Here is a 57,671-nt window from a genome sequence, read left to right as displayed (position 1 = left end):
TATATATGATATATTGTATTTTACCATTTTTCAAAATTAATGTAATTACTACAAAGCAGAATAAATTACTATTCAGGAACAAATATTCTATTTGAAACAAACAAAAGGTAGTAAGACCTTTCATATGCAATAAAATCGATATAATTATTTATTTATTTTCTAACTAACAATACGATTTTATCTTATTTATTTTATAATATATTGAATATAAATATGTTGTAAAACCAAGATGCGGTTTGGACAGGACCCGGAGAACCAGTTGTGCACGGACGACTTTGCCGGGCATTGGGCTCATAATGCGAACTTGTCAGTGAAAGCAATTATGGGAATAGCTGGTTACAGCGAGATGGCTAAAATGTTAGGATTTAATGATATAGCAGATAAGTATGCTACTATAGCCCAGAAAATGGCAGTCAAATGGGAGGAAATGGCAAATGAAGGAGATCATTATCGCCTTGCTTTCGATCGCAAAAACACTTGGAGCCAAAAGTACAACATGATCTGGGATAAGATGTGGAATCTGAACCTCTTTCCTAATAATGTAATTGGCAAAGAAATCAATTATTACTTGACTAAGCAGAATCCTTATGGATTACCATTGGATTCTCGGAAAGATTACACAAAGTCTGATTGGATTATGTGGACGGCAGCTATGTCTTCTGATCAAGTAACTTTTGAGAAGTTTGTAGATCCTCTTTATAAATATATCAATGAAACGGTTTCACGGGTACCTGTTAGTGATTGGTATGATACAAAAACAGCTCAGATGACAGGGTTCAAGGCTCGTTCGGTTATTGGAGGACATTGGATGAAGGTACTGACAGATAAAATGTTGAACAATCAATAAATTAAATCTAGTTTTATTATGAAATGTAGAATAATGAAGAGAGGGCATTGGAATACCCATTGGTTCTTATTAGTCTTGTTAACTCTTTGCTTCATGAGTTGTAAGGATGACAATGATGGTGAAACCGCACCTTATGATCCTGGTACACCAATAGAAATAACAGATTTTACTCCCAAAGAGGGAGGAGCTAAGACACGCGTGATAATTAATGGGAGTAATTTTGGTACTGATACTTCTATTATAGACGTGACAATTGGAGGTAAAAAGGCTCCTGTAATTAATGCAAAAGGAAATAGTATTTATTGTATGATTCCTGGTAAAGTTAAAGAGGGAAACTTAATTCTGACAATTGGAAAAGGTTCGGATGCTCAAACAGTAGAAGCTAAAGATAAATTTACCTATGTTCGTAAAATTCTGGTTTCTACTTTATATGGAAAGGAAAGAGAGGATGGACATTATGAACCAATGGATGGCTCATTTGCCGAATCATTTACAAAATATTATGGTGTGGCAGAACCAACTTGGTTTTCATTTGACCCTAAAGATTATCCAAACACCCTGTACTTGGCTCAGGATAACGGTAAACCATTGCGCATTTTTGATCTAAAAAATGAAAAAATTAGTACTGGATTGAAGACTGGAGGAGATTTAGGACGTATGCGTACTATTACATGGACAGTTGATGGAGATACGATGATTATTGCTAATGATGGAGGAAGTGGAGGTGATCCGGATATCAATATCGTTAGTAATGTTTATGCAACACGTGCAGACAATTTTTCAAGTTTCCAAGTATTGGCTGCCGGTAAACAATGTAATGGTTCTGCTATCCATCCTAGAAATAAAGAGTTGTATTATAATAGTTATACCAAAGGAGATATTTATCGGTACGATTATAGACAATGGGGAGTTGGAAAAGATAATAGTATAGCACATCGTGATTATATGGGGTCCATCCAAGATAATAATTGGGAGTTTAATATGGTTATTCATCCTACAGGCAATTATGCTTATATTGTAGTGATTAATCAGCATTATATCATGCGGACTAATTATAATGAAGAAACAAAGAGTTTTGGTACACCCTATTTACTGTGTGGGCAAGTTGGGCAATCAGGCTGGGAAGACAAGGTTGGAACAAGTGCCCGTCTGAATAGTCCTTATCAAGGTGTTTTTGTCAAGAATCAACAATATGTAGATGAAGGAAAATCAGATCACTATGATTTTTATTTCTGTGACCGCCATAATCATTGTATTCGTATATTAACTCCAGAAGGATTGGTAACGACTTTTGCAGGTCGTGGAAGTGCCGGGTTAAATGACAAACCATATGGAAATGTGAATGGCGATTTGCGTGAAGAGGCTCGCTTTGATCAGCCTGCCGCAATAGCTTATGACTCTATAAACAATGTATTCTATGTCGGTGATATTGAAAATCATAGTATTCGTAGAATAGGTCTTGAAAATTGGGATGATGAAGAGAATCCAGAGAAGAACACTGTAGTGGAATGATATATTTATGAATAAACACATGTAAATATGAGATATTTTTTAATAACATGTATATTGCTGCTAAGTTGTTCAATAAGTACATGGGCAGAAAACATAGTAGTGACAGGAGTTGTGACTGATGCGCAGAAAGAGCCTTTGGTCGGTGTAAATGTAACGGTAAAAGATGTTCCAGGTTTGGGAGCTATAACTGATATAAATGGAAAATATAAAATAGCTATAGAACCATATCAGCGACTTATATTCTCTTATGTAGGTTTTGATAAGGTAGAAGTGTTAATAAAAGAACAGCGTGTAGTAAATGTAACGATGAAAGAATCGGCAGCCAGTTCGCTGGATGAGGTCGTAATTACAGGTACAGGAGTACAGAAAAAATTGACAGTAACAGGTGCTATTACAACGGTTAATGTATCTGACTTGATGCATACTGCAAATGGAAGCGTTGTCAATGCTTTAGCTGGTAATGTAGCTGGTGTACTTGCCATGCAGACATCTGGACAACCAGGTAGAAACACTTCTGAATTCTGGATTCGTGGCATCTCCACATTTGGTGCCAGTACATCGGCACTTGTATTGGTGGATGGTTTTGAGCGTGATCTGGATGATGTAAATATAGAAGATATTGAAGACTTCTCTGTATTGAAAGACGCTTCTGCAACTGCTATTTATGGTAGTCGTGGCGCAAATGGTGTTGTTTTGATTACCACTAAACATGGTAAGCCTGGCAAAATTAACATTGATGCAAAAGTAGAGACCTCTTATAATACACGTACAATTACACCAGAGTTTGTGGATGGATATACGTATGCTTCGATGATGAATGAGTCGAGAATAACTCGTAATCAGGAACCTATTTATCAACAAGATGAATTAAATATTTTACGCATGGGATTAGATCCTGATTTATATCCGAATGTTGACTGGAAAGATCTTTTGTTGAAGGATGGAGCGATGACTTATCGTGCTAATCTGAATATGAATGGTGGCGGTTCTACAGCGCGCTATTTTGTTTCATTAAGCTATCTCAAAGAAGATGGTATGTATAAAACAGATGAAACATTAAGAAAAGATTATAATACTAATGCGAATGCTAATACTTGGAATTATCGTTTAAATACAGATATCGATATTACGAAAACGACCTTACTAAAGGTTGGTGTTTCTGGTTCATTGAAAAAGTATAATGAACCTGGCTTGTCCGGTGATGTTTGGAAATCTTTGATGTATCAAAATCCGATTAGTGTTCCTGTGATGTATTCTAATGGCTATGTACCTGCTTATGGTACTGGTGAAAGAACAAATCCTTGGGTTCTTGCTACACAAACTGGTTACAAAGAACATTGGGAGAATACAATACAAACTAATATTACATTAGAACAAAAGTTGGATTTTATAACCCAGGGATTGAAGTTTATAGGTCGCTTTGGATTTGATACTTGGAATAAAAATAATATTGACCGTATTAAATGGCCGGAACAATATAAGGCGCAACGTTTTCGTGATGAAAATGGACAAATAGTTTTCGATCGTGTCACTGAAGAGCAGAAAATGAAACAGACGAGTTCTGCAGAAGGAAATCGTAACGAAATATTCGAAGCGGAATTACACTACAACCGGGGCTTTAAAGAACATCATGTCGGTGGAATTTTGAAATTTAATCAAGATTCTAAAGTGTTTACTGTAGGTACAGGTGAAGATCTGAAGAAAGGCATAGCCCGTCGTCATTTAGGATTGGCAGGACGCGTAAGTTACAATTGGAATTATCGTTATTTTGCAGATTTTAATTTCGGGTATAATGGCTCTGAGAACTTTGCGGATGGCCATCGCTTTGGCTTTTTCCCAGCAGTATCTGTTGCATGGAATGTGGCTGAGGAACCTATTATCAAAAAGAATTTTAAATGGATGAATATGTTTAAAATCCGTTACTCATTCGGTAAAGTAGGTAACGATGTTTTAAAGATTGGTAATGATGAATATCGTTTCCCTTATTTGTATACTATTGGAGATGGTACTGGTTATACTTGGGCTGATTATAATTATAGTAATTCATATTCAGGAAAACGCTATACAGATTTGGCTTCCAATTATGCTACATGGGAAATCGCAACAAAACACGATTTAGGTGTAGATTTAGCCTTGTTTAATGACAAATTCACTGCTACTGTCGATTATTTCCACGAGCAGCGAGAAGGTATTTGGATGGAACGTAAATATCTTCCTAGTATAGTAGGACTTGGAAGCAATCCACGGGCAAATGTTGGTAAGGTATTATCGGAGGGATTTGATGGTAATTTTGCTTATCGGGAGAAGATTAATAAGGTAGACATAACGGTACGTGGTAATATTACGTATAGTAAGAATACCATTTTGGAAAAGGATGAAGAAAACAATGTTTATCCTTATCAAATGGAAAGAGATTATCGTGTAAATCAGGCAAAAGGTTTAATTGCTTTAGGATTATTCAAAGACTATGATGATATTCGTAATAGCCCGAGACAAGATTTTGGTACAGTTCAGCCAGGAGATATCAAATATAAAGATGTGAATGGTGATGGTGTTGTTAATGATGGTGATAAGGTAGCTATTGGTGCAACAACCAGGCCTAATATGATTTATGGTTTCGGTATTTCTGCAAGCTGGAAAGGATTGGATGTAAATGTACATTTTCAGGGAGCTGGTAAGACATCCTTTTTTATAGATGGGCCGACTGTATATGCATTTAGTTCTGGTGAATGGGGAAATATTTTAGCTGATGTTGCTGGCTCTAATCGTTGGATTGAACATGAAATATCGGGAACAATGGCTACAGAAAATCCCAATGCTTCATATCCTCGTTTAAGTTATGGTGGGAATAATAACAACTATCGTCAGTCTACGTACTGGTTACGGAATGGTTCGTATTTACGCTTGAAAACCTTAGAGTTAGGATATTCTATACCCAAACCATTAGTTAATAAAATTCGTTTCAACAATATCCGTTTGTTCCTTCGTGGAAGTAATCTCTTAACCTTCTCCAGCTTTAAGTTGTGGGATCCGGAACTTGGAAGTTCTACAGGAACGGAATATCCGTTGGCAAAATCATTTACTTTAGGATTATCTGTTAACTTATAATTTAGATTATACTGATGAAGAAAAAATATATTTTACTATCTGCGATTTTAGGAATCGGATTAGGACTTTCCTCTTGTGCAGACCAACTTGATGCTGACCGCTATTTTAAGGATCGTATGAGTTTGAAAGATGTATTCTCTAGTAGAGATTATACAGAAGAGTGGCTGGCAAATGCATTTGAACATTTGACTGGTAGTAATGCGGATGTTTCCAGTAAAGGACATACTATGTATTGCTTTGCTGATGACATGTACTTTGGTGACCGTGATGATAAGTATAAGAAATGGAAAAACGGTGAATATGATGAGAACTGGGAACAAGGTCCTTGGGGATCATGTTATGAGGGGATACGCCAAGCTTCTATTTTTATATTGAATATAGACCAAAATATGAAGTTTACTGAGGAGGAACGAGCTGATTTGAAAGCACAGGCACGTTTTGTCAGAGCATATTATTATTGGTTACTACTTCGAAAATATGGTCCAATACCTTTGCTACCAGAAGAAGGATTGGATTATACAAAAGAATATGAAGAACTTGCCATACCACGCAATACGTATGATGAATGCGCTGATTATATAGCCTCAGAAATGAAAATTGCAGCTCGGGATCTTCCCTCAAAACGTGGAGCTAATAATGTCGCTCGTCCGACACGTGGTGCTGCTTTAGCTGCTCGTGCAAAGGTACTGCTTTATGCTGCAAGTCCGATCAATAATCCTCGTCCAGGAGATACAGAGAAGTTTACCGATTTAGTTGATCGTAATGGACGGAACTTGATAGCACAGGAATACAATGAGGAAAAATGGGCGAAAGCTGCTGCGGCTGCCCTTGATGTTATGAAACTTGAAGGTGGAACACGCTATGAATTATATCATAAATCTGCCAGCGAACAAGTTGGTACCGGATATCTTCCCACACTTCCTCCTTATGATGATGGTAACTTCGTGAATAAGAGCTGGCCTGATGGATATAAAGATATCGATCCATATGAATCTTATCGTTCATTATTTAATGGTAATGTGAATGCTTCTGATAATCCGGAACTGATTTTTACACGCGGACAAAATCAAAGTACGGAGGGTATTAATGTGATGGTACGACATCAATTGCCACGTGCGGCTAATGGCTGGAATACCCATGGGCTAACACAAAAGCAATGTGATGCTTACTACATGAAGGATGGTAAGAATTGTCCGGGAAAAGATTCTGAATATATAGACTATCCGGCATATGCCAAACGTATTGATCCTAATCCCCGTGCTGAAGGGTTTGTGACAGATGAAAATAAAGATCAGTATCCGGAATTAGGCAATAACAGAGTGGGTGTTAGTATGCAGTATGTAGGACGTGAGCCTCGTTTTTATGCGTCAGTTGCTTATAATGGTTCAACATGGTATTTATTGAATGAGCCGAACGATGCAAATAAAGATAAGCAAATTTTCTACTATAGAGGTGGTGGAAATGGATATACAAATACGATGTTCTGGTTACGGACAGGCATTGGGGTTATGAAGTTTGTACATCCCGATGATACCAATAGAGACGAAAAGGAGGAATATATTCGTAAAAAAGCAGAACCTGCAATTCGTTATGCTGAGATTTTGTTAATTTATGCGGAAGCATTGAATGAATTAACAGGAAACTATAATATTGCTTCTTGGGATGAGGAAACTCAATATACTATTCAACGTAATATTGATGAGATGAAGAAGGGTATTCAGCCTATTCGTATTCGTGCTGGAATACCTGATTATACTAGATCAGAATATGAAGATCAGGATCTTTTCCGCGAAAAATTGAAACGTGAACGCCAGATTGAGTTGATGGGTGAAGGACATCGTTACTATGACATTCGCAGATGGAAAGATGCTGAAGTAGAAGAATCATTACCCATATATGGTTGCAATACTTTGATGACAGAAAAGTGGAGAGATGTATTTCATGTTCCAGTTGCTATTCCGTCATTACCGACTAACTTCTCACGGAAAATGTATTTTTGGCCTATTAGCCATTCTGAGTTGAAGCGTAATAAGATGTTGACTCAGAATCCGGGATGGACTTATAATGATTAACTAGAAGAATTGATAAGACATGAAGAAAATATATACTTATTTAATGATACTAACCATGAGTGTGTTAGTTATCTCATGTAATAGTGAGTGGGACGAAGAACAATATGAACAGTATATCTCATTTAAAGCACCTGTTGGTGATAAAGGAGTAACTGATATTTATGTAAGATACAAGCAAGGTGGTGAAGCTACTTATAGATTACCTATGATTGTAAGTGGCTCTCTTCCAAATGGGAAGGATCGTACAGTTCATATTGCAGTAGATACAGATACATTGGATATTTTAAATGCGGCTCGCTTTGGACGTGAAGATCTTTATTATGTAGCACTGGAAAGTAATCGCTATGCATTTCCTTCTACAGTGGATATTCCGGCAGGTACATTTTCTACTCTGTTAGATATCACTTTTAATCTGGATAATATTGATTTGTTTAAGAAGTGGGTATTGCCGTTAAGTATTGCAGACGATCCTTCGTACAACTATGAAGGACATCCACGTAAAAATTATGCGAAAGCATTATTACGTGTATTACCTTTCAACGATTATTCCGGTACGTACAGTACAACTGCTATGCAGGTGTATATTAAAAACAGGGATGGGAGTATTGATAAAAGTGAGGCTATTCCTACTACTACACGTACTGCATATGTGGTTGATGAGAATACGGTGTTCTTTTATGCCGGTGCAATGGATGAAGACTTGATTGATCGCGATAAATACAAAATAAAGTTCCACTTTGAACCGGATGGAGAAAAGTTGGTGAAAATTACATCAGATAATGATAAAATTAAATTGAACCAATTAAAGGAAACATCTTATACGATTGCAGAAGTTCCGGATGTTACTCGTCCATATTTGCTACATCGTTATGTTACATTTAGTGTTGATTATGAGTTTGTAGATTATACTTCTGCCAATGAAGAAATTCCTTATTATGTGACGGGGGTTTTGACACTTGAACGTAATATTAATACTCAGATCCCGGATGAAGATCAAGCTATAGAATGGTAATCTATTCTATGAATTATTTGAGGAAGGATGTACGAATATTCGTGCATCCTTCTATTTTGTACACATAATTGAGAAACATTTAATTTAATAGACCTAGTGAGGAATTTCTATGATATTAGAGATCTCTTGAATATTTAGGTGTTTTTTATCAGATATTGTTCTTTATTGGTCAGAGTTTTTCATTTATTCTTTAATAACTTTCTTATTTTTGTATGAGGCATCAAAAGGACGAAGTTAATTAAATCAGAACAATAATGAATATAGAAAAACATTTACCTTGGCTTAGCGCTTTACTTCCTCTTGTGAGTGTGCAGGCAGAAACTCCTCCTAATGTAGTTATTATTTATATTGATGATATGGGCATAGGTGATATTGGTTGTTATGGAGGCAAGTTTGTTGCGACACCCAATATTGATAAACTGGCACAGGACGGAATACTGTTCAATCAATATTATTCTTCTGCTCCGGTTAGTTCGCCGTCCCGTTGCGGGTTGACAACAGGGCTTTTCCCACTTGAGGTAGGAATTAATACTTTCCTCAATGATAAAGCAAGTAACAAAAGATGTGAACAACGTAATTATCTGGATGACAAACTTCCTTCGATGGCGCGTGCCTTTCAGAATGCGGGCTATGCTACCGGGCACATCGGTAAATGGCATATGGGAGGCGGGCGTGATGTACATAATGCGCCTTCTATCAAAAATTATGGTTTCGATGAATATCTTTCCACCTATGAAAGTCCCGATCCGGCCCCTGCAATAACGGCCTCTAAATGGATTTGGTGTGATAATGACAGTGTAAAACGCTGGAAACGTACGGAATATTTTGTAGATAAGAGTATTGATTTTATTGAGCGTCATAAAGAGACTCCTTTCTTTCTCAATCTTTGGCCAGATGATATGCATACTCCATGGGTACCGGAGTTTAAACAAAAAGAAAGAAAAAGTTGGGAAACGAAAGAGGCTTTCTCGCCTGTGCTTGGGGAGATGGATAAGCAAATCGGTCGTTTTATAAAGACACTGGATGATATGGGATTATCAGAAAATACAATTATCATCTTCACTAGTGACAATGGGCCTGCGCCTAGTTTTAAAGCTGTTCGCTCTGCTTATTTGAGAGGAACTAAGAATAGTCTTTATGAAGGTGGTATCCGTATGCCGTTTATTGTTAAATATCCAAAGAAGATAAAACCTGGGCAGGTGAACAATTCTTCAGTGTTATGTGCTGTGGATTTATATCCTACTTTGTGTTCTGTAGCCGGAATAAAAACAGAAAAGAATTATAAAGGCGATGGACAGAATTATGCGAAGGTTCTGCTCGGCAAATCGGAAGCCAAACGAAAAACTGATTTAATGTGGGACTTCGGTAGGAATAAGCATTTTATGTTTCCTGGAAATCCTTACGATAGAAGTCCGCATCTGGCTATACGCAGTGGCAAATGGAAACTGTTGGTGAATGGAGATGGAAGCGATCCGCAGTTGTTTGACATGGAACAGGATAAATTCGAAAAAAATAATATAGCTGGAGAACATTCAGAGTTAGTAGCAAAACTAAGCAAGAAAGTATGCGAATGGTATGCCAGAAATAAAGATAAAGGATTGCAAACAGACCGCTAATTAAAAATACATGAATTCAAAAGCTTTTCTTTTACCGGCAGCACTGATGATAGCCGGCAATTCCGTTGCAAACGCAAAAGGGAAAAAAACTGATAAAAGGCCCAATATACTGGTGATTCTTGCAGATGACCTTGGTTATTCTGATTTAGGATGTTATGGCAGTGAAATCCATACACCTAACCTTGATAAACTGGCACAACAAGGAGTACGCTTCAACCATTTTTATAATGCCAGTCGTAGTTGTCCCACCCGTGCTTCTTTGCTGACCGGACTGTATCAGCATCAGGCAGGAATCGGACGAATGACTTTTGATGATAACCTGCCCGGGTATCGTGGTACACTTTCACGTAATGCGGTTACGATAGCCGAAGTGCTGAAAGAATCTGGTTACACTACCAGTATGATCGGAAAATGGCATGTTGCTGAAACTCCATTGCGTAAAGATCAGCGTGAATGGCTGGCACATCATGTTTACCATGACACCTATTCAGATTTATGTCATTATCCGGTAAACCGTGGCTTCGATTCTCATTACGGAACTATTTATGGAGTAGTAGACTACTTTGACCCGTTCAGCTTGGTTGAAGGAGAGGTGCCTGTAAAAGAAGTGCCGGAAGGATACTATATTACTCAGGCACTTTCAGATCGTGCTGCAGAAGAAGTGACGGAGTATGCCAAAGACGATAAACCGTTTTTTATGTATTTGGCTTATACTGCTCCACATTGGCCGTTACACGCTTTGCCTGAGGATATTGAAAAATATAAGGATACTTATAAAGTTGGTTGGGAAGCTATACGCAATGCCCGTTATGAGCGTCAGAAACAACTGGGAATATTTCCGGGAATGGATGACTTTTTATCTGAACGTCAGTTCAAGGACAGATGGGAGGACAATGTACACGCGGAATGGGATGCCCGTGCAATGGCTGTGCATGCTGCAATGATCGACCGTATGGATCGTGGAATTGGTCAGGTTGTTGATGCGCTGGAGAAGACCGGTCAGCTGGATAATACACTGATTCTTTTTCTCTCTGACAATGGTTGTAGCAATGAAAATTGTCAGAATTACTCTCCGGGAGAGAATGACCGCCCGGATATGACTCGCAAAGGGGAGAAGATGGTGTATCCTCATAACAAAGAGGTATTGCCCGGGCCACAAACTACCTATGCTTCATTGGGAGCTCGCTGGGCAAATGTTGCCAACACCCCGTTCCGTTTTTGGAAGGCCAAGTCTTATGAAGGAGGTATCTGTACTCCGATGATTGCGCATTGGCCGAAAGGGATTAAAAAGAATGTGGGAGGTATGACATCTGAGATTGGTCATGTAATGGATATCATGGCCACCTGTATAGACATGGCAGGTGCTACTTATCCGACTAAATACAAAGGGAACGATATAACCCCTATGGAAGGAAAGAGTTTGCTTCCTGTTTTCAAAACAGGTCATCGAGAGGGACATGATTATTTGGGCTTCGAACATTTCAATGAACGTGCCTTTCTGTCCAAAGACGGTTGGAAACTGGTCCGTCCGGGTGAGAATGCCAAATGGGAGTTGTATAACTTGAATGAAGACCGTAGTGAACAATATAATCTGGCAGATAAATATCCGGGAAAGATGAGCGAAATGGTGAATGCTTATGAAGCATGGGCGAAACGTTGTATGGTAGAACCATATCCGGGCCAAAAAAGAAATAAAAACAGCGTAAAGAGAATGGAAGAATAAGTAGGGATGAAAATAGCAAGGAATGGGAACGTTGGGCGCATGCGAACTTTGTTCTGCCTAAACATCCGAAAAAATGAAAGAAGGACAGATGAAGAGTAGATTGATCTTGAGGTATCTATGGCAGTAGATGAGATGTTATGATGTAACTGCCAATTGAAATTATTTAATATCGCCCCTGGTTCTTTAGAAATCAGGGGCGATATTAGTTATAGCAGGAACGATACTCATTGTGAGTATCTGTATCTTATTGGGATGTTCCCATTGTAGAATATGTCATACTGCCGATTTTACCATCATTACTCAATGTTTCGGCTTGGATAATTAATGGGGTGGAATATTGATTGTTATAACACTCGATGACCACTTTTCCGTTATTGTCTGTCTGCACAGACGGATTCCAGTAAAGCGTCCGTCTTTTGTCAACCTGATCTTTATATAATTCTTTGTCCGGATAAGCGGGAGAATAATATTCTAATGCCGGAGTATACCCCTGTATCATCGTTTGACGGGTTCCAAGAGCGGCTGTCTCATGCTTATTCAAAACGTTATGTCTGGGTAGTGGAATCAGATAAAAGATGCTATATTTATCTAATTCCGATATATTCACATCGTTTGAGTTAGAAAGTTTTGTGTTCTGAATGATTTCGTCACTAATTCCTCCGCTACCCTTACCGATAATGATTGAGGCTAATCCATCTACTTCAGTCAACATCATTTTGACTTCTGTTTCGGATAGAATCCTGTTCTCCATAATGTAGCAGATCGGTTTTTGACGGTAAGTATAGGTGTCATTTGTTCGATCCCAATAGAAGAGAGGGCTTAGTTTTTCCATTAATTCAGGAATCGTAGTAACCACTTTCCCATTGTCACGGAGCTTATCTACTGATTGTCGTATATCATAGTAAGCATCAATACTTTGCTCGTTGATCTTAGTAGTCATGTTTGTACTTTTGGAACGGCGCTTGCTTTTAATTTCAACTTCGTCCAATAGATAAAGACCGTCTGCCCGGCGGACAGAATCCATATACAGAGAGTCGAACTTTTCTGCTTGTTGCTGCCAGCGATCTATGCTGCTCCACTTGGGATGTAGTTCGCTGTAGTCATAAGCCCGGACAGCTGGTGAGAAATGGCGATCAATAAAGATGGAAGCATCTTTGTTCCGTTCTTTACCAGCTCTTCGGGTTTGGATGATAGCTTCCAGTTCTCCTTCAAAGTCTTCCATCGGGATGCTGAAATACCCGTTCTCATCTGTGACAGTCTGCCCGGTAATAATATTCGCATCTTTTTTGACCATTACACTAAGGTCTATATTCTTTAGTTTATTTTTGAGAATAGTTGACTTTACTTGTCCATATAGCACTAATTGAGATTCAGGAGCCTGATTGGCAACAAATGGAGTCGTTCCGATAAGTTGGCTCATATCATATTTGCGCCATCCATGCACCAATAATAGTATATCCAGTTCTTTCTGCTTTCGGGGAGAAGCTTCTGTGAAATAATATCCCGGTTGATGTATATAGCCTTTTAAATCAGATGTTAAAAGAAGATCGGTGAAAAGATTATTATCGTATGCTGAATAGTCCGAACGGAGGGCATCGCGGATACTCACCGATAACTTACTTGGGATAGGTTCTCCCAAGGCATTGTTTACTTGAAGTTCGCAGCGGATTGGAGCGTATGGGGCATATATTGTTTTCAGTCCATTGGGAGATATTTGCAAAGGTGCCCGAGGAGAGGAAAATACGAATCGTTCGCTTATTGTATTTCCTGCACGGTTGATGAGGCTGATTTGTAAGACTCCTGGCGGTAATTTACGGGATAGCAAGGTGAAACTCTGAGGCTTATTTACTTGGCAACTGATTAATTGATAAGCATATGGACGTCCTTGGTGATTAACGAAAACTGCTAATGTGTCTTGAGGGGTCGAAGCATTGCAGGCTACCTCTACCGAGATCGCTCCGGCATTGTTGTTTATTTTTAAAACATATCCATTGGGCAATGCTTTAGGAAGCGAAAATTTGTAATCTTTTCCATGATAGTTTACCTTGGCTATAGCAGGTTTAGCAGAAGGTGTGTACTCAAAACATCCCATTCCATCGTGTAAAGTCTCGAAAGAAGTGATTTCTTGTCCTTCTTGGGTGTACAGGGTACCTGATAAATTAATCTCACCTTCACTTTTACTTTCTGCTTTAAAAGCTACCTGTGATGTAAGCCCCTCTACCAGTTGTCCTCCTTCCGGAAAGAAACGCAGACTCAGTTTCTCTTTAGTCTCTTCCGGTCTTGTTTCCATAGAAGGGCTTAATTCATAAGTGCTGATGCTACGTTCCAGCTGATCGCTGTTTGACAGTTGATAAATAGGGAAAGTACGTGAAAAATAATGCGGCTCGTTAAAGGCAAGCATCCAGCGGGTGTAGGCACGTACTTCATAATAGCCTGACAACATTGATTTGGATAATACAAACTGACCGTTTCCTTCTCCTTGTGTCAATTTGATAATCTGTTTGTCGGCTATGTGACCTGCCTGATCTACCAACTCCACGTATAAAGGACGGCTGATTGAACTGAAAACTTGTTTCTCGGCAAGAGTTACATACGCTTTGAACCAGATAGTGTCACCTACATAATAACTTGTATTGTCGAAATGCAGATAAGCTTTTTCGCGTGGATAAGTTTCAGCAAAGGTTTGAGCTTGATTCATATATTGTTCAAATACCACTTTGGCCGGTGGATTTTCGCCATGAACACCTGTCATCAAGATACTGCATAAGAGTATAAATAAGAATCTTTTGTTTTTCATATTAGTGTTTCTATTTTAAAGGGAGCCATACTTTATGACTGCTGTTTTTATCTCTGTTTGCTACCATATAGTAAGGAATTGCTATTCCGGACCATTCATTATTGTTTATTTGTATGATGTTTACATCGCGGAATTGCTGATGTTGTTTGCCAATAGCATATTGAGTCTCTGGCATTATTCTCATCTGATTGAGGTTCGGGTTATCGCAACTTTCAATACAGTAAATCACAGGACCGGATGCTAATGCAACCTGTTGATTCAGTTCCTTGATCTGATGGTTAGGAGTAATAATACGCGGATTTATCGGGAGTTTCAGCATTACTTTATCCTTAGGATACCACTTGCGGTCAATCTCTGCGTATCCATCTTTGATTTTGAGATTGACAGGTTGATTGTTTACGTAGAGTTTAATCTCATCCTTCAGATCAGATTCATACAAACCATAAGGATTTTCTATTCCCTGTGCCCATCCCGGAATGCGTATTCGAAGTGGGAATCGGGTTGCTTTTAGGGGACTGACTGTCAGTTGTACAGTCCCGTTCCACGGATATTCGGTTTCTTGTTTGAGCTGAATTTCCTTTCCTTTACCTAGCTGAATCTGTGTTTCACTGCCTACAAATAAGTTGATATAAATCCCCTTGGTATCGTGAGAATAGATAAATCCGGGGAATGCTCCGGTAAATTTCAGGAACATGGGAGGACAGCAAGGACAGCCGTGCCATTCCCAACGGTTATGCTTTTCAGCATTGAGTGGATTCTGGTACGTATACTGATTGCCTGAAAGGGAAACAGCCGTCAATGCACTGTTATAAAGTACTCTTTCCAGTTCATCCATGTATTTTCCCTCTCCGGTCAGCTCATTCATACGTTGGCTGAAGAAACCGGCGCCGATGGCAGCACAAGTTTCCAGATAAGCATCAGCGGGAAGATAATAATCAGGACCGAATTTCTCGTCTTCATGGATGGCCCCCACACCTCCGGTGATAAACATTCGCTTACCGACCATATTGTCCCACAGCCGTCTGGCTGTTTCTACATAGGCTGAAGAATGATTCTCAAGTGCGGCGGTAGCAATGCCTGTTGCCAGTAAAGTTGCACGTACAGCATGTCCTTCTATTGTTTGTTGATCGAATACGGGAATGGAATCCTGTGCATAGTCTCCCCAGGAAGGGCGGGAGTGAGGGCTGTATTGCGCTTCTGCATATTGGTTTTCCCTAATCCATCGTTCTGCTTTCTCGTTACCCCAACTCTTCCATAAGGGGAATCCACAGTGATGTCCTCGGTTTTCTATCCAGAAAGTGAGCAGTTTCCAATAGTTGTCTTCATTGACAGGCACTTCAAGTTCCGTTTTTAGCTCCGGATGCTGTTTGTACAGCCAATACAGTTTAATAATTGCTTCTTCCGGTCCGGAATGTGAAGGGACGATGTTCTTCTTAGGTTGTTCTCCCATGTATTCGCACATGTAGTTTGTCAGACGCGTTGCTACGGAGAGTAATTTCGTCTTTCCGGTGGCCAGATAATAGTGCACGCTGGCTTCTATCAGCATACCGGAGTTATATACCTCATGCTGCCATCTCAGAAATCCCCCGTTTTCACCCCATCGGTGTTCCGGTTCGTCAAGAGTAGTGTAGGTGTTGATATATCCATTCGGATCTGTAGCTTGTGCGGCTGCAATGCGATTGATGTAGTCATCAACCCGTGCTTCCAGATTCTTGTCGGGATATAATATCAGGTAGTCGGCAATGCCTCGGATCGATTCGTAGATAAGTCCGTCGAACCAGGGCGGTCCTACGTGACCGCCGGTACCTGTACAGCCTTGGGTTACCCGGTCGAAGTTGCTTAATGTATTGTGATTGCCGGGCTCATTGACGTGTTTGCCTTCAAATTTGTTTAATACGTCGTCAATGGTAACACGTTTCCATAATTCCATTTTCGGTGACCAGAAAGAATCATCTATATGTACCTTTCTGGCTTCAATGAAAGTCACTTTACCCATCGGCTTTTGGGCATATGTTGTTGTATACTTGCCACTTAAGTTGCATAATGTGAATGCCAATAACAGTGTAAAATGGTGTTTCTTCATAATTCTTCTTTGTGTGATTCAGACTTTTATTCCTTCTTCTCTTTTTGCGGTCTGCTTGGTATCTTTTCAAAAATAGCTTTGATACGCTCCATGTTGAGTTTGGGGCGGCGGTCGTAATAGTAAATACCATTCTTCTCTTGTTCGATATCGGTGAACTGCGTATAGCAGAATCCGGTGATATTGTTGGCAAACAATATGGCATTGATATAACTTTCCAGGCGTTCGTAGAAGCCTTCTTCATTAGTGAGCATATCGCTATATCCCCATGAATTATTCCGTTCCTGGCCTTCTGCCCATACGACTCCTCCGAATTCTCCGACAAAGAGAGGCTGGTTATGCTGATAATTATTGTCGGATTTTAGGCGCAAAGAGAAGCGTGTTGGGTCCGATTCGTAATTCCGGAAGTTCCAAATGTCAGTTGTGAAATGTATGTCACCTGCTATATCGTTGACGAGGCGGGTAGGATCAATCGCTTTGGTCAGGCGGTAAGTATCCGAAATCAGTCGTACAAAGGTAGAAGGAAACATATTCACAGACGGTTGATTGAAAGGTGTCCATGTGATAATGGAGGGATGGTTACGATCTCTTATCAGAATCTCCGTCCATTCGCTAAGGAAGTTGCGTGATGCTATTTCATTGCTGATGTTCATGCCCCAGTTAGCGGATTCTCCCCACGTGATAAATCCTAATTTGTCTGCCCAGTAATGGAATCTTTCTTCAAACACCTTTTGATGAAGGCGCGCACCGTTGAATCCGGCAGCTTTACACAACAGAATGTCATTTTTCAGTGCTTCATCGCTAGGGGCAGTCCATATTCCATCAGGATAATAACCTTGATTCAATACAAGACGTTGGAAGTAAGGTTCATTGTTCAGGTAGATCATTCCGTTGGATGTGTGCACTTTGCGCATCCCCGTATACGATTTTACTTCATCAATCACTTTTCCTTTTTCATCTTTGATGCGGTAAGTGATGTCATACAGGAAAGGATCTTCGGGACTCCACAGCTTCATCTTTTTTATGGGAATAACAAGGTTGGAGCCGTTGATGCATTTGACCGTTTTCTGGGCGACTTGTCTGTTACCGTCAGATAAGATGATTTCCATTGTCTTGTCATTAGACGATTGATAGAACTCTGGTGTGATGAACAATTGTTCCCCGTCTATATCCGGTCGTGTTTCTATAGCTTTTAATCCATAAGGTGAAACTGCTTCCAGCCATACAGTCTGCCAGATTCCGGTGACGCGGGTGTAGAAGCAGGCAAATGAAGATACTTGAGGAGACTGTTTGCCCACTGCCTGTGCGCCTGAACGAATATCATCAATAACGAAAACAACCAGATTGTGTGTCTGTCCCGGTTTCACTGACTGGGTCAGATCTATCGAGAATGACGAACTGCCTCCGCAATGATTGCCGACGAATTCTCCATCGATAAAGATTTCTGCAAAATAATCCACAGCACCGAAGTTAAGCAATATCTTTTTCCCTTGCCATTCTGCCGGTATAGACAGAGAACGTTGATACCACATCTGATTAATGAAGTCTGTGTAGCTCACTCCGGACAACTTGCTTTCCGGACAGAAAGGCACTGTAATTGTGTTATTGAAACTTTTAGCTTCGAACAGCTTGCGGTTTTTCCCGGAGTTGGAAAGATCGAATTCGTATGTCCAAGTGCCATTTAAATTTATCCATTCAGTTCTTTCGAACTGAGGACGGGGATATTCCGGACGTGGAATGTCATTCGTCGCATTTACTGTAAAAGATAACAATAAACCGAACAGAATCAGATGTGATTTCTTCATGATAGTACTTTAATGTTTTGTGCTAATTTACATTATTAATGTGTATTAGTACAAAGGTAAGAATTTAGACTTCTGAAAGAGGAAACATACTGTTCAATAAAAGAAAAAAACTGTTCATTGATGAGATAAATATTTCTTGTGTTTCCTTATTTCCGTTTTAAGCATGAATTTCGGCTTATTCCGACTGAAATGATTGTCTTACTTTTATCTATACCGAATTTTGTTGTTTATTGAACTGCATATTTCCTTTTTTCTCTGATCTTTTTCTTATTTTTGTAATATCAGAGTATAATACTATGGTAAAAGATATTTTTGTTGACAGCACCTTTATTGATGGTGTCATTCATTATTCTATTAAATAAAGAAGTATGAGTGGATTTTTAGGTAATATCGATATAAGTACAGCAATGACAATTGCTGCTGCTATTGTTATCATTTCATGTGTGTGGGGCAGTGTTATAGTGACCAGAAAATTTTATAAGGAACGTAGATTTGTCAGACTGATGTTGTGTTATGGCTGTTACTTGATACTTATTATAATGGTGACATACCAATGGTGTAGAGTGGTACTTAAATAATAAATAAAACTATGAGAACACTTCTTTTTTTGCTTCTATGTATAAGTACGAGTTTTGCGATAGCTCAGATTTCCCCAAAAGCTGTTGAGAAGAATAAGGAAGCTGAAATAGATTCACTGGAATCGGAAATGATGAATTTCTTTCAAGCGACGTTGGAAAGGAATTATGGTCGAAAAGATGCTCTTGACTTATTAGTAAAGGGTCTGGAACGATATCACTTCAACTATTTATTGGATGTAGACAAAGGGCAACTGGAACGGATTAATGAAAAACTATATGCGGGTGGTTTACTCTATTCCTATTTTGTTGATGGAGCTATTCTACATGATTCTTGCACGCTGTTTGTTCCAACTGGAGTTTCTCGGTCAGAATATTGTCAGTCTGATGTCTATAAACAGGCGTCTGAGAGTTTAAAGGAGCATGGTGGTTCTCTAAATCTTGTTACTGATTCGCTAAAATATGCATATATGAAGACTCAAGTTGAGTATATAATATTGCCGTTTAAGAAACGGTTGGATGGCTTTACATATTTGCAAAGGGAATTGGAACTGGCTATTCACCCTGCCTTGAAAGCGTATCTCAAAGCTGAAGATGTAACAGGAGGAGTTTCTTCGGTTATGCTATTTGAGGAAATTGCCAAAGATACGAATCATTTCTGCAGTGATTTTAAGACGGATCGTGATGTAAGGATGTTCCTGACGCTTTATTTCTGGAAATATTTATGCTATTTTGCGAATATTGATTTTTATACTGGTCGGGATAAAACTGAAGGAATTTTGAAGGAAGAGTCGAATTAATTGGGAAATATGATTATAAACCACAATAGCAAATAATAGATATTGTAAATTCGATAGTTAAAATGGGATGAAATAATCCCGAGAATACAGATATCAGAAGAAAATATCTTATGCTTACCGAGTACTATATAGTTTTAAAACAGTAACTATTTATATTATGAAATTGAGATTTGTACATTTGTTATTATTGCAGTCCATAATGCTTCTTCCTTCCTGTTCTAGCCAGAGTAAGAAAAGTATGGATACATCGACAGAACCTGTTGATGCACAGGTGAATGTGGCGGATAGTAGTGTCGATGAACAACAAGCTATCAGCATGATTAAAGACTTTTATGAGGCCTATGCTGTCAGTTGCCTGTCCATAGGTAAAGAAGCCGTTGCTCTAGGAGACTCAGTTAAGGAAAAGTATCTGACCAAGGAGCTGATTGAAAAAGTGGATAGTTTGGTAAAGGCAACAGATGCTGATCCGATTATTCGTGCGCAAGACTTGGGGGAAGATGATATAAAAACATTGGTGGTGAAGCATTTGAATGACAATTGGTATCAGGTTGGCTATACTTCAGCTAAAGGCAGCCAGTTTGAACGTGCTGTCAGTATTCCCGTTAGAGTAGTTAACATTGGTGGACAGTATCAGATTGATGATATAACCGCGGAAAATGAATAGCATAAAAGTAAGCGGTATAAAAAAAGACAAACAGCTCTTTTCTTAAAGTAAAAGATGCTGTTTGTCTAAATTCAACGAGGAAAAGAGTATCTGTTTTATTTCTGTTCTTTGATTTTTTCCATCAGTAGTTTCATATAGTAACCACCTACTACGGAACGTGCCTTAAAGTTCATCATCTTTCCGGTATTCGTATCATGCCAGTCGCTGATAGGCACACGGGAAGTTGTTTCGTTCGCATAATCATAGAACGGGTCAATGAACTTTTGGAAAGTAGCGTCATCCGGTGACATACAAGCACTCCATACAATCCAGTCGGTTTTGGTGTATTGCGCACGAGAGTCCAGTAGCAATCCATATTTATTCTGCTTGGTCAGATAGAAAGGAATTTCTGTGTCGAATATTTTCTGTGGGAAGATGTTCATGTTAAATACTTTGTCCCATACCAGATTATATTTCTGACTCCACGTTCCCGGCTTGTCGAATGCCAGTTTGTAATGGTCACCGTCGAATGCCATTTTCTCCCATTCTATCGCAAGTTTCTTAGCGGTTTCGATATATCTGTTCGCAGTTGTTTCTTTGCCCAGCATGCGTGCCATTTCTCCATATCCGGCAATTGCCATGATTGCTTTGGCAGAAAGGTTGGCGTTGTGTGCCAAGTGTCCGGCAAAGTCGTCTGTGCAAAGCTGGTTTTCCGGGTCCAGTCCATTTTCGATCAGGTAGTTTGCCCACGTAGATAATGTTTCCCAGTATTTGGAAGCATAGTTGGCATTACCTTCCATCATAGAAATCGCAGTGGTTACCAGAATCATGTTTCCGGCCTCTTCGATAGGCATATCTTCACCATAGAGCTGTCCGTTGGCAATAGGATAAGTTCCTAAGTCATGCGCAGGATAAGGTTTGTTCCAGCGTCCGCTTTCGCTATAGTAGAAGATAGAGTTGAGCATACCTTTCATCAGTTCCGTATTATAAATGAGATATAGCGGAGAAGATGGGTAAGTGAGGTCTACCGTATTGATGCAGCCATTGCTGTGGTTCTCTTTGGACAAGAATAACAGGTTGCCTTCTTTGTCGGTAAGGAGCTTATGAGCAGTAATAGAGTGGCGGTAGGTCAAAGCGAGCAGTTCGGCATATTTTCTGCCTCCGGCTTTTTCCGCGTCAGCCATTAATTGCCGGTCGAAAGCGCGGCAGCGTTCCATCAATGAAGGATAAGAAGCCTGTGCACGTTCGAAAGCGTCAAAGATGCTGACTTGTCCGTTGTGTTTCCAGTACGCCATACGACGTTCGTAGAAATATTCGATGGCATAGATGTCATCATAGCCTACCATTACATAGCCTGATTTGCCCTGGCTGTCAACCTTGCCCAGGTTTTCGGTATAAGCCATGGCAGGCATACTGCTTTCGCTGCGGGAGATCATATTCTGAGAGTTCGGAAGCAGTTTGCCGCTGCTGATAAATGATTGCTTCATGTCATAGTAGCTACCTATACTCAGGTCTTTGTTGGGCGCATTGTTGCTGGCCAGATAGGCATATCCCCAGTCGATACGCACGCCATCTCCTTTACGTTTCACGTAAGGCTGGTCGATGGTACCCGCTTTGAGATAATCCATGCCGTTTTTGCTGATCTTTTCGGAAATTGTTGGTTGTGACGGTTCGTGTACGGCGAGTTGCGGGGTCGTTTCGATATAAACTTGTACGTCGTGTTGTTTCTTATCGAGTGAACGTACGCGATAAGAAATGTAGTTGATGGGAGTTGAGATCAGATCGAGATCCTCCATCAGCAGGGGAGCGGTAAATACAAGGTCCAGTTCTACCGGTCCGCAGGTGAATGTATAGTAAGTCTGGGTAGGTAATACATCGACAGACTTTTGAATAGCGGGTTCTTTGAAATTACTGATTTGTTTATTCTCACGAAACAGTCCGAAATCAACATATGCTCCGCCTGTTGTGTTGTGACAGTGAGCGGCGATGACGTTGGTTCCTTTGCGGAGTTTGGCTTTGGCCGATGCCGACAGTTCGACGGTGACATCGTTATTCCAGGAATAGTCGGTTGCCACCAGCTTTTCACCATTGAGGTAGAGTTCGAAAACATCGTCGTGGGAGTAACGGAGATAGATTTTATCGTTCGTTAAGTCCTGTTGCAGGTCGAAGCTGCGGCGTACCCAGATATCTTCGGTGTTCCACTCTGTGCTGATATACTTCATATCTTTGGTGCCGAAAGCGGCTTTCCCTTTTTTCCATCCGGCATCGTCGAATTGGGCTTGCATCCAGCTGGAAGCAGGCTGAGACAGGGTGTACTTAGCTTCCCAGCGTTCGTCATTCGTCATCGGAAGAATGACTTCCAGATTTTCCTTGTCTTTACCCATGAAACGATATACTTTCCCGTCTACTCGCAGAGCGCCCAGCAAAGGATGTGTGGCAGCTGTCCAGTGTTCGGTGTTTCCCTCGTTCAGTTCGTTGTAGGGAGACCAGATAGCGAGATAGGTATCGGAGGTGATCAGAGGTACCGACGGTGCGCGTAAAGCGATATCCTGACTTGTTTTAAACAGGTCAGTTGCCTGCACGTTGCATGCAAGGCAAACTGACATGATTGTAGAGAAGAGTTTATTCATTAATAAAAAACGTTTATTTATTTAGCGAGTTACAAATTTTCTGGTTGATGGCTTTGATTTTGGGCTCGTCTACTTTGATAACTTTCCGGTCATAAGTAACCAGACCGTTCACTTCTTCTTCCACATCGGTAATTTGTGTGTATACAGCAGCAGAGAATCCTTTCTCAATCAGTTCCAGTAAGTGGTCTGCATATTTGATGTATTCATTAGTCACTTCTTCCGGTGTATTGAACTTCACATAGCCCCAGTTCTTGTCTGCCAGCCACAGATGTCCTTTCAGTGCCATACCTATACCGCCATATTCGCCCAGTACGGTAGCACGTGTCGGATCATAAAGGTAGAGGTTCGGTCCGGGATAATTGTGCAGGTCGAGAATATCACCACAAGTATAGTGATTACCGCCACTGGCAGGATTTACCAGACGGCTGGGGTCATATTCTTTAGTCCATGCAGCGATTTCGGGTGTTTTGAATTGTCCCCATGCTTCGTTGAAAGGTACCCATACACCGATGCTGGGATAAGAATACAAGTAGTCGATAATTTCTTTCCACTCTTTGCGATAGTTGGCTTCTGATTTGGCAGAACGGATGGCGTCTGCGCCGTCATAATATTTGTGCATTTGCCATTCAGCGGGGCCACGGCCACCATTCGGCATGTCTTGCCATACGATCAGTCCGAGTTGGTCACAATATGTATACCAGCGTGCAGGTTCTACTTTCACATGTTTGCGCACCATATTGTAGCCGAAGTCTTTAATCTTTTTCAAGTCATATACCAGTGCTTCATCTGTCGGAGCTGTGTATAGACCGTCAGGCCACCATCCCTGGTCGAGCGGACCAAATTGGAAGTAGTCTTTGTTGTTCAGTTGCAGGCGCGTAATACCATTCTTGTCTTTGTGAGTTGAGAATTTACGGAGAGCAGTATAGCTCTTCACTTGGTCTATAGCTTTGCCGTCCTTATACAGGGTGACTTCCATATCATAGAGTGAAGGAGATTCGGGTGACCATAGTTTGACATCTTCCGGCATCGTTAATTCTACCGGTACACCATTGAGCGCTGCTCCTTTGGCTACCAGGTTTTTGCCGTCGAACACTTTCACTTCTACTTTGTCCGGAGAGCATACATTAGTAGCTACTTCCACTTTGACTGTTTTCTTGTCGATATCCGGAGTTGTTTTCAGATGGGCGATGTGCTGTGCAGCTACCGGTTCCAACCATACAGTCTGCCAGATACCTGTGACTGGTGTATACCAGATTCCTTCCGGTCTTTCTACCTGTTTTCCTCTCGGCTGTTCGCCACGGTCGGCGGGGTCCCATACTTTCACAACCAATTGGTTATTGCCTTTATTCAGTGCGGAAGTAATATCAAAGTAGAATGGAGTGAAACCTCCCGTATGTTCTCCTACTTTTACGTCGTTTACCCAAACGTCGGCTTTCCAGTCTACAGCTCCGAAGTGCAGTAATATTTGTTTGCCTTTCCAGGACGAGGGTACGTCAAATGTGCGTTGATACCATAATTCCTGGTGTTCGTTAATCCTTTTACCTACTCCGGATAAAGAAGATTCTACTGCGAAAGGAACCAATATTTCTCCTTGATAATTGCCTGGAGCAGCTTCTCCTTTTTTAGTAATCGCATAATTCCAGCTACCATTCAGGTTTTTCCATTCATGGCGTTCCATGATGGGGCGTGGATATTCCGGTAATACGTTTTTAGGATTCAACTGCTCACCCCACGGAGTCTTTATCTTATCACCGGCGGGCTTCCATTGAGCGAATGTCGGGCTGCAAAGAGCCAATGCGAATAGCACTGCTAGAAAATTCTTTTTCATGGTAATTCTTTTTATATGTATTAAATAGAAGAAATCAGTCTTATCGTAAGGGATATTGCAAAGAAAAGCCAATCAGAGGAAAATGAAGGAAATTTGCTGTTCAATAAATGATAAATGCTCGTCAATTTATTATGAAAAATAGCTTTTTCTGTAATAATGGTCAGTTTTTATCCTTAGTTGGATAATGTTTTTAAGTAAGGAAGAGCCTTCGGATGTTATTGGTGATTTGCAAAAGAGTGAAGAGATGCGGAACTTTGAATGAATCAGTTGTCGGGCTTTTCAGACTTGGACGGGTTTCTTTAGCGTTTTTTATTTTGATAGAGATATATGTGGGCATTTATGTATAAAATGGTTGTTTTTTATCCTTAATTGAATAGTTAGTGGCATCTATTGCCGAAGATAATTCCGACTTTTGGGGTGAGAACAGTTGTATGCTATAGTCACATTTCTTATTTGATAGTAGTTTCCAAAAGTTTCAAAGGCGTGAAACTTTTGGTTTCACGCCTTGAAACTATTAGTTTCATTACTTGAAACCATTAGTTTCACCGCATGAAACTAAAGTTCCACCCGCTTGAAACCATCGGCTTCGGTATAGAGTCTGGTGACTATATACGATGAAGGAGAAATGATAGCTACTGATTGTAGGCGGTGAAAGATGAAAGATAAAAATGTGTTTTTTGTCTATGGAGTTTATGGTTATCACCTTAAATGGTTCCATATAACTATCATCTCCAAGAACCTGATAAATGAACTGAAAAACAACTATAACAAACTTTATCAATGAGAATTCTTTTTTTATTAGTGATATTGTCGGTAGCTTCTGCTTTGCAATCGCAGGTAGTTGTAAAAGAGAATATGATTCAGAGTAAGTCTGCTTTTCCTTTGGTGACTTCCAATACGAAAGCAGCAGTGGTTTATGATGCCGATGACTATCTGGTGGTACAGAAGACAGCGGAACTTTTTGTTGCGGATGTCGAATCAGTGACCGGGAAACAGTTGCGGCTGACGGATACGGTGAAAGGCGACAAAGAGATTATTGTGGTGGGTACGATTGAGAAAAACCGACTGATCCGCCAGTTGGCAGAGAAGGGAAAATTAGATATCTCTCCTCTGGAAGGAGCATGGGAACGTTATTTGATTCAGACCGTTTCCCGCCCATTTCCCGGAGTCAGCAAGGCGCTGGTGATAGCGGGAAGTGACAGGCGCGGGGCAGCGTATGGGCTTTTCTCTCTTTCGGAGATGATGGGAGTATCGCCCTGGTACTGGTGGGCCGACGTTCCGGCGAAGAAGCATAAGACGCTTTATGTTGACGCCCCGGCCACCCTGTCCAAAACTCCTTCGGTGAAGTACAGAGGAATCTTTCTGAATGACGAAGACTGGGGACTGAAACCTTGGGCTGCCAAGACATTCGAAAAAGAAAGAGGAAATATCGGTCCGCGTACTTATGCCAAAATATGCGAACTGTTGCTGAGGCTGAAAGCGAATCATCTCGCACCGGCTATGCATCCTGTTTCTACCGCGTTCTATAAGATACCGGAAAATAAACTGGTAGCTGATACCTTTGCCATCGTTATGGGCTCCAGCCACTGTGAACCGTTATTGCTGAACACCGCCAGCGAATGGGATAGCAAGACGATGGGCCCTTGGGATTATAACAAGAACAAAGATAAAATCAACGAGGTCCTGAGCAACCGTGTGAAAGAGAACTGTGCTTATGAGAATGTATATACACTGGCTTTAAGAGGTTTGCACGATGCGGCTATGGGAGGCGGAGATGTACCGATGCGGGAAAAGGTGAAGATGCTGGAAAGTGCATTGAATGCTCAGAGAGACATTATTGCCCGGCATATTGACAAACCGGTAGAGACTATCCCGCAGGCGTTTACCCCTTATAAGGAAGTGCTGGAAATCTACTCGAACGGATTGGAACTGCCGGACGATGTTACGATTATCTGGGCAGACGATAATTTCGGATACATGAAACGGCTGAGTGGTCCGCATGAACAAAAGCGTTCCGGACGTGCAGGTGTTTACTATCATATATCCTATTTGGGTGTGCCTCATAGCTATCTGTGGTACAGTACTACTCCGCCGGCTTTGATGTACGAAGAACTCCGTAAGGCGTATGATACGACTGCCGACCGTGTTTGGCTGGCGAATTGCGGAGACTTGAAAGGAGCTGAAACGCAAATCTCCCTCTTTCTCGATATGGCTTATGATATCGATCAGTTTAATGCCGGCAACGTCGCTACTTATCCGGCACGTTGGCTGGCTAAGATGTTCGGTGAGCAGTACTACGACTTGTTTCAGGACATAACTTGTTCTCATATCAATCTGGCTTTCTCCAGAAAACCGGAGTACATGGGCTGGGGATACTGGAATAATTATTGGGGAGGCGGAGAGAAGCGCACGGATACCGAGTTCTCTTTTGCAAACTATAATGAAGCGGAAAGACGCCTGACCGAGTATAGCCGTATTGGAAAAAAGGCGGAGAATCTATTGGCTGCGTTGGATGAAGAGAGCCGGCCGGCTTTCTATCAATTGCTCTATTATCCGGTGAAGGGGGCCGAACTGATGAATCACATGACTATAAAAGGACAATTTTACCGCCAGTATGTCCGTCAGCAACGTGCTGCTGCCGACCGGCTTAAAGCACAGGTAAAATGTTATCATGATAGTCTGGAGATCATAACCGATGGATATAACTCTCTGCTGGATGGAAAGTGGAAGTACATGATGTCGTTAAAGCAAAACTATGATGGTACGAGTTCTTACTTCATGATTCCATTGATGGAAGAAGAATATACGCCTGTTGGTGCTCCCAGGCTGGCTGTTCAGGCAGAAAGCGAGAATCTGGATAAAGGCGGAATGAGTTTTCATGCACTGCCGGTGTTCAGCACTTATGCACGTAAGAGCTACTGGATAGACATATACAATCAGGGAACCGGAGAGCTAAACTGGAGTGTGGCCCCTTCGGATGACTGGATACTGATCTCTCAAAAGAGCGGGAAGACCTCTACCGAAAACCGTATCCATATTTCTGTCAACTGGGATAAAGTGCCGGTGGGAGAGAAGGTAAAAGGGCAGATTGACATAACCTCCGGTAATCAGAAAGAGAGTGTGCTGGTATCTGTATTCAATCCGGAGTCTCCTGCACGCGATGAACTGCAAGGATTGTATGTAGAGGAAAATGGCTATATCTCTATCCCGGCTGCCGACTTCCACCGGAAGTTTGAAAGTAATGATATCCAAATGAATATTCTGGCGGGGCTTGGCTTTGAAGGACGTTCTTTGCAGTTGGGAAATCCGACGGCACCTTTACAGATGTATCGTGCCGGTGATGTACCCAGAGTGGAATATGACTTCTATACGTTCAACGCCGGAATCTATGATGTGTATACGTATGTCCTGCCGACATTCCCCTTGCATGCCGAACGGGACTATAAATTGCCGGAACATACGAACTCGGATACGAAGTATAGTGTCCGTATAGATGACGGATCTATTTCTACTCCTTCTACTTCGGCTATCGAGTATTCTCAAATCTGGTATGATAGCGTATTGAAGAATTGCAGGGTAAATAAGTCTACTCTGTATGTGAAGAAGCCCGGCAGGCACACTTTGCAGATACGCTGTGGTGACCCGGGCGTCGTTATTCAAAAGATCGTCATTGACTTGGGAGGGCTGAAGCGTTCCTATCTCGGTCCTCAGAGTACAATCTGTAATTAGTCTTGTTTCTGATTCATAGGGGAGCCGGATGGTTTGGCCATCGGCTCCTCTTTCTTTTGAGGAGTTCCCAATACAGGCATTCCGTTCTGATCCCAGTCTATCTTCTGTAAGCGGGGAGAGCGGGAGTCGGATGCGCCCGGCGCATCATTCGGTATTTGGCGGGCATGATAGAGCATGTACCATTCTTTTCCGTCCGGTGAAGGCGTGAAGGATATCCCACCGGGGCCGTATACATCGTTTTCAGGTTCTTGCTGTAATACCGGAACCGGAGATTTCTTCCAGGATGCAGAATCAAGTGAGTTGGCTTTTGCATCTGCTGTCAGCAGTCCTACGCAGTAGTAAGGAGTCCAACTGCCACTGGCGGAGTAGAAGATGTATAACTTGTCTTTATTCTTCGATTCAAAATATTGAGGTGCCTCGTTTACATGTATCGGATAAGCTGTTTTACTGCCATCCGGATTCACCCATTGGCATTCCCATTCGTATTCCGGTTTGGAGATTAGTACTCTGTCGGAGGATAGTGTCCATGGATTCTCCATGGTGGCAATGTAGATGCATTGTGTTTCGCTGTCAATTCGGCGCTTTTGCCATCCGCACCATATCATATAGCGTTGTCCGTCGTGTTCAAAAGTACTGGCATGAATCGCCCAGTTGTTGCCTTTGTCCGTCTGTATGCGTCCTTTCATCACGAAGGCTCCTTCCATAGGATTGGCAGCCTCATTCTCGACAACGTAGATCTGGTGATTGTCCATATTGCCGTCGTCAGCGGCGAAATAGATGTACCATTTATTGTCTATCCGATGGATTTCGGGTGCCCAGAGATGATAAGAGTTGCTGGGATCATTGGGTATCCATACCTCTTTCTGAGTAGCATGTGAGAGGTCGGTTATGTCATTGGTTTCCCAAAGTATAATCTTGTTTTCTGAGCCTTGTGTATAATAATATTTCCCTTCATGATAAATGGCCCATGGTTCAGCTCCGTATTCAAGCAGCGGATTCGTGTAGGTGTTTTCGGTGGGTACGGTTTCTTTGTCTGTTGCAGCCTTCTTATGCCGGCAAGATGCACAGATCAATAGGATTACGGATAATAAAAACAGTTTGCTTCTCATGGTACTTTTTCATTGATAACGATAATGCAAAGTAAGCACAAAATATTGATAATTCATGCAAATTAAGGCAGATTGGTCAGATTTTGTTGTTAAATGAGCTATAATTTCTAAAACCTTTCCCTGTTTTTTCTCATCTTTGCGAAGTGAACTTTTAAATAGATAATATATGAAACTTAGACATCTCTTTCTTTTCTGTGTAATTTGCTGTTCTGTATCTATATTTGCCCAAAACAAAAGTAAGCTTCCTAAAACGAGTGGTAATCCTATCTTCGAAGGTTGGTACGCCGATCCGGAGGGAATTGTATTTGGAGACGAATACTGGATTTATCCTACCTATTCTGCTCCTTATGATGACCAGATATTCATGGATGCTTTTTCATCAAAAGATCTGGTGAACTGGACCAAACATCCGAGAGTCCTCTCAAAAGAAAATATCAGCTGGCTCAGACGTGCCTTGTGGGCTCCCGCAGTTATCCATGCGAATGATAAATATTATTTCTTTTTCGGTGCCAATGATATCCAGAATAATAATGAATTAGGCGGAATAGGTGTTGCTGTAGCCGACAATCCCGCAGGACCTTTTAAGGATGCACTGGGAAAACCGCTGATTGATAAAATTGTGAATGGTGCCCAACCGATCGACCAGTTTGTGTTCAAGGATGATGATGGCCAATATTATATGTATTATGGTGGCTGGGGCCATTGTAATATGGTGAAGATGGCTCCGGATTTGTTGAGTATCGTGCCTTTTGAGGATGGTACCATCTATAAGGAAGTGACTCCGGAAAACTACGTAGAAGGTCCGTTTATGTTGAAGCGTAAGGGAAAATATTATTTTATGTGGTCGGAAGGTGGCTGGGGAGGTCCGGACTACCGTGTGGCTTATGCCATTGCGGATTCTCCTTTCGGGCCGTTTAAAAGAATCGGTACAATCTTGCAACAGGATGCCAACGTGGCGACAGCTGCCGGTCATCATTCGGTAGTCAAAGGTGCGGGAGAGGATGAATGGTATATAATTTATCACCGTCGTCCATTGGGAGAAACCGCAGCGAATAGTCGTGCGACTTGCATCGATCGTATGTATTTTGATAAGGAAGGCAAGATTGAGCCCATCAGAATGACTTTTGAAGGAGTAGGAGCCAGTCCGTTGTCATGGGATGATTCTGAAAACAAGTCCAAACGGGGTACATACAGCAATCCGGTGATTAATTACAGTTTGCCGGACCCTAGCATTATTGAAGGAGAAGATGGATATTTCTATTTGTATGCGACTGAAAATATAAGAAACTTGCCGATCCATCGTTCCAAAGACTTGGTTCATTGGAATTTTGTAGGTACTGCCTTTACAGATAAAACCCGTCCTGCTTTCGAACCTAAAGGAGGACTCTGGGCGCCGGACATTAATAAGATTGGAGATAAATATGTCATGTATTACTCTATGTCTACATGGGGAGGCGAATGGACGTGTGGTATAGGTATTGCCACTGCCGATAAACCGGAAGGTCCGTTTACCGATCTGGGTAAATTATTCCGGAGTAATGAAATCAAGATCCAGAACTGTATCGACCCTTTTTATATCGAAGACAATGGAAAGAAATACCTTTTCTGGGGTAGCTTTCATGGAATCTATGGTACGGAACTGACAGAAGATGGTCTCTCTTTGAAGAAAGACGCGCCGATTGTGCAGATTGCCGGTGATGCCTATGAAGGTACTTATATTCATAAACGGGACGGTTATTATTATTTGTTTGCCTCTATCGGTCGCTGCTGTGAAGGCTTGAAGAGTACATATACCACCGTAGTGGGACGTTCGAAGAATCTGTTCGGACCCTATGTGGATAAGAAAGGTCTCTCCATGTCAGATAATCATCATGAGATCTTGATTCAGAAAAGCAAGGAATTCGTCGGTCCCGGTCATAATTCGGAACTGGTGACAGATAAAAAAGGGAACGATTGGATGTTCTATCATGCGGTAAGTGTTGCTAATCCGGAAGGACGTGTATTGATGATGGACCGGGTTCAATGGAAAGGTGGCTGGCCGTTTGTCAAAGGCACTTCTCCTTCGTTGAAAGCTGCCGCTCCGAAATTCTGAAAATGATTAAATAAGTATACGCTGAAGAATAGTGGATTCCCCTTAGTCAGGAAACTGATTAAGGGGAATTTTGTATCTGTGTTTATGATGGCATGGATTCAAAGGCTGTTTTGGTCTGTATTTGTTCTTTATTGAATAGAGATTTTTGTTCTTTTCCGTCTATTTCTGCAATCTTTGTAACTGGAAAAATACTAAAACTTATCAACTATCATGAAAAGCAAAATTCTTTTGGCGGTAACTTTACTGCTGGCGATATCAACTACTACTGTATGGGCGGCTGATAGCTCAGAAAAAACGAACCAGAAGACAGGAGCCTATACCAATGAAGATGTGTGGGCGGCATACGAAGGATTTAACAACACACTACTTGATCCTGATAAATATATCTATAAAACGACTTCGGCCTATGAACATGCGGTAGACCGTGGGCACGGCGCAGCTGCTATCTGGTGCCAGCCTATTTACTGGGATATGTCAATGAACGCTTACAAACTGGCCAAGGCCCAAAAAGACAAAAAGAAAAGAGCCTATTACAAAGAACTCTGCGAGAAGATATTCGCAGGAAATAAAGCTCAGTATTGTCAGTTCGATTTCGATAATAATAATGAAAACACCGGATGGTTTATCTACGATGATATCATGTGGTGGACCATTTCTCTGGCACGTGCATACGAGCTGTTTGGTGTAGACGAATATCTGAAACTGTCGGAAGAGAGCTTCAGCCGTGTATGGTACGGTTCTAAGAAGGTAGGCGATACCGGATCATACGACGAAGAAAACGGAGGAATGTTCTGGCAATGGCAACCGATTCATAATCCCAAACCGAACAGACCGGGTGATGGAAAGATGGCTTGCATCAATTTCCCTACAGTGGTAGCAGCCCTTACACTTTACAATAATGTTCCGAAGAAAAGAAAAGAACCGACTGAGGAGTCACCTAAGTATCAGACAAGAGAGCAATATTTGGCTAAAGGAAAGGAGATTTATGAATGGGGAGTAGAGAATCTGTTGGATAAGAAAACAGGACGAATAGCTGACAGCCGTCATGGCGACAGTACTCCTGCGTGGAAAGCGCATGTATATAATCAAGCCACCTTTATCGGCTCTTCCGTATTGCTCTATAAGGCAACCGGGGAAAAACGTTATCTGGATAACGCTATTCTGGCAGCGGATTATACGGTCAATGAAATGTCTGCCAAACATGGCTTGCTGCCTTTTGAAAGTGGAATTGAACAAGGTATCTATACAGCGATTTTTGCGGAATACATAGCTATGCTGGTATACGACTGCGGACAAACGCAATATATCCCGTTCCTGAAACGTAATATCGAAGCCGGCTGGGCAAACAGAGATAAGACACGGGATGTATGTGGCGGAGAATATGAGAAAGTATTGCCGGCAGGTGCTGAGATAGACAGCTATTCAGCTTCCGGCATACCGGCATTGATGCTCTTGTTCCCTGCAGATAAATAATCCGGCAGGAAGCGGTAACCGGCCAGATATGGAAATGAAAATACACCAGAATATCATGAACAATAAACATCTGCTGATTGCTCTTGGCTTGCTTTTAGCCTGCAATCATGCTACTTATGCACAAAAAGGAAAAAGCAAAGAAGCTAAGACCACGTTTCAGACCGCTGAACCCTGGAAACCCGAAACAGACGTACGCGCCGATGCCACTATGGTATATGGCACGCTGGATAAGCCCGGAGTGACTTTTGAACAACGCATTCAGTCATGGAGAGATAAAGGGTATCTGACGGAGTTTATGACCGGAGTTGCCTGGGGCGACTATAAGGACTATTTTCTGGGAAAGTGGGACGGAGTAGACGGGCATCTGAAAGAAGGACAGCGCGACCGCAATGGAAATGAGATCGCTCACGGCCATCTGATTCCCTATATCGTACCTACCGAGAGTTTTATCCGCTATATGCAGGAAACACAAATCAAACGAGTCATTGATGCCGGAATCACCTCCATCTATCTGGAGGAACCGGAGTTCTGGATGCGTGGCGGATACAGCGAAGCTTTCCAATCCGAATGGCAGAAATATTATAATTTCCCCTGGAGACCTCAGCACGAATCTCCTGAGAATACCTATCTTTCCAACAAACTGAAATATCATCTGTATTATAATGCGCTGGACAAGATTTTCACCTATGCAAAAGAGTACGGAAAGTCGAAAGGACTGGATATCAAGTGTTATGTGCCGACTCATTCTTTGATTAACTATACGTCCTGGCAGATTGTAAGTCCGGAAGCCAGCCTGGCTTCATTGGATTGCGTAGATGGCTATATCGCACAGGTGTGGACCGGAACTGCCCGTGAACCGAATTACTATAACGGCGTACAGAAAGAACGTGTATTCGAGAATGCATTTTTGGAATATGGATGTATGAAGTCGATGACTGCGCCGCTGAACCGGAAAATGTATTTCCTGACTGACCCCATTGAAGACCGTGCAAAAGACTGGCTGGACTATAAAATTAATTATCAGGCAACCTTCGCTGCACAGTTAATGTATCCCATGGTAGATACTTATGAAGTAATGCCTTGGCCGGACCGTATTTATCAGGGACTGTACCGGATAGCGGGAACGGATCAGAAAGAGCGTATTCCCCGATCTTACTCTACCCAGATGCAGACAATGGTGAATACACTGAATGATATCCGTACTTCTGATAAAAAGATCACAGGTACGCATGGCATCGGTGTACTGATGGCAAACTCACTGATGTTCCAGCGCTTCCCGAACCATAACGGATATGACGACCCGCAGTTTTCCAGCTTCTACGGACAAACTTTGCCTCTGTTGAAACGCGGTATTCCGGTAGAATTGGTACACATGGAAAATACTCCTTTTAAAGAAACCTTCAAAGGGCTTCACATACTTGTCATGTCTTATTCAAATATGAAACCGATGGAGCCGGAATATCACAACTATCTGGCTGATTGGGTGAAGAAAGGCGGAGTACTTATCTATTGCGGAGAAGATGTCGACCCTTATCAAACAGTATTGGAATGGTGGAATACAGAAGGGAATGAATATAAAGCCCCTTCGGAACACCTGTTCGAGCAGATGAATCTGTCCCGTAATCCGGGTGAAGGGACTTACCATTATGGTAAAGGAACAGTGATCGTTATGCGTGAAGACCCGAAACATTTTGTGTTGAAAGCCGGAAACGATCAGAAGTATTTTGAAGCGATCGCATCCGCTTACCGGAAAAAGCTTGGTAAAGCAATTGAGACTAAAAATAACTTCATTGTAGAACGTGGACCGTATACCATTGCTGCCGTCATGGACGAAAGCGTTTCTGAAGAGCCTCTGACTTTATCCGGATTATATATCGACCTGTTCGATAAAGACCTGCCTGTACTGACATCCAAACAGATTCAGCCGGGCGAACAAGGGTATCTTTATGATCTGAACAAGGTGTCCGGCAAAGTAAAGGCCAAAGTGCTTTGCGGAGCCTCTCGTATCTATGATGAGAAAGTGGGAAAACGGAGCTACTCTTTTGTAGCCAAAAGTCCGATAAACACGACTAACGTATCAAGAGTACTCTTGCCTTGTAAACCGGAGAAAGTACAGGTAAACGGGAAAGAGGAACAGCCGGAGTGGGATGAATCCTCAAAAACTCTTCTGTTGAGTTTCGAGAATGATCCGGCTGGTGTGAATGTGTCAATAGTATGGTAAATAGATAAAATAAAACAGGTAATTAAATTATGAAACAACAACTGATGACGCTGTTGCTGGGAGCAGCCTCTGTATTATGTAGCTGTGAGACCCAGATGGAACAGCATGTGAAGAGCGAGTTGCGTGCTCCGGCTTATCCACTGGTGAGCATAGACCCGTATACCAGTGCCTGGTCTTTCACGGATAACTTATATGATGGTTCGGTAAAGCACTGGAGCGGTAAAGATTTCCCTTTGATAGGGGTGGTTAAAGTCGACGGACAGACTTACCGCTTTATGGGAACAGAAGAACTGGAACTGAGACCTTTGGTCAAAACCTCCGAACAAGGTGACTGGACAGGAAAATATACAACTCAGAAACCTGCCGACGGATGGCAGAATATCGGCTTCAATGATGCTGCCTGGAAAGAAGGTCAGGGTGCCTTCGGAACAATGGAGAATGAACATGTAGCCAAAACACAGTGGGGAGAAGAATTTATCTGGGTACGCCGCACGGCTGATATTCAGGAAGACCTGACTGGTAAGAACATATATCTGGAATATTCTCATGATGATGATGTGATTATTTACATCAATGGCATCAAGGTGGTAGATACAGGAAACGCTTGTAAGAAACATGTACAGGTGAAACTGTCAGAAGAAGTGGTTGCTTCTTTGAAACAGGGAGAAAATCTGATTGCCGCTTATTGCCACAATCGCGGAGCGAACGGATTGCTGGATTTTGGTTTGTTGATTGAACTTGACAACAACCGTTATTTCGAGCAGACCGCCCAGCAGACTTCTGTAGATGTACAACCCATGCAGACTTATTATAACTTTACTTGTGGTCCGGTAGATCTGAATCTGAAATTTACAGCTCCTCTGTTTATGGATAATCTGGACTTGATGTCACGTCCTGTCAACTATATCTCGTATGAAGTTACTGCTAATGATGGACAGGCGCATCAGGTCGAACTCTACTTCGAAGTTGCTCCTCAATGGGCGCTCGACCTGCCTCATCAGGAATCCGTAGCCGACAGCTTTACCGATGGTGACCTGTTGTTCCTGCGTACCGGAAGTCGCAATCAGGATATTCTGAAGAAGAAAGGTGACGATGTCCGTATCGACTGGGGACATTTCTATCTTGCTGCTGAAAAAGAAAACAGTACCTATGCTATCGGTGATGGAAAGAAACTTCGCAAGAGCTTTATGGAGAACAAGCTGGAAGCTCCAGCTACCAACGGTTATGACAAACTTGCTTTGGTACGCTCGCTGGGTGAAACGAAGAAATCGAATGGACACCTGTTGATTGGTTATGACGATATCTACTCTATCCAATATTTTGGTGAAAACCTCCGTCCTTACTGGAATCGTACGGGTAGCGAGACAATCGTGTCACAATTCCAGAAAGCAGAACAGGAATACAAAACTCAAATGAAGAATTGTGCTGCTTTTGATAACAAACTGATGGCAGAGGCAGAAGCTGCCGGCGGACGTAAGTATGCCGAACTTTGTGCGCTGGCCTATCGTCAGGCATTGGCTGCTCATAAGCTGGTACAGGCTCCGAACGGCGACCTGGTATTCCTTTCTAAAGAAAACTTCAGTAACGGTTCTATCGGTACAGTCGACCTGACCTACCCGGGAGCTCCGCTGCTCTTGCTCTATAACCCGGAACTGGTAAAAGCTACCATGAACCATATCTTCTACTACAGCGAAAGCGGAAAATGGGACAAACCGTTTGCTGCTCATGATATAGGTACTTATCCGTTGGCAAACGGCCAGACTTACGGCGGCGATATGCCAATTGAAGAATCGGGTAATATGGTTGTATTGGCTGGAGTGATTGCTGCTGTAGAAGGAAATGCCGACTACGCACAGAAACATTGGGAAACGCTGACTACCTGGACAGATTACCTGGTAGAATACGGTCTCGATCCGGAAAACCAACTTTGTACCGATGACTTTGCCGGACACTTTGCTCACAATGCCAACCTTTCTATCAAGGCTATCATGGGTATTGCTTCTTATGGCTATCTGGCAGATATGTTAGGCAAGAAAGAAGTAGCCGAGAAATACACTCGGAAAGCGAAGGAAATGGCTGCCGAATGGGTGAAAATGGCAGATGACGGTGACCATTACCGTCTGACATTTGACAAGCCGGGAACTTGGAGCCAGAAGTATAACCTGGTGTGGGACAAGCTGATGAATTTGCAGATTTTCCCGGAAAAAGTTGCTGAGACAGAAATTGCTTATTATCTTACGAAGCAAAATAAATATGGCCTTCCGTTGGATAACCGTGAGACTTATACCAAGACCGACTGGATTATGTGGACTGCTACTATGGCACCGGATAAAGCTACTTTCGAGAAGTTTATCGAACCGGTATATCTGTTTATGAACGAGACAACGACCCGCGTTCCGATGTCCGACTGGATATTTACGGATAATCCGATTCAGAGAGGTTTCCAGGCGCGTTCCGTAGTTGGCGGCTATTTTATAAAGATGCTTGAAAATAAACTAACTAAATAAAACAAGAACACCATGAAAAAACTCGCTCTATTAGCTTTTACTTTATTGAGTGCGTGGAATATGGATGCTAAAACGATTACCGGACCGGTGGACTATGTCAGTCCACTGGTAGGTACTCAGTCTAAGCACGCCTTATCTACGGGAAACACTTATCCCGCTATCGCCCTTCCCTGGGGGATGAACTTCTGGGTTCCTCAAACCGGTAAGATGGGAGACGGATGGACCTATACGTACGATGCTGATAAAATCAGAGGATTTAAACAGACACACCAGCCCAGCCCCTGGATTAATGACTATGGTCAGTTTGCCATCATGCCGATAACCGGCAAGGTGGTCTTTGATCAGGATCAGCGTGCCAGCTGGTTCTCTCACAAGGCTGAGACGGCTACTCCGTATTACTATAAAGTATACCTTGCCGATCATGATGTTGTCACTGAGATAGCTCCTACAGAGAGAGCTGCCGCTTTCCGTTTTACATTTCCCGATAATGATTCTTATGTCGTTGTAGATGCTTTTGATAACGGTTCGTTTGTAAAAGTCATCCCTTCGGAAAATAAGATAATCGGCTACACAACGAAGAATAGCGGCGGAGTTCCGGAAAACTTTAAGAACTATTTTGTTCTGCAATTCGACAAGCCGTTTACTTATACGGCAGCCGTTGCCAATGGCAATATCGATACAAATAAGCTGGAAGCAAAAGACAAGCATGCCGGTGCAGTGATTGGTTTCAAAACCAACAAAGGCGAACAGGTGAATGTACGTGTAGCTTCTTCTTTCATCAGCCCCGAACAAGCGGAACTGAATCTGAAAGAACTGGGCAGCGGTAATGTAGACCAGATTGCAGCCAAAGGACGTAAAGTGTGGAATGATGTTTTGGGACGCATCGAAGTGGAAGATGACGATATCGACCATTTGCGTACTTTCTACTCCTGCCTGTATCGTTCGGTACTTTTCCCCAGAAGCTTCTACGAAATAGATGCGAAAGGTGATATCGTTCATTACAGCCCTTATAATGGCGAAGTACTTCCCGGTTATATGTTTACCGACACCGGTTTCTGGGATACTTTCCGTTGCCTTTTCCCTTTCCTGAACCTGATGTATCCGTCTATGAACACGAAGATGCAGGAAGGACTGGTCAATACCTACAAGGAAAGCGGCTTCCTGCCTGAGTGGGCAAGCCCGGGACACAGAGGCTGTATGGTGGGTAATAATTCGGCTTCCGTAGTTGCCGATGCTTATCTGAAAGGTCTGAAAGGATATGATATCGAAACGTTGTGGGAAGCTGTGAAGCACGGAGCTAACGCAGTACATCCGCAAGTGTCTTCTACCGGACGTCTGGGATATGACTATTACAATAAACTGGGCTATGTTCCTTATAACGTAGGTATCAATGAGAATGCAGCCCGTACGCTGGAGTACGCTTACAATGACTGGTGTATCTATCAGCTGGGTAAAGCTTTGAACAAGCCTAAAAAGGAAATAGAGATCTTCGCCAAGCGTGCCATGAACTATAAGAATCTGTATGATCCCGAACATAAACTGATGCGTGGCAAGAATGAAGATGGTAAGTTCCAGTCTCCGTTCAATCCGTTGAAGTGGGGCGATGCTTTCACAGAAGGAAACAGCTGGCATTACACTTGGTCTGTCTTCCACGATCCTCAGGGACTGATTGATCTGATGGGCGGAAAAGACGGCTTCAACCAGATGATGGATTCTGTATTTATCCTGCCTCCTGTCTTTGACGACAGCTATTATGGCGGTGTGATTCATGAAATCCGTGAAATGCAGATTATGAATATGGGTAACTATGCACATGGCAACCAGCCTATCCAGCACATGTTGTATATGTACAACTACTCCGGCCAGCCGTGGAAAGCACAGCACTGGATTCGTGAGGTGATGGATAAACTGTATACTCCTGCTCCTGACGGTTACTGTGGTGATGAAGACAACGGTCAGACTTCTGCCTGGTATGTGTTCTCTTCCATGGGCTTCTATCCGGTATGTCCGGGTACGGATGAGTATATCCTCGGTACTCCTTACTTCAAGCAGATGAAGCTGCATCTGGAGAATGGAAAGACAATAACCATTTCAGCTCCTGAAAACGGAGACGACAAACGTTATATATCTTCCATGACTCTGAACGGTAAAGAACATACGAAGAACTACCTGACTCATGAGGAACTGATGAATGGCGCTTCCATCACTTTCAAGATGGCTGCCCAACCGAATGAACAGCGTGGTACAAAAGAGGCTGATCTCCCTTATTCTTTCTCCAACGAATTTAAAAAGAAAAAGTAATTTATGAAGAAGCAAGTAAAATATATCAGTGCAGGTATGCTGGCAGGCATGCTCCTTTGCGGTGGCCAGATGCAGGCTGCAAATACGATGTCCGAAATGTATGTATGTGTGACGGATGCTATTCAGAAAGACAACCGTCCGGAAGTTTCCAAGCGTCTTTTCCGTTCGAATGCGGTAGAGAAAGAAATCCTCCGCGTGCAGAAACTTCTGAAAAACGAGAAACTGGCGTGGATGTTCACCAACTGTTTCCCTAATACCATTGATACTACGGTACATTTCCGCAAAGGCGAAGACGGAAAACCGGATACATTTGTTTACACCGGAGATATCCATGCGATGTGGCTTCGTGACTCGGGCGCACAGGTATGGCCGTATGTTCAGCTGGCAAACTCTGATCCGGAACTGAAAGAGATGCTGGCAGGGGTGATCCTTCGTCAGTTCAAATGTATCAATATCGACCCTTATGCCAATGCGTTTAATGATGGTGCCGTTGAAGACAATCACTGGATGAGCGACCTGACTGATATGAAACCGGAACTGCACGAACGTAAATGGGAAATCGATTCACTTTGCTACCCGTTGCGTCTGGCTTATCACTATTGGAAAACAACCGGAGATGCCAGCATCTTCTCAGAAGAATGGATTCAGGCTATCACTAATGTACTGAAAACATTTAAGGAACAACAACGCAAAGACGGAGTGGGTCCGTATAAGTTCCAGCGTAAGACAGAACGCGCGTTGGATACCTTGAATAATGACGGACTTGGAGCACCGGTAAAACCTGTCGGACTGATCGTGTCCTGCTTCCGTCCTTCGGATGATGCAACGACTCTTCAATATCTGGTACCTTCCAATTTCTTTGCCGTATCTTCATTGCGCAAAGCTGCTGAAATCCTTGAAAAGGTGAATAAGAAGACTACTTTGGCTAAGGAATGTAAAGACCTGGCACAGGAAGTAGAGACAGCATTGAAGAAATATGCGGTATACAATCACCCTAAATACGGTAAGATTTATGCATTCGAGGTAGACGGTTTCGGCAATCACTTCCTGATGGACGATGCCAATGTGCCGAGTCTGCTTGCGATGCCTTATCTGGGCGATGTGAATGTGAATGATCCTATTTATCAGAATACCCGTAAGTTCGTGTGGAGCGAGGACAATCCTTACTTCTTCAAGGGCAAGGCAGGCGAAGGTATTGGCGGACCGCATATCGGTTATAATATGGTATGGCCGATGAGTATCATGATGAAAGCTTTCACCAGCAAGGATGATGCGGAAATCAAAACTTGTATCAAAATGCTGATGGATACGGATGCAGGAACAGGCTTTATGCACGAATCTTTCCACAAAGACGATCCGAAGAATTTCACCCGTGCGTGGTTTGCCTGGCAGAATACGCTTTTCGGCGAACTGATTCTTAAATTGGTCAATGAAGGTAAAGTAGATTTGCTGAATAGTATAAAGTAGAAAACAAGGTAGGCACAGATTACACGGATTACGCGGATTTTTATCTGGTATAGAGTCTTAAACCGTGTTATCCGTGTAATCCGTGCCTGAAAAAAGTAATAATATGAAAAAGTTATGTGTATGGGCAGTTGCCGCCCTGTTAATGGCAGCTTGTACACCGAAAGCCGAGAAAGCAACGGATTCCGGTTTATTGCAAAGTAACTTCCAGATGGAAGTAAATGGAAAGAAAACTGATTTGTATACCTTGCGCAACAAGAACAACATGGAAGTTTGCATTACGAACTTCGGTGGCCGTATTGTTTCTGTGATGGTACCCGACAAAGACGGACAGATGCGTGATGTAGTGCTCGGCTTCGATTCTATTCAGGATTATGTCAGCAAGCCTTCGGACTTTGGAGCAAGCATCGGTCGTTATGCCAACCGTATCAATCAAGGTAAATTCACATTGGACGGTACAGAGTATCAGTTGCCTCAGAATAATTACGGTCATTGTCTGCATGGCGGTCCGCAAGGATTCCAATACCGGGTGTTTGATGCAGTACAGCCCAATCCGCAAGAACTGGAATTGACTTATGTGGCAGAAGATGGTGAAGAAGGTTTCCCGGGCAATATCACTTGTAAGGTGCTGATGAAACTGACGGACGATAACGCTATCGACATCCGCTACGAAGCGGAAACCGACAAGCCGACTATTGTGAACATGACCAACCACTCTTATTTCAACCTTGATGGAGATGCAGCCCGCAATGAGGCACATCTGCTGACAATTGATGCAGACTACTATACTCCGGTAGACAGCACCTTCATGACTACCGGCGAAATAGCTCCGGTTGAAGGAACTCCGATGGACTTCCGTACTCCGACTCCGGTAGGTGCACGCATCAATGACTACGATTTCGTACAGTTGAAGAATGGTAATGGTTACGACCATAACTGGGTATTGAATACCAAGGGCGACGTTACCCGTAAATGTGCTACTCTCGAATCACCGCTGACAGGTATCGTGCTCGATGTATATACCAACGAGCCTGGTATCCAGGTATATGCAGGAAACTTCCTCGATGGTTCACTGACCGGAAAGAAAGGCATTACTTACAACCAGCGTGCTTCCGTATGTCTCGAAACTCAGAAATATCCGGATACCCCGAACAAGCCGGAATGGCCTTCGGCAGTACTTCGTCCGGGCGAGAAATATATGAGCCAGTGTATCTTTAAGTTCTCTGTAAACAAGAATTAAAAGATCATTTCTTTATTATTTCAAAGTGAATCGCCGGTGAAGATTGCTTCTCCTGCGGTTCACTTGAGTTTTTTTATCCAAAAGGAGAACACTATGAAAAATAGCACAATCAGACGATACACCTTTCTTTTACTGACCTTATGTACTGTTGCGTCAGTTGCGCAAAATACAAAGTATGTCAACCTGTTTATCGGTACTTCCGGTGATAACGGGCAGGTAGCTCCGGGTGCTGCTGCTCCTTTCGGAATGGTTTGTGTGTGTCCGGATAACGATCCGCGCAGCCATGCCGGTTATGATTACGCCGTGACTAAGGTCTCCGGTATCTCTGTCAACCGCCTTTCCGGAGTGGGATGTAGTGGAGGGGGAGGAAATCTGCGCATTCGTCCGGTAGCTCCTTCACAGGAGTTGCATATGAAGAAGAATCACGAGAAAGCAACTCCCGGTTATTATTCGACAGCCTTTACCAATGGCATCAAGACAGAGCTGACTGCGACTCATGCGATGGCGGTGGAACGTTATAAGTTTCCCCGAAGCATTTCCGCTGCTCTTTGGGTGGACTTCGCCTCTACGTTTGAAGACGTGGCTACCTGTCAGTATAAACGTGTATCGGATACCTGCATTGAAGGCTATGTACAGGCAAAGAATGTCTGCGGACATGGACGCTACAAACTTTATTTCTCCTTAAACACCGACCAGCCTTTCCAACTGGAGGAACAGAAAGAGACGACTGCCTGCCTTACTTTTGGCAAGAAGGTACGTGCGGTGGAAGTACGTATCGGACTTTCCGCACTCAGTTCCGAATTGGCTAGCTGGGAATGTGCCCGCTGGGAAAAGATGGACTTTGCCGAACTGAAATCACAGACCGGCAACCAATGGGAGAAACAACTTTCCGCCATCGACGTGAAAGGCGGAAAGAAAGACGATAAGGTAATCTTCTATACATCACTCTACCGTGCTTATCTGAGTCCGGCTGATGTGAGTTCTCCCGATGGAGCTTATCTGGGTACGGATGGGAAAGTATATATATCAGAAGATTTCCGCTATTACAGCAACTGGTCGTTATGGGATACCTTCCGCACTAAATTTCCTCTGTTGGTGCTGACCGAACCTGCGAGAATGCGGGATATGGCAACCTCTCTGATTCATCTGTATGCAACGGGAAAGAAAGACTGGTCCACCGGATTCGAATCCACCCCGACAGTGCGCACCGAACATGCTGTGATTCTCTTGCTGGATGCCTACCGGAAAGGAATCACAACCCTTGATTTCCGCAAAGGCTATGCAGGTATGAAGGAGGAAATGGAACGGCTGCCCATGCGTTCGCCCGATCAGAAGATGGAATCGGCTTATGATTTATGGGCCATGGCTCAGATCGCCGAAATCATCGGTGAAAAGGCAGATTCTGAACAATATAGACAACGCTCGGTCTCTCTCTTCGAGGAAACCTGGAAGAAGGAATTTATGAATGTCACTCCTGCTTTTGAAGTGATGAAGAATAACGGACTCTATCAGGGAACCCGCTGGCAATACAGATGGGCAGCTCCGCAATACATCGATAAAATGATAGAGTGGGTGGGACAAGACTCTCTCCGTTCGCAGCTCACCTATTTCTTCGATCATCACCTCTATAATCAGGGAAACGAACCGGATATTCATGTCCCTTATCTGTTCAACCGGCTAGGAGCACCGGAGAAGACCCAACAGATAGTGCGAAGCCTGATGACTGAGCCGATGATCCATAAATATGGAGGAAACTCGGAATTTAAGACTCCTTATCTGGGCAAAGCATTCAAAAACGATCCGGAAGGGTATAGCCCCGAAATGGATGAAGACGACGGTACGATGAGTGCCTGGTACGTGTTTGGTGCAATGGGCTTCTACCCTCTGCTTGTGGGAGACGAATACTATGATCTGACCTCTCCGCTTTTTGATAGGGTACTGTTGCGGTTGGCGAATGGGAATACACTTACCATTCAGACAGAAGGACGAAAAAAGAAAGACGCACCGATCAAAAGTATCCATTTCAACGGAAAAAAGATTGATGACTACCGTATATCTCACAATGAACTGATAAAAGGCGGAGAGTTGATTTTTAATTATAAATAAACCGAATTTAAATAAGGCTGACTCTTTAGTCAGCCCAAAAAATATTCAAAATGAAACAGAAACGATCTTTTAAAATAGGAGTTGCGGGTACGCTGTTGACTGTCGGTTTGCTGACAGCTGCTTTTACCACATGTACTGCTAATGAATCTGTAAGGGTGGTAGACCGTCCCGATACACAGTCGACTAACGCGAATTACGTGAGCTATCGGGCTCCGCTTCGTCCGTTGAATTTTATTAAGTTGCCTGTTGGCAGCATTCAGCCGGAAGGTTGGGTAAAGAAGTATCTCGAACTGCAGCGTGAAGGTCTGACCGGACATCTGGGCGAGATCAGTGCCTGGCTGGAGAAAGACAATAATGCCTGGCTGACGACCGGCGGCGATCATGGTTGGGAAGAAGTCCCTTACTGGCTGAAAGGTTACGGCAATCTTGCCTATATCCTGAATGATCCGAAGATGATTGCGGAAACAAAAACATGGATTGAAGGTGTATTTGCCAGTTGCCAGCCCGACGGTTACTTCGGCCCCATCAACGAACGGAACGGTAAACGTGAATTGTGGGCACAAATGATCATGCTCTGGTGTCTGCAATCTTATTACGAATATTCTCAGGACCAACGGGTTATTGACCTGATGACGAACTATTTCAAATGGCAGATGACTGTTCCCGACGATAAGCTTCTGGAAGACTACTGGGAAAACAGCCGTGGCGGTGACAACATCATCAGTATCTACTGGCTGTATAATCATACCGGAGACGCCTTCCTGCTGGAACTTGCCGAGAAGATTCACCGTAATACAGCCGACTGGACAAAGTCAACTTCCCTGCCTAACTGGCATAATGTGAACATCGCCCAGTGTTTCCGCGAACCTGCCACTTATTATATGCAGACCGGAGATTCCGCTATGCTCAAAGCATCTTATAACGTACATCATTTGATCCGTCGTACCTTCGGTCAGATGCCGGGCGGTATGTTCGGTGCGGACGAGAATGCCCGTCTGGGATATATCGATCCCCGTCAGGGAGTGGAAACCTGCGGACTGGTGGAACAGATGGCTTCTGATGAAATCATGCTTTGCATGACAGGCGACCCGATGTGGGCTGAACATTGTGAAGAAGTGGCTTTCAACTCTTATCCTGCTGCCGTAATGCCCGACTTCAAGGCTTTGCGTTACATCACTTGTCCGAACCATACAGTCAGTGACTCAAAGAATCATCATCCGGGCATTGACAACCGTGGTCCGTTCCTTTCCATGAATCCGTTCAGCAGCCGCTGCTGCCAGCATAACCATGCGCAAGGCTGGCCTTACTTCTCAGAACATCTGGTATTGGCAACTCCCGACAACGGTATTGCCGCTGCCATCTATGCTGCCTGTAAAGCTACGGTGAAAGTTGGCAATGGAAAGGAAATCGTTCTTCATGAAGAGACTAACTATCCTTTCGAGGAAAGTATCAAATTTACCGTTTCTACCGGTGAAAAGGTCAATTTTCCGTTCTATCTCCGCATTCCTTCATGGACTGAGGGAGCCGAAGTGCGTGTAAACGGAAAGAAGATCAGCGCGAAACCTGTATCGGGCAAATACTTGTGCATCGAACGCGAATGGGAGGATGGTGACAAAGTGGAGATGACCCTTCCGATGTCTCTGTCCATGCGTACCTGGCAAGTGAATAAGAACAGTGTAAGTGTGGATTATGGTCCGTTGACATTGTCTCTTAAGATTGACGAGAAATATGTAGAAAAAGACAGTCGGGAAACAGCTATCGGTGACTCCAAATGGCAGAAAGGTGCCGACCCGAAGAAATGGCCTACTACTGAAATTTATGCAAATAGCCCCTGGAACTATTCATTGGTATTGGATAAGAAAGAACCTTTGAAAAACTTCAAGGTGGTTCGTAAGTCCTGGCCTGCTGATAACTTCCCGTTCACAGTAGCCAATGTACCTTTGGAAGTGAAAGCTACCGGTCGGATTATTCCCGAATGGCAGATCGACGAGACAGGACTTTGTGGCGTATTGCCCGAAGAAGATGCGGTGAAAGGCGCTAAAGAAGAGATTACATTGATTCCGATGGGAGCGGCCCGGTTGAGAATATCGGCTTTCCCGAATACTAAGGAGTAAACAGATCCTTATCATTGATATATTCAGACATATGATGAGATAAATCATTTAATGAATGGGGGTGAGAGGCTATTGCAAGATTCGTTTGATTCTTTGCAATAGCCTTTTTTATGCTTCCTCTTCTCTTTCCGTTATCATTCAGATGGATCGATTCTTCGATAAAATGGAATATTTGTGTTATTTATTGGTCAAATAATAGCTTTGTAGTAACCCCGATTTTGCGAACTTTGCAGCCATAACGTAACTTTGTAATTTTATATCAATCATGAAGAATTTGGCATTATGGGCTTTTGCTGCCCTTTTTATGACTGCTTGTACTCCGAAAGCAGAGCAAACTACCGACTCCGGTCTGTTAAGAACTAATTTCCAAGCCGAGGTAGGCGGTAAGAAAACAGATTTATACACCCTTCGCAACAAGAATAACATGGAAGTCTGCGTGACGAACTTCGGCGGACGCATTGTTTCTGTGATGGTTCCCGATAAAGACGGAAAGATGCAGGATGTAGTTCTGGGATTCGATTCTATTCAGGATTATATCAGCAAACCTTCGGATTTTGGTGCCAGCATCGGTCGTTATGCTAATCGTATCAATCAGGGTAAATTCACATTGGACAGCATTGAATATCAATTGCCTCAAAATAACTACGGCCATTGCTTGCATGGTGGCCCTAAAGGGTTTCAGTATCGTGTGTTCGACGCTGTGCAACTGAATCCGCAAGAGATCGAACTGACTTATGTCGCTGCGGACGGTGAAGAAGGTTTCCCGGGCAACATTACCTGTAAAGTTCTGATGAAACTGACGGACGATAATGCCATCGATATCCGCTATGAAGCAGAAACGGATAAGCCGACCATCGTAAATATGACCAATCATTCTTATTTTAATCTCGATGGTGATGCAGCAAGCAATGCAGACCACTTGTTGATGGTGGATGCCGATTATTATACTCCGGTCGACAGCACATTCATGACAACTGGTGAAATTGTTCCGGTAGAAGGTACTCCGATGGATTTCCGCACTCCGACTCCGGTAGGTGCACGCATTAACGACTACGATTTTGTACAATTGAAGAATGGAAATGGTTATGACCATAACTGGGTATTGAATGCCAAAGGGGATATTTCCCGGAAATGTGTTTCGCTCGAATCACCTAAGACGGGTATCGTACTGGATGTATATACCAATGAACCGGGTATTCAGGTGTACGCAGGTAACTTCCTGGATGGTTCTCTGACAGGAAAGAAAGGCATTACTTACAATCAACGTGCTTCTGTATGTCTTGAAACACAGAAATATCCGGATACTCCGAACAAACCGGAATGGCCTTCGGCTGTGCTTCGCCCGGGAGAAAAATACATGAGTCAATGCATCTTTAAGTTTTCTGTAGATAAGGAATAATCTGCTCGCTCCCAAGAAATAAAAAAAATATTTTAGTCTCACGGTCTCACTTCCTTTCTGTAAAGATCATATAACTAGATGAATAATGAGTGAGAGATACCTTCGAGATATGGTATCTCTCACTCTTTTATCCCTTAAAATGCTCCAGAACAGCGCATCTCTCATCCTTTCTTGAGTTATCTCTCATTATTCTTTCTGCTACGGACTACAGCTGTATTGATTTTACTCTACCTGTCATTTGTATGTTATGACACTTGTGTTCTTGGCATATCTCCCTTACATTCTTATATTATCTTACCGACATTTTCATCGTTCCACACGGGTGAACTGATCATCGCACCAAGGTGAACTGATCATGTCACAGACGTAGACAGCTTGTTCTACCCGGGTGGAACGATGAAGATGTCTCTACGGAAATCTGATAATGATAGGTGAAAATCAGGCGATTATAGGGTTGTTTGGACGAAGAGAGGCAGTAAATCAGACAATAATTGCCGCAGTTTATAATTATGTCTGTTATTTGTTTGTATTCTAATAATAATTAGAGTATATTTGTAAGAATGTATAACACAATGAAGTTAACTTGACTTCATTAACAAAACTATTATATGATGAAAAAAATCCTTTTCTTAATGGTGATCTGCGTAGCCACATCGCTTACTTCTATTTTACCGGCTTCGGCTCAGAATTCAGATAAAACTGATGAATACAAAACTTTGCTTAAGAAGATTATGACCCTTTCCGGTAGTTCGGCATCCTCCGAGGCTATCATGTCGCAATTCATGTCAAGTATGCAAAAGGGACCTTTCCAACAAGATGAGGCTTATTGGAAAGATTTTGCAGCAAAGTGGACACAGAAGATTGAAGATAAAGTGATGGAAGTATATGCTCCTATTTACCAACAGCATATGACATTGGATGAACTGAAAAAAGTAGTTGCTTTCTACGAATCTCCTGCCGGCAAGAAGCTTGGGGAGACTGCATCTGCTGTTGCGAATGAATCAATGCCGATGATACAGCAACTGTCAATGGAAATGGTACAAGAGATCATGCCGCAGATTCAGAAAAGCATGAATATTGTTGAGAATAAGGTTGTCGACCCGAACAAGGAACGTGATCAGAAATTGTTTGATGAGGCTTACACGGTTCCTAAAGAAGATATAAAGATAGCTGCCGATAGAACTTATCAGCGAGGAATGAGTACAATGCCTGAAATCTATTCTATTGAGAAACGAAAAAATGATACTAAAGTTACATTTTTGCAGCCTATCTATTTCGATTGGCAATGGTTGTATTATAGCCCGGGATTTAAAATAGTAGATAAGAAAACCGGAGATGAATATATGGTGAGAGGATATGATGGCGGGGCTCCATTGGATAAGCTGTTGATTATTAAAGGTTGTGATCGCAAGTATATCTATGTCAGCCTTTTGTTTCCCAAGCTGAAAAAGAACGTAAAAGAAATTGATATTATAGAGGCGCTGGCTGATAAAGAGGCACTACCTTCCAATGATGATGGTGTAGCTAAATCTTATTTTGATGTAAAAATAGACGATTATATTGTATCCTCTAAAGAAAACAAGAAGGTATATTATTGATTGGAGCGATTTATTTATCACTGAAAATGAATATGACTATGAAAAACACAATGGTTTGGATCATAACCATTGTGTTGATGTCTGTTGATGTATATATAATATTTACGGACCCTTTGGAACGGCAATATGATTTGGTACAAATCGTAATGGCTTGGTATCTTGTAACGTTGCTGCTGGACTTTCTTTTTCGCCATAATAATACTTATGGGGTGATAAGAAATGTCATAGCCACAGTGCTTCTCTGTGTATTATATTTTGTATTTCCTTAAATGTATAATAATATGAGATATGCAGTTGTTTTGATAATCAATATTATATTAGTGTTAGCAGGATTCTTTTTACTCATAGTTGATCCTTTGAATAAGCAGTTACCGGTGAAAATGATAGCTATTTGGTTCATTGTTTTTGTGATATTAGATTATCCTCTTCGCCATTATAAAATATACAAAGAGATAAGGATATTTTTGTATATGATTTTTCTATCTCTTTTATATTGGCTGTTTCCTGCATAGGAAAACCATTGTTTTATTTATATTCATGTTCAAATAAAATAGCCTGTTGATGGACCTGTGTAATGGGAATGTTTTATCTTTGCAGTGTTTAAAATAAAATACGATGAAGAAAAGAGTAACAATACAGTTCGCTGACCTTATAAAGAGTAGGTTGGCAGGTGGTTTGCTCTGTTGTCTTGTGTTGTTGGCTGCCTATTTGTTTCAGATGTTCTTTCCGGGGATGTATGTGGATGCATTCTCGGCTTCCCATTATCTTTTTATGTGGCTGATCCTCTTTGTAGGCGCACTCTTATGGACATTCCGTGAGAAAGGAACACATGGATTGCCCTCCGAGGTAACTGATTGGCAATGCATTGCTGCCTTTTTGTTGATTGTTGCCAATCAGATTTATTTTGTTATGCCTAAGGAAGTCCACGTAGAGTTAGCTCCTGCACTATCTGCTTATACTCTGCCTGTGCTGATTATTGTTGGCTTAGCAATAGCAGGGATAGTTAAATTGGCTGTCTCATTCTATCGTTTATTGGAACTTGAACGGCAAAAAACAATTCTCCAAGAGAAACGGCTTCAAGAAATGCTTTCTTCTCCTCCATCTGCATTGGAAGGCGTTGTATATATGCGCAGACTTTTAGAAAATAAATCCATATATCAATTGACTGCCAGTGAGTACCTTACATTAATAGAAGGATGTCGTGCGATTGATCCGGATTTTTTTGTTTGGTTGAAAGAAAAGCAATTTGAAATGAAACCACGATATATTGTGTATTGTGTACTTATTAGGATGGGTAAGACTAAAGAAGATATGATGTCTATTTTTGATATTAATGATGGTAACTATCGTACTTTGAGATCTCGTGTACGAAGACGTTTAAGTATTGAAGATGAGGATATGGAAACTTTCTTGAAGGAATTGCATTAGTTATATTTTTAATGTGTTTATTAATCCTATAAAAGAATGGATTGCTGATATGAATCCCCCCATAATGGCGTAGTAGAACCATACGCGTTTATTCGAATATTTGTTTTGAGGGAATGTGTCGATGGCTCCGATTATGAGCACAATCCATGCTAGAAGTTCAAAGAAAGTGATAAGACAGTCTTGTAAAGTATAGTTTATGTCATTAATAAAACAGTGAAGGTAGCACATAGCGATGCTAATCCCCCACATTATATTATATAAAATTATATATTGGATTATTTTCATTTATTAGCTATACATTCTTTGTATTTTTTGTTTGCTATGTCCTTGGCTCTATCATATTTTGCAGCTGCCTGTATTAAGCAACCAGATGACATTGAACCACTTTGACAGTTAGTGACAGCATTGTCATAATCAGCTTTAGCTTGCGTATATGCTGCTTGTTTTTGTTCTTCACAGTTGCTAGTACCTCCTCCTTCTTCGCGTGTTTTTAGAAGTTTCACTTTTGTTAGTTCGTTACTTTCTGCATATAATATAAAGAGTTGTATCCGTTCATCTTCACTTAATCTTAAAAATCCCGTATGTTGAATCAGCTTCTCTTTAGCTTTTGCCATTTGTTGTAGCTCATCTTGCAGATTCGCTTTCCTTGCGAAGTCTTCCATGTAGTCATCATCATTCAGATTCTCCATAAGTTTGTCATATTCTTCTTCACTTAAAGTAGAAGTGTATTCATGAAACTTATCTGCCAAAAGCTCGGAGCTCATTTCGAATTCCCAAAACTCATCAGAACTGGCAATAGAATCAATGAGTGTATTTTCGTTATTTAGCATTCTTGATGAAAATCCGCGTGTTTTTGCTATCCCATTCTCTGCCATCTGTGTTTCATCTGTGTAATATTCATCAGTACTACAACTATAAGTAATGAAAATAGCGGTTAAACTACAAGCTAATGCTATCGCATAAAATAAAGCATTTTTTTTTCTTCTTGCGCTCATGATTATTTTGTTTTTTTAATGTTGATGCAAAGTAACGAAAAATAGATTTATTTGAAGGATAATATTTATTCAAAAAAAGACTAATATCTGATCCTTACAGGGCTTTAATTATTTTTATTGTGTTACAATATAGAAGAAAATAAAAGAAGTAATAGTGGCTAGAAGTACTTCTGTGTGGGTATAATGGTTTTAAAGGTGTAACATTGATAGGAGAGAATGAATATCTGCAAAATAATTTTCGGTCATATAAGGACAATTCTGAGTCATTAGGGATAATTTCCGGTCAAAAGTGAAATTTGGATACATTTTAGTTGTTACAATCATGGCATAAAAAATAAAAATATCCTTTTGAGAAGTCTCTGTGGCATATTGTAGAGGCTGTATGAGTGTAACACCCCCTTGTGTGATGGCTAAATGACTTGTAATTTTGCAAAAAAATAACATAGAATCATTTATCTCTATTTTTCTGATAATTATGAGAACATTCACAAGGTTGGTATCTGTCTTTCTGCTTACTGCAATTGGTAATCTCTTTTTCCTTTCATGTTCTGGAAGAGAAAAGAATGTTCCGGCGGTTTCTATATTGGAAATAGCTCTTCAGCAGGCAGGAGAGAATCGTGTGGAGCTGGAAAAGGTTTTGTCTCGCTATCAGATTGATCCGGCAGATAGTTTGAAATATAGGGCTGCTTGTTTTTTGATAGAGAATATGCCTTATTATACCTATTATAAAGGAAAACAGTTAGATCGGTATTTTACTTACTATGCTTTGTTACAGAAAACACGTGGATTGGGTATTTCTCCTCAGGTCGTGGCTGACTCTGTTCGTCACATGTATGGACCATTGTATTTAGATTCTTTACAATCCTATAGAGATATCGAAACAGTTGATTCTGCTTATTTATGTAATAATATTGAGTGGTCATTTAAGGTGTGGCAGGAACAACCATGGGGGAAACATGTTTCGTTTGCAGATTTTTGTGAATATCTTCTTCCTTATCGTATTGGTGACGAGACCTTGGCTAGCTGGCGGGAATCTATTTATCAGAAATATAATCTCTTGCTCGATTCTTTACGTGCTTCAGGAGTACTTGATAAAGAAGATCCGATTGTCGCGGCCCGTTGTTTACTTGATTCAATTCGTAAGGGAGGAGCGGTATTCACTACTGCCGTTCCTGCCAACCTTCCTCATGTGGGGCCGGAAGTTGTCCAGCAGAAAACCGGTAGTTGTCGTGAACTCACGGATTTTGTTGTTTATGTTTGTCGTGCGTTAGGCATTCCGTGTGCCATAGACTTCATGCCGATTCGTGGTGATGAGAATGACAGCCATCAATGGGTGGCATTTACAGATAAATACGGTACGCTCTATTACCACGAATTTCCTAATGGTGTGAGTGAAGTACGGAAAGACGCAATGTGTGGAATGCCTAAAATAAAGGTTTATCGTAATACATTTAGTCTAAATCGCGCTATGCAGGAGGAAATGCAGAAATTGGATACTGCTATTGTTCCTCTTTTCAAAGATCCGCATATCATAGATATTACTTTCCCTTATACAAAAGATTTTAAGAAAGAACTCCAAATACCGAAGGACGCTTTATATAAAGGTAAGCCACGTTCACGAATAGCTTATCTATGTGCCAGCAAACGGATGGATTGGGAGCCTGTTGCATGGACAGATTTTGATGGTAAAAACATTGTCTTTACAGATATACAAAAAGGACCTGTCATGCGGGTTGCTACTTACGAACGAGGACGACTCCGTTTTTGGACTGATCCTTTTGAGATTAATGTTTCTAATGAATTTCATTTCTTCACTCCTTCGGATAGTGTACAGGATGTTACTTTATTCGCAAAATATACTTTGCGGGCAGATGATATGTTCTTGAATCGCATGATAGGTGGAACTTTTGAAGGAAGCAATGATCCTGATTTTCGTGAAAAAGAAGTCTTGTACTTGATAAACGAGAAACCGAAAAGATTACAGACAGTTGTTCAATCATATTCTTCAAAACCGTATCGCTATGTCAGATATGTAGGACCTAAAGAGTCACACTGTAATATTGCAGAAGTAGCTTTTTATACTCCTAATGATACCGCTTCTTTAAAAGGTAAGGTAATAGGTACTCCCGGATGTTTTCAAAAAGACGGTTCGCATGAATATACGAATGTATTTGATGGGGATGTCACAACTTCTTTTGATTATATTGAACCTTCCGGTGGCTGGTCAGGGATCGATCTTGGAATTCCTAAACAGATAGAAAAGATTGTCTATACACCTCGGAGTTATGATAATTATATTCGTTCAGGTGATAAGTATGAACTGTTTTACTGTACAGGAAAAGATAAGTGGGAATCTCTTGGGAAAAAAGTCTCCGAAGCAGATTCATTGGTATACAGAGATGTTCCTGTTAATGTGTTGTTACTTTTGAAAAATTATTCCAAAGGGGTTCAGGAAAGAATCTTTACTTATGAGAGGAAAGGGCAAGTTTGGAAATAGAAATTAAAATAAGCAATAGTTTTTTTAGACTTGCTTTGTAGCTATATATGTGCTAGCGATATATACTATAATAGTAAGAATTTATATAGTCATTATTGTTTAATCTAAAAATAAAATTTATGATTTTAGGAAATTTGAAGAAAAGACCATACTTAGTGTTTATGTTATCGTGTCTTATAATGCAAAGTTGTAACTCTGATTATGATGAGTTTGTTGCTGATACAGGTGTTTCTAATAATGAGACTGTTACTCAATATGAAGCAGTATTACAATCTAATGAATTTAAGGAGTATGATTCTAAATACACTAATTTAATGTCAATAATTGACGATGTTGCATCTAGAATGACGGAAGAAGAGAAAAATGAGTTATCAAAATTGGGGGAGCTGTATGTTTCCGATCCTGAAAGATACAGTACTTTATTTAGATATGAAGTTACTAAAGTTCTAGGAAATGATTCGATAAGAGCAAAAGGAGCCTTATCTTTAGTATTGGAAGCTAAAAACAATCTGATGAAAAATGAGAAGTTAAAAAAAGAAATAGAAGGGAATGAAGTTTTGATTTCTGCCGAACTGAAAGTTAATAGGGATATAAATTCTAGATTTATTAGTGGTTATACCCCGATACTAAAGACTCGTGTTGAAAATAATCTAGATAAATTAACAGAATGCAATTCTTTATGTAAGGAGTCGTATGATAACAGAACGGATGTGGCGGATGCGGCATTGCTTTGTGGAACCGCTGTTAATATAGCCATGTGTCTTGGTTCATTGGGGGTGAGTGCTCCTGGTGGGGTTGTAACTCAACTAGGTTTAACAATTATATATCGTAATGAAAAGGAAGCGGCATTAAAAGATTATGATATTTGTACTAGGAATTGTGAATTGTCATATAAAAAATAATATGCTAATGGCTGTTGCGATGTTTGTAGTTACTTATGTCTCAGTAATATGTAGTGCGTATAATATTCTTGCTCAATGGCAAAAACTCTTCTCAGAACAAAAATATATACGTTTATCTATAATTGTGGGGCATAGCATAATTGTTAATGTTATATTTATAATAGCGTGCTATCGTGCGATATTCTATTAAATGATTGATAAAGGGCATTAGAAATAGAGATTTTTCTTTTTTAATTGCCCTCTATTTTCATATACAGAATAAAAATGAAGAAATGTATTTTACTATTTTTCCTTCTATTGTTATTGGCCTGTCAAGACAAGAAATATTTTAGAGACTTTATTGATGTTTCTGATGCTATTATTTATGGATGTGAGGTGTCTAAACCATCCTTGTTGTGTCTCATAGATGATAATGATAAAATATTATCCATAAAGAATTGTGATACTTTGGTAGCAAACTTTGTATGTTATATGTTACATGATCCAATGAAAACTGATGTAGGTAAAATAGTTCACCCTTCCGAATATCCTATATATGTAATATTGGAAAGAGATAGTATCGTTTCTATCCTTTCTTCTGAAGAAATGAAAAAGGAATTAGGGAAAGAAGATAGGAGGGCACTAAAGGATCGTTTATTACGTTCTAAGTATGACGGTAATAATGATATAGCTTATTTAAATGTTTTGCTGAAATTATATGCTTATTTGAGTAATCAGAATAGTAATTCTGTAATAGAGTTAAGCTATTTAGACTCTTTAATAAACAAACATAATAAGTTCTATGGAAAATATCTTTTAGCACAATTATATAAGGACCTAGATGTTAAAAATGCTGATGAGATGTATAGCGATTTATGGGTAAATTCGACAAAAAATGACATGGAAGAGTATCCAGAAGAGTTTATAGATATAATGAAATGTAAAGATCATCTAGTACTTGTGAATAAAGAGGATATATTGTTTGGTTGTACAGAATATGATTTTGGAATCATATCTCCTAATAAAGAAGTAACTTGTACTTTTAGTTTTACGAATAATAGCTCTAATAGGTTTATTATTCATAATGTAATAACGACATGTGGATGCACTGTACCTGTTTGGAATAGAAAGCCGATAGCTCCTAATGCTCGGGATTCTATCTCAGTAAAGTTTAAAAGTAATTATACGGGAGTTAGCCAAAAAACTATCATTATAGAAGGAAATTGTAAACAGAAAATTGAACTAAAAATAAGAGCTTCAATTTGTAATTAGAAAATATATAATGTACGTGTTCTATATAAGGAAATAACTGTGTCATGAAAAAAAATATTATTCTTTTGTTCTTATTTTTACCTTTTGTTTGTTTTGCTCAAAGTAAGCAATCAGTAAACCCCGTATCCTAGACCATAATAGTTCTTCATACCTTTGCGTGTGAATTATAAAACGTAAAAGATATGAAGGTAAGCAAT

Annotated in this window: 32 protein-coding genes and 2 pseudogenes; 27 read left to right on the top strand and 7 right to left on the bottom strand. The window is 41.4% G+C overall.

The window, feature by feature from the left end:
* Positions 1–235 precede the first annotated feature (235 nt).
* The 7 genes and pseudogenes from BLW31_RS20045 to BLW31_RS20015 form a co-directional block, all read left to right on the top strand.
* A pseudogene (locus BLW31_RS20045) lies at positions 236–847 on the top strand (DUF1793 domain-containing protein); the annotation flags it as partial.
* Positions 848–865: 18 nt separating this feature from the next.
* Positions 866–2,359 carry an IPT/TIG domain-containing protein gene (locus BLW31_RS20040; protein ID WP_022301403.1) on the top strand — a complete coding sequence of 498 codons (1,494 nt, stop codon included), beginning with the start codon at positions 866–868 and terminating at the stop codon, positions 2,357–2,359.
* 27 nt (positions 2,360–2,386) lie between these two features.
* On the top strand, positions 2,387–5,467 hold the full coding sequence (locus tag BLW31_RS20035; RefSeq protein WP_022301402.1) for a SusC/RagA family TonB-linked outer membrane protein: 3,081 nt from the start codon (positions 2,387–2,389) through the stop codon (positions 5,465–5,467).
* A 14-nt stretch (positions 5,468–5,481) separates the two neighbouring features.
* Complete coding sequence (locus tag BLW31_RS20030) at positions 5,482–7,539, top strand: RagB/SusD family nutrient uptake outer membrane protein (RefSeq protein WP_010536215.1); 2,058 nt, start codon at positions 5,482–5,484, stop codon at positions 7,537–7,539.
* A 19-nt stretch (positions 7,540–7,558) separates the two neighbouring features.
* Positions 7,559–8,551: a DUF4973 domain-containing protein gene (locus tag BLW31_RS20025; RefSeq protein WP_010536216.1), complete on the top strand. Its 993-nt coding sequence runs from the start codon at positions 7,559–7,561 to the stop codon at positions 8,549–8,551.
* A 254-nt stretch (positions 8,552–8,805) separates the two neighbouring features.
* Positions 8,806–10,167 (top strand): sulfatase-like hydrolase/transferase, encoded by a 1,362-nt coding sequence (locus BLW31_RS20020; RefSeq protein WP_010536217.1) that lies wholly within the window; start codon positions 8,806–8,808, stop codon positions 10,165–10,167.
* Between the two features lie 10 nt (positions 10,168–10,177).
* A complete protein-coding gene (locus tag BLW31_RS20015) occupies positions 10,178–11,890 on the top strand; it encodes an arylsulfatase (RefSeq protein ID WP_010536218.1) in 1,713 nt (570 codons plus the stop codon).
* 244 nt (positions 11,891–12,134) lie between these two features.
* On the opposite strand, the gene BLW31_RS20010 is transcribed toward BLW31_RS20015, so the two are convergent.
* Genes BLW31_RS20010 through BLW31_RS20000 form a run of 3 tightly spaced genes read right to left on the bottom strand, consistent with a single transcriptional unit; the run spans position 12,135 to position 18,572 of the window.
* Positions 12,135–14,687 (bottom strand): hypothetical protein, encoded by a 2,553-nt coding sequence (locus BLW31_RS20010; protein WP_010536219.1) that lies wholly within the window; start codon positions 14,685–14,687, stop codon positions 12,135–12,137.
* A 10-nt stretch (positions 14,688–14,697) separates the two neighbouring features.
* A complete protein-coding gene (locus BLW31_RS20005; RefSeq protein WP_010536220.1) occupies positions 14,698–16,770 on the bottom strand; it encodes a glycoside hydrolase family 127 protein in 2,073 nt (690 codons plus the stop codon).
* 26 nt (positions 16,771–16,796) lie between these two features.
* Entirely contained in the window at positions 16,797–18,572 is a 1,776-nt protein-coding gene (locus tag BLW31_RS20000) for a glycoside hydrolase family 2 protein (protein WP_010536221.1), read from the bottom strand.
* A gap of 589 nt (positions 18,573–19,161) precedes the next feature.
* On the opposite strand from BLW31_RS20000, the gene BLW31_RS24935 reads away from it, so the two are divergent.
* Positions 19,162–19,947: a hypothetical protein gene (locus tag BLW31_RS24935; protein ID WP_010536223.1), complete on the top strand. Its 786-nt coding sequence runs from the start codon at positions 19,162–19,164 to the stop codon at positions 19,945–19,947.
* A 238-nt stretch (positions 19,948–20,185) separates the two neighbouring features.
* The gene (locus BLW31_RS19990) at positions 20,186–20,611 is read left to right on the top strand and encodes a DUF3828 domain-containing protein (protein ID WP_010536224.1); all 426 of its coding nucleotides are present in this window, start codon (positions 20,186–20,188) and stop codon (positions 20,609–20,611) included.
* Between the two features lie 95 nt (positions 20,612–20,706).
* Here BLW31_RS19990 and BLW31_RS19985 read toward each other — a convergent pair whose 3' ends face one another.
* Positions 20,707–23,220, bottom strand: coding sequence for a glutaminase domain-containing protein (locus BLW31_RS19985; protein WP_010536225.1), 2,514 nt, complete (start codon positions 23,218–23,220; stop codon positions 20,707–20,709).
* Between the two features lie 13 nt (positions 23,221–23,233).
* Entirely contained in the window at positions 23,234–25,048 is a 1,815-nt protein-coding gene (locus BLW31_RS19980) for a glycoside hydrolase family 2 protein (RefSeq protein ID WP_010536226.1), read from the bottom strand.
* A gap of 780 nt (positions 25,049–25,828) precedes the next feature.
* Between BLW31_RS19980 and BLW31_RS19975 the strand changes: the two genes are divergently transcribed.
* The gene (locus tag BLW31_RS19975; protein ID WP_010536227.1) at positions 25,829–28,777 is read left to right on the top strand and encodes a glycosyl hydrolase 115 family protein; all 2,949 of its coding nucleotides are present in this window, start codon (positions 25,829–25,831) and stop codon (positions 28,775–28,777) included.
* Here BLW31_RS19975 and BLW31_RS19970 read toward each other — a convergent pair.
* On the bottom strand, positions 28,774–29,886 hold the full coding sequence (locus BLW31_RS19970; RefSeq protein ID WP_010536228.1) for a glycoside hydrolase family 43 protein: 1,113 nt from the start codon (positions 29,884–29,886) through the stop codon (positions 28,774–28,776). The two genes, BLW31_RS19975 and BLW31_RS19970, sit on opposite strands and share 4 nt — an antisense overlap.
* 166 nt (positions 29,887–30,052) lie before the next feature.
* On the opposite strand from BLW31_RS19970, the pseudogene BLW31_RS24930 reads away from it, so the two are divergent.
* From BLW31_RS24930 to BLW31_RS19900, 14 genes and pseudogenes are all read left to right on the top strand, one after another.
* Positions 30,053–31,036, top strand: a pseudogene (locus BLW31_RS24930) (glycoside hydrolase family 43 protein); the annotation flags it as partial.
* Positions 31,034–31,978 carry a family 43 glycosylhydrolase gene (locus BLW31_RS24925; protein WP_229112917.1) on the top strand — a complete coding sequence of 315 codons (945 nt, stop codon included), beginning with the start codon at positions 31,034–31,036 and terminating at the stop codon, positions 31,976–31,978. The pseudogene BLW31_RS24930 and the gene BLW31_RS24925, both read left to right, overlap by 3 nt.
* Before the next feature lie 210 nt (positions 31,979–32,188).
* A complete protein-coding gene (locus BLW31_RS19960) occupies positions 32,189–33,451 on the top strand; it encodes a glycoside hydrolase family 76 protein (protein WP_010536230.1) in 1,263 nt (420 codons plus the stop codon).
* Between the two features lie 55 nt (positions 33,452–33,506).
* Positions 33,507–35,672: a hypothetical protein gene (locus BLW31_RS19955; protein WP_029425222.1), complete on the top strand. Its 2,166-nt coding sequence runs from the start codon at positions 33,507–33,509 to the stop codon at positions 35,670–35,672.
* 29 nt (positions 35,673–35,701) lie between these two features.
* Positions 35,702–38,179 (top strand): glutaminase domain-containing protein, encoded by a 2,478-nt coding sequence (locus BLW31_RS19950; protein ID WP_010536232.1) that lies wholly within the window; start codon positions 35,702–35,704, stop codon positions 38,177–38,179.
* A 12-nt stretch (positions 38,180–38,191) separates the two neighbouring features.
* The gene (locus BLW31_RS19945; RefSeq protein WP_010536233.1) at positions 38,192–40,480 is read left to right on the top strand and encodes a GH92 family glycosyl hydrolase; all 2,289 of its coding nucleotides are present in this window, start codon (positions 38,192–38,194) and stop codon (positions 40,478–40,480) included.
* Positions 40,481–40,483: 3 nt separating this feature from the next.
* Positions 40,484–41,947 carry a glycoside hydrolase family 125 protein gene (locus BLW31_RS19940; protein WP_010536234.1) on the top strand — a complete coding sequence of 488 codons (1,464 nt, stop codon included), beginning with the start codon at positions 40,484–40,486 and terminating at the stop codon, positions 41,945–41,947.
* A 103-nt stretch (positions 41,948–42,050) separates the two neighbouring features.
* On the top strand, positions 42,051–43,184 hold the full coding sequence (locus BLW31_RS19935) for an aldose epimerase family protein (RefSeq protein ID WP_010536235.1): 1,134 nt from the start codon (positions 42,051–42,053) through the stop codon (positions 43,182–43,184).
* 93 nt (positions 43,185–43,277) lie between these two features.
* Positions 43,278–45,290, top strand: coding sequence for a GH92 family glycosyl hydrolase (locus BLW31_RS19930; RefSeq protein ID WP_010536236.1), 2,013 nt, complete (start codon positions 43,278–43,280; stop codon positions 45,288–45,290).
* A 50-nt stretch (positions 45,291–45,340) separates the two neighbouring features.
* Positions 45,341–47,404 carry a beta-L-arabinofuranosidase domain-containing protein gene (locus BLW31_RS19925; protein WP_010536237.1) on the top strand — a complete coding sequence of 688 codons (2,064 nt, stop codon included), beginning with the start codon at positions 45,341–45,343 and terminating at the stop codon, positions 47,402–47,404.
* A 265-nt stretch (positions 47,405–47,669) separates the two neighbouring features.
* Positions 47,670–48,803, top strand: a complete 1,134-nt coding sequence (locus BLW31_RS19920; RefSeq protein ID WP_022301392.1) for an aldose epimerase family protein — start codon at positions 47,670–47,672, stop codon at positions 48,801–48,803.
* Between the two features lie 608 nt (positions 48,804–49,411).
* The gene (locus tag BLW31_RS19915) at positions 49,412–50,401 is read left to right on the top strand and encodes a DUF2059 domain-containing protein (protein ID WP_022301391.1); all 990 of its coding nucleotides are present in this window, start codon (positions 49,412–49,414) and stop codon (positions 50,399–50,401) included.
* 38 nt (positions 50,402–50,439) lie between these two features.
* A complete protein-coding gene (locus tag BLW31_RS19910) occupies positions 50,440–50,670 on the top strand; it encodes a hypothetical protein (RefSeq protein WP_022301390.1) in 231 nt (76 codons plus the stop codon).
* A gap of 346 nt (positions 50,671–51,016) precedes the next feature.
* Positions 51,017–51,829 (top strand): hypothetical protein, encoded by an 813-nt coding sequence (locus BLW31_RS19900; RefSeq protein ID WP_010536242.1) that lies wholly within the window; start codon positions 51,017–51,019, stop codon positions 51,827–51,829.
* Between the two features lie 281 nt (positions 51,830–52,110).
* On the opposite strand, the gene BLW31_RS19890 is transcribed toward BLW31_RS19900, so the two are convergent.
* Positions 52,111–52,824, bottom strand: coding sequence for a hypothetical protein (locus BLW31_RS19890; protein ID WP_010536244.1), 714 nt, complete (start codon positions 52,822–52,824; stop codon positions 52,111–52,113).
* Between the two features lie 475 nt (positions 52,825–53,299).
* Here BLW31_RS19890 and BLW31_RS19880 point away from each other — a divergent pair, with 475 nt between their 5' ends.
* From BLW31_RS19880 to BLW31_RS19865, 3 genes are all read left to right on the top strand, one after another.
* Positions 53,300–55,321 carry a transglutaminase domain-containing protein gene (locus BLW31_RS19880; protein WP_022301388.1) on the top strand — a complete coding sequence of 674 codons (2,022 nt, stop codon included), beginning with the start codon at positions 53,300–53,302 and terminating at the stop codon, positions 55,319–55,321.
* Positions 55,322–55,440: 119 nt separating this feature from the next.
* The gene (locus BLW31_RS19875) at positions 55,441–56,223 is read left to right on the top strand and encodes a hypothetical protein (protein ID WP_010536247.1); all 783 of its coding nucleotides are present in this window, start codon (positions 55,441–55,443) and stop codon (positions 56,221–56,223) included.
* 264 nt (positions 56,224–56,487) lie between these two features.
* Positions 56,488–57,474: a DUF1573 domain-containing protein gene (locus BLW31_RS19865; protein WP_010536249.1), complete on the top strand. Its 987-nt coding sequence runs from the start codon at positions 56,488–56,490 to the stop codon at positions 57,472–57,474.
* The last annotated feature ends 197 nt before the right edge of the window (positions 57,475–57,671 follow it).

Source organism: Bacteroides faecis MAJ27, assembly GCF_900106755.1.
GTDB lineage: Bacteria > Bacteroidota > Bacteroidia > Bacteroidales > Bacteroidaceae > Bacteroides > Bacteroides faecis.
The sequence above is the reverse complement of the archived record's forward strand: the minus strand, read 5'-3'. Positions and strand labels throughout refer to the sequence as shown.

Coding starts and splice junctions, on each gene's coding strand:
- BLW31_RS20015 (WP_010536218.1), top strand. CDS start 10,178: ATGAATTCAAAAGCTTTTCTTTTACCGGCAGCACTGATGATAGCCGGC.
- BLW31_RS19990 (WP_010536224.1), top strand. CDS start 20,186: ATGGATACATCGACAGAACCTGTTGATGCACAGGTGAATGTGGCGGAT.
- BLW31_RS19890 (WP_010536244.1), bottom strand. CDS start 52,824: ATGAGCGCAAGAAGAAAAAAAAATGCTTTATTTTATGCGATAGCATTA.
- BLW31_RS20005 (WP_010536220.1), bottom strand. CDS start 16,770: ATGAAGAAACACCATTTTACACTGTTATTGGCATTCACATTATGCAAC.
- BLW31_RS19915 (WP_022301391.1), top strand. CDS start 49,412: ATGATGAAAAAAATCCTTTTCTTAATGGTGATCTGCGTAGCCACATCG.
- BLW31_RS19900 (WP_010536242.1), top strand. CDS start 51,017: ATGAAGAAAAGAGTAACAATACAGTTCGCTGACCTTATAAAGAGTAGG.
- BLW31_RS20010 (WP_010536219.1), bottom strand. CDS start 14,687: ATGAAAAACAAAAGATTCTTATTTATACTCTTATGCAGTATCTTGATG.
- BLW31_RS19925 (WP_010536237.1), top strand. CDS start 45,341: ATGAAACAGAAACGATCTTTTAAAATAGGAGTTGCGGGTACGCTGTTG.
- BLW31_RS19880 (WP_022301388.1), top strand. CDS start 53,300: ATGAGAACATTCACAAGGTTGGTATCTGTCTTTCTGCTTACTGCAATT.
- BLW31_RS20035 (WP_022301402.1), top strand. CDS start 2,387: ATGAGATATTTTTTAATAACATGTATATTGCTGCTAAGTTGTTCAATA.
- BLW31_RS19910 (WP_022301390.1), top strand. CDS start 50,440: ATGAAAAACACAATGGTTTGGATCATAACCATTGTGTTGATGTCTGTT.
- BLW31_RS19950 (WP_010536232.1), top strand. CDS start 35,702: ATGAAACAACAACTGATGACGCTGTTGCTGGGAGCAGCCTCTGTATTA.
- BLW31_RS19930 (WP_010536236.1), top strand. CDS start 43,278: ATGAAAAATAGCACAATCAGACGATACACCTTTCTTTTACTGACCTTA.
- BLW31_RS24935 (WP_010536223.1), top strand. CDS start 19,162: ATGAGAACACTTCTTTTTTTGCTTCTATGTATAAGTACGAGTTTTGCG.
- BLW31_RS19865 (WP_010536249.1), top strand. CDS start 56,488: ATGAAGAAATGTATTTTACTATTTTTCCTTCTATTGTTATTGGCCTGT.
- BLW31_RS19875 (WP_010536247.1), top strand. CDS start 55,441: ATGATTTTAGGAAATTTGAAGAAAAGACCATACTTAGTGTTTATGTTA.
- BLW31_RS19970 (WP_010536228.1), bottom strand. CDS start 29,886: ATGAGAAGCAAACTGTTTTTATTATCCGTAATCCTATTGATCTGTGCA.
- BLW31_RS20040 (WP_022301403.1), top strand. CDS start 866: ATGAAATGTAGAATAATGAAGAGAGGGCATTGGAATACCCATTGGTTC.
- BLW31_RS19960 (WP_010536230.1), top strand. CDS start 32,189: ATGAAAAGCAAAATTCTTTTGGCGGTAACTTTACTGCTGGCGATATCA.
- BLW31_RS19985 (WP_010536225.1), bottom strand. CDS start 23,220: ATGAATAAACTCTTCTCTACAATCATGTCAGTTTGCCTTGCATGCAAC.
- BLW31_RS20000 (WP_010536221.1), bottom strand. CDS start 18,572: ATGAAGAAATCACATCTGATTCTGTTCGGTTTATTGTTATCTTTTACA.
- BLW31_RS19920 (WP_022301392.1), top strand. CDS start 47,670: ATGAAGAATTTGGCATTATGGGCTTTTGCTGCCCTTTTTATGACTGCT.
- BLW31_RS20020 (WP_010536217.1), top strand. CDS start 8,806: ATGAATATAGAAAAACATTTACCTTGGCTTAGCGCTTTACTTCCTCTT.
- BLW31_RS20025 (WP_010536216.1), top strand. CDS start 7,559: ATGAAGAAAATATATACTTATTTAATGATACTAACCATGAGTGTGTTA.
- BLW31_RS19955 (WP_029425222.1), top strand. CDS start 33,507: ATGAACAATAAACATCTGCTGATTGCTCTTGGCTTGCTTTTAGCCTGC.
- BLW31_RS20030 (WP_010536215.1), top strand. CDS start 5,482: ATGAAGAAAAAATATATTTTACTATCTGCGATTTTAGGAATCGGATTA.
- BLW31_RS19980 (WP_010536226.1), bottom strand. CDS start 25,048: ATGAAAAAGAATTTTCTAGCAGTGCTATTCGCATTGGCTCTTTGCAGC.
- BLW31_RS19975 (WP_010536227.1), top strand. CDS start 25,829: ATGAGAATTCTTTTTTTATTAGTGATATTGTCGGTAGCTTCTGCTTTG.
- BLW31_RS19940 (WP_010536234.1), top strand. CDS start 40,484: ATGAAGAAGCAAGTAAAATATATCAGTGCAGGTATGCTGGCAGGCATG.
- BLW31_RS19945 (WP_010536233.1), top strand. CDS start 38,192: ATGAAAAAACTCGCTCTATTAGCTTTTACTTTATTGAGTGCGTGGAAT.
- BLW31_RS19935 (WP_010536235.1), top strand. CDS start 42,051: ATGAAAAAGTTATGTGTATGGGCAGTTGCCGCCCTGTTAATGGCAGCT.